The 52339-nt window shown below is 70.7% G+C and carries 54 protein-coding genes; 37 read left to right on the top strand and 17 right to left on the bottom strand.

Annotation, left to right across the window (positions count from 1 at the left end; translation table 11 throughout):
• Window positions 1–301 precede the first annotated feature (301 nt).
• The 5 genes from MTDSW087_RS23030 (at window position 302) to MTDSW087_RS23010 (ending at window position 5365) form a co-directional block, all read left to right on the top strand.
• A complete protein-coding gene (locus MTDSW087_RS23030) occupies window positions 302–1603 on the top strand; it encodes an SLC13 family permease (RefSeq protein ID WP_144767205.1) in 1302 nt (433 codons plus the stop codon).
• 164 nt (window positions 1604–1767) lie between these two features.
• Window positions 1768–2169, top strand: coding sequence for a succinate dehydrogenase, cytochrome b556 subunit (sdhC, locus tag MTDSW087_RS23025; RefSeq protein ID WP_144767204.1), 402 nt, complete (start codon window positions 1768–1770; stop codon window positions 2167–2169).
• Window positions 2170–2181: 12 nt separating this feature from the next.
• Entirely contained in the window at window positions 2182–2595 is a 414-nt protein-coding gene (gene sdhD, locus MTDSW087_RS23020) for a succinate dehydrogenase, hydrophobic membrane anchor protein (protein ID WP_144767203.1), read from the top strand.
• A gap of 20 nt (window positions 2596–2615) precedes the next feature.
• Window positions 2616–4433, top strand: a complete 1818-nt coding sequence (gene sdhA, locus MTDSW087_RS23015) for a succinate dehydrogenase flavoprotein subunit (RefSeq protein WP_144767202.1) — start codon at window positions 2616–2618, stop codon at window positions 4431–4433.
• Between the two features lie 107 nt (window positions 4434–4540).
• Window positions 4541–5365, top strand: coding sequence for a succinate dehydrogenase iron-sulfur subunit (locus MTDSW087_RS23010; protein ID WP_144767201.1), 825 nt, complete (start codon window positions 4541–4543; stop codon window positions 5363–5365).
• 75 nt (window positions 5366–5440) lie between these two features.
• On the opposite strand, the gene MTDSW087_RS23005 is transcribed toward MTDSW087_RS23010, so the two are convergent.
• Window positions 5441–5899, bottom strand: coding sequence for a pseudoazurin (locus MTDSW087_RS23005; protein ID WP_144767200.1), 459 nt, complete (start codon window positions 5897–5899; stop codon window positions 5441–5443).
• Between the two features lie 325 nt (window positions 5900–6224).
• Between MTDSW087_RS23005 and MTDSW087_RS23000 the strand changes: the two genes are divergently transcribed.
• Complete coding sequence (locus MTDSW087_RS23000; RefSeq protein ID WP_144767199.1) at window positions 6225–6818, top strand: AprI/Inh family metalloprotease inhibitor; 594 nt, start codon at window positions 6225–6227, stop codon at window positions 6816–6818.
• 5 nt (window positions 6819–6823) lie between these two features.
• Window positions 6824–7315: a peptide deformylase gene (locus tag MTDSW087_RS22995; RefSeq protein WP_144767198.1), complete on the top strand. Its 492-nt coding sequence runs from the start codon at window positions 6824–6826 to the stop codon at window positions 7313–7315.
• Window positions 7316–7433: 118 nt separating this feature from the next.
• On the opposite strand, the gene MTDSW087_RS22990 is transcribed toward MTDSW087_RS22995, so the two are convergent.
• Window positions 7434–8069 (bottom strand): glutathione S-transferase N-terminal domain-containing protein, encoded by a 636-nt coding sequence (locus MTDSW087_RS22990; RefSeq protein ID WP_144767197.1) that lies wholly within the window; start codon window positions 8067–8069, stop codon window positions 7434–7436.
• A gap of 327 nt (window positions 8070–8396) precedes the next feature.
• Between MTDSW087_RS22990 and MTDSW087_RS22985 the strand changes: the two genes are divergently transcribed.
• From MTDSW087_RS22985 to folK, 14 genes are all read left to right on the top strand, one after another.
• Window positions 8397–8705 (top strand): hypothetical protein, encoded by a 309-nt coding sequence (locus MTDSW087_RS22985; RefSeq protein WP_144767196.1) that lies wholly within the window; start codon window positions 8397–8399, stop codon window positions 8703–8705.
• Window positions 8706–8828: 123 nt separating this feature from the next.
• Complete coding sequence (locus MTDSW087_RS22980) at window positions 8829–9230, top strand: DUF4345 domain-containing protein (protein WP_144767195.1); 402 nt, start codon at window positions 8829–8831, stop codon at window positions 9228–9230.
• Window positions 9231–9276: 46 nt separating this feature from the next.
• Window positions 9277–11295 carry an FUSC family protein gene (locus tag MTDSW087_RS22975; RefSeq protein ID WP_280525286.1) on the top strand — a complete coding sequence of 673 codons (2019 nt, stop codon included), beginning with the start codon at window positions 9277–9279 and terminating at the stop codon, window positions 11293–11295.
• Window positions 11296–11306: 11 nt separating this feature from the next.
• Window positions 11307–11501, top strand: coding sequence for a DUF1656 domain-containing protein (locus MTDSW087_RS22970; protein ID WP_144767193.1), 195 nt, complete (start codon window positions 11307–11309; stop codon window positions 11499–11501).
• Complete coding sequence (locus MTDSW087_RS22965) at window positions 11501–12475, top strand: efflux RND transporter periplasmic adaptor subunit (protein WP_144767192.1); 975 nt, start codon at window positions 11501–11503, stop codon at window positions 12473–12475. Before MTDSW087_RS22970 ends, MTDSW087_RS22965 begins: the two co-directional genes overlap by 1 nt.
• Window positions 12476–13382: 907 nt before the next feature.
• A complete protein-coding gene (gene pqqA / locus MTDSW087_RS22960; protein WP_007564431.1) occupies window positions 13383–13472 on the top strand; it encodes a pyrroloquinoline quinone precursor peptide PqqA in 90 nt (29 codons plus the stop codon).
• Window positions 13473–13517: 45 nt separating this feature from the next.
• Complete coding sequence (pqqB, locus tag MTDSW087_RS22955; protein ID WP_144767191.1) at window positions 13518–14417, top strand: pyrroloquinoline quinone biosynthesis protein PqqB; 900 nt, start codon at window positions 13518–13520, stop codon at window positions 14415–14417.
• A 323-nt stretch (window positions 14418–14740) separates the two neighbouring features.
• Window positions 14741–15829, top strand: a complete 1089-nt coding sequence (gene pqqC, locus MTDSW087_RS22950) for a pyrroloquinoline-quinone synthase PqqC (RefSeq protein WP_144767190.1) — start codon at window positions 14741–14743, stop codon at window positions 15827–15829.
• Window positions 15826–16971, top strand: a complete 1146-nt coding sequence (gene pqqE, locus MTDSW087_RS22945) for a pyrroloquinoline quinone biosynthesis protein PqqE (protein ID WP_144767189.1) — start codon at window positions 15826–15828, stop codon at window positions 16969–16971. The genes pqqC and pqqE overlap by 4 nt, the downstream gene beginning before the upstream one ends.
• A gap of 8 nt (window positions 16972–16979) precedes the next feature.
• Window positions 16980–17678, top strand: coding sequence for a hypothetical protein (locus MTDSW087_RS22940; protein ID WP_425324728.1), 699 nt, complete (start codon window positions 16980–16982; stop codon window positions 17676–17678).
• Window positions 17659–18021 carry a hypothetical protein gene (locus MTDSW087_RS22935; protein WP_144767187.1) on the top strand — a complete coding sequence of 121 codons (363 nt, stop codon included), beginning with the start codon at window positions 17659–17661 and terminating at the stop codon, window positions 18019–18021. The genes MTDSW087_RS22940 and MTDSW087_RS22935 overlap by 20 nt, the downstream gene beginning before the upstream one ends.
• 383 nt (window positions 18022–18404) lie before the next feature.
• Window positions 18405–19184: a dihydropteroate synthase gene (gene folP, locus MTDSW087_RS22925; protein WP_373321977.1), complete on the top strand. Its 780-nt coding sequence runs from the start codon at window positions 18405–18407 to the stop codon at window positions 19182–19184.
• Entirely contained in the window at window positions 19181–19546 is a 366-nt protein-coding gene (gene folB / locus MTDSW087_RS22920) for a dihydroneopterin aldolase (RefSeq protein WP_144767185.1), read from the top strand. The genes folP and folB overlap by 4 nt, the downstream gene beginning before the upstream one ends.
• Entirely contained in the window at window positions 19543–20016 is a 474-nt protein-coding gene (folK, locus tag MTDSW087_RS22915) for a 2-amino-4-hydroxy-6-hydroxymethyldihydropteridine diphosphokinase (RefSeq protein WP_144767184.1), read from the top strand. The genes folB and folK overlap by 4 nt, the downstream gene beginning before the upstream one ends.
• Before the next feature lie 115 nt (window positions 20017–20131).
• On the opposite strand, the gene xoxJ is transcribed toward folK, so the two are convergent.
• From xoxJ to MTDSW087_RS22885, 6 genes are all read right to left on the bottom strand, one after another.
• Complete coding sequence (xoxJ, locus tag MTDSW087_RS22910; protein WP_144767183.1) at window positions 20132–20980, bottom strand: rare earth element methanol dehydrogenase accessory protein XoxJ; 849 nt, start codon at window positions 20978–20980, stop codon at window positions 20132–20134.
• Window positions 20980–21591, bottom strand: coding sequence for a c-type cytochrome, methanol metabolism-related (locus MTDSW087_RS22905; RefSeq protein ID WP_144767182.1), 612 nt, complete (start codon window positions 21589–21591; stop codon window positions 20980–20982). Before MTDSW087_RS22905 ends, xoxJ begins: the two co-directional genes overlap by 1 nt.
• Window positions 21592–21726: 135 nt before the next feature.
• Window positions 21727–23532: a lanthanide-dependent methanol dehydrogenase XoxF1 gene (xoxF1, locus tag MTDSW087_RS22900; protein WP_144767181.1), complete on the bottom strand. Its 1806-nt coding sequence runs from the start codon at window positions 23530–23532 to the stop codon at window positions 21727–21729.
• Between the two features lie 1001 nt (window positions 23533–24533).
• Window positions 24534–24821, bottom strand: coding sequence for a hypothetical protein (locus MTDSW087_RS22895; protein ID WP_144767180.1), 288 nt, complete (start codon window positions 24819–24821; stop codon window positions 24534–24536).
• Between the two features lie 143 nt (window positions 24822–24964).
• Window positions 24965–26119: a ribonuclease D gene (rnd, locus tag MTDSW087_RS22890; RefSeq protein WP_144767179.1), complete on the bottom strand. Its 1155-nt coding sequence runs from the start codon at window positions 26117–26119 to the stop codon at window positions 24965–24967.
• Between the two features lie 73 nt (window positions 26120–26192).
• Window positions 26193–26612 (bottom strand): hypothetical protein, encoded by a 420-nt coding sequence (locus tag MTDSW087_RS22885; protein WP_238179101.1) that lies wholly within the window; start codon window positions 26610–26612, stop codon window positions 26193–26195.
• A gap of 250 nt (window positions 26613–26862) precedes the next feature.
• Between MTDSW087_RS22885 and aspS the strand changes: the two genes are divergently transcribed.
• The 3 genes from aspS to MTDSW087_RS22870 are packed head-to-tail and all read left to right on the top strand — an operon-like array spanning window position 26863 to window position 29944.
• Window positions 26863–28677, top strand: coding sequence for an aspartate--tRNA ligase (gene aspS, locus MTDSW087_RS22880; RefSeq protein ID WP_144767178.1), 1815 nt, complete (start codon window positions 26863–26865; stop codon window positions 28675–28677).
• A gap of 44 nt (window positions 28678–28721) precedes the next feature.
• Window positions 28722–29609, top strand: coding sequence for a glycosyltransferase family 2 protein (locus MTDSW087_RS22875; protein ID WP_144767177.1), 888 nt, complete (start codon window positions 28722–28724; stop codon window positions 29607–29609).
• Complete coding sequence (locus MTDSW087_RS22870; protein WP_144767176.1) at window positions 29606–29944, top strand: hypothetical protein; 339 nt, start codon at window positions 29606–29608, stop codon at window positions 29942–29944. The genes MTDSW087_RS22875 and MTDSW087_RS22870 overlap by 4 nt, the downstream gene beginning before the upstream one ends.
• Here MTDSW087_RS22870 and MTDSW087_RS22865 read toward each other — a convergent pair.
• Window positions 29899–30165 carry a DUF3297 family protein gene (locus MTDSW087_RS22865; RefSeq protein ID WP_144767208.1) on the bottom strand — a complete coding sequence of 89 codons (267 nt, stop codon included), beginning with the start codon at window positions 30163–30165 and terminating at the stop codon, window positions 29899–29901. The genes MTDSW087_RS22870 and MTDSW087_RS22865 overlap by 46 nt on opposite strands.
• 40 nt (window positions 30166–30205) lie before the next feature.
• Entirely contained in the window at window positions 30206–30814 is a 609-nt protein-coding gene (locus tag MTDSW087_RS22860) for a CatB-related O-acetyltransferase (protein WP_144767207.1), read from the bottom strand.
• A 66-nt stretch (window positions 30815–30880) separates the two neighbouring features.
• Between MTDSW087_RS22860 and MTDSW087_RS22855 the strand changes: the two genes are divergently transcribed.
• Window positions 30881–33214: an NADP-dependent malic enzyme gene (locus tag MTDSW087_RS22855; RefSeq protein WP_144767175.1), complete on the top strand. Its 2334-nt coding sequence runs from the start codon at window positions 30881–30883 to the stop codon at window positions 33212–33214.
• Between the two features lie 233 nt (window positions 33215–33447).
• Here the strand turns inward: MTDSW087_RS22855 and MTDSW087_RS22845 are convergent, their stop codons facing one another.
• From MTDSW087_RS22845 to MTDSW087_RS22820, 5 genes are all read right to left on the bottom strand, one after another.
• Window positions 33448–33654 (bottom strand): hypothetical protein, encoded by a 207-nt coding sequence (locus MTDSW087_RS22845; RefSeq protein WP_144767173.1) that lies wholly within the window; start codon window positions 33652–33654, stop codon window positions 33448–33450.
• 262 nt (window positions 33655–33916) lie between these two features.
• Window positions 33917–34711: a formylmethanofuran dehydrogenase subunit C gene (locus MTDSW087_RS22840; RefSeq protein ID WP_144767172.1), complete on the bottom strand. Its 795-nt coding sequence runs from the start codon at window positions 34709–34711 to the stop codon at window positions 33917–33919.
• Entirely contained in the window at window positions 34708–35655 is a 948-nt protein-coding gene (fhcD, locus tag MTDSW087_RS22835) for a formylmethanofuran--tetrahydromethanopterin N-formyltransferase (RefSeq protein ID WP_144767171.1), read from the bottom strand. The genes MTDSW087_RS22840 and fhcD overlap by 4 nt, the downstream gene beginning before the upstream one ends.
• Window positions 35656–35808: 153 nt before the next feature.
• Complete coding sequence (locus MTDSW087_RS22825; protein ID WP_144767170.1) at window positions 35809–37455, bottom strand: formylmethanofuran dehydrogenase subunit A; 1647 nt, start codon at window positions 37453–37455, stop codon at window positions 35809–35811.
• Window positions 37455–38489: a molybdopterin-binding domain-containing protein gene (locus tag MTDSW087_RS22820; protein WP_144767169.1), complete on the bottom strand. Its 1035-nt coding sequence runs from the start codon at window positions 38487–38489 to the stop codon at window positions 37455–37457. Before MTDSW087_RS22820 ends, MTDSW087_RS22825 begins: the two co-directional genes overlap by 1 nt.
• A gap of 413 nt (window positions 38490–38902) precedes the next feature.
• Between MTDSW087_RS22820 and MTDSW087_RS22815 the strand changes: the two genes are divergently transcribed.
• From MTDSW087_RS22815 to MTDSW087_RS22770, 11 genes are all read left to right on the top strand, one after another.
• Window positions 38903–39895 (top strand): beta-ribofuranosylaminobenzene 5'-phosphate synthase family protein, encoded by a 993-nt coding sequence (locus MTDSW087_RS22815; RefSeq protein ID WP_238179134.1) that lies wholly within the window; start codon window positions 38903–38905, stop codon window positions 39893–39895.
• Between the two features lie 194 nt (window positions 39896–40089).
• Window positions 40090–40983, top strand: coding sequence for an NADP-dependent methylenetetrahydromethanopterin/methylenetetrahydrofolate dehydrogenase (locus MTDSW087_RS22810; protein ID WP_144767167.1), 894 nt, complete (start codon window positions 40090–40092; stop codon window positions 40981–40983).
• A gap of 268 nt (window positions 40984–41251) precedes the next feature.
• Entirely contained in the window at window positions 41252–42394 is a 1143-nt protein-coding gene (locus MTDSW087_RS22805) for an ATP-grasp domain-containing protein (protein ID WP_186383967.1), read from the top strand.
• Window positions 42391–43362, top strand: coding sequence for a methenyltetrahydromethanopterin cyclohydrolase (gene mch, locus MTDSW087_RS22800; RefSeq protein WP_144767166.1), 972 nt, complete (start codon window positions 42391–42393; stop codon window positions 43360–43362). The genes MTDSW087_RS22805 and mch overlap by 4 nt, the downstream gene beginning before the upstream one ends.
• A gap of 254 nt (window positions 43363–43616) precedes the next feature.
• Window positions 43617–44525 carry an ATP-grasp domain-containing protein gene (locus MTDSW087_RS22795; RefSeq protein WP_144767165.1) on the top strand — a complete coding sequence of 303 codons (909 nt, stop codon included), beginning with the start codon at window positions 43617–43619 and terminating at the stop codon, window positions 44523–44525.
• Window positions 44525–45352, top strand: a complete 828-nt coding sequence (locus tag MTDSW087_RS22790) for a triphosphoribosyl-dephospho-CoA synthase (protein ID WP_144767164.1) — start codon at window positions 44525–44527, stop codon at window positions 45350–45352. The genes MTDSW087_RS22795 and MTDSW087_RS22790 overlap by 1 nt, the downstream gene beginning before the upstream one ends.
• A 260-nt stretch (window positions 45353–45612) precedes the next feature.
• Complete coding sequence (fae, locus tag MTDSW087_RS22785; RefSeq protein ID WP_142583593.1) at window positions 45613–46125, top strand: 5,6,7,8-tetrahydromethanopterin hydro-lyase; 513 nt, start codon at window positions 45613–45615, stop codon at window positions 46123–46125.
• Window positions 46126–46358: 233 nt separating this feature from the next.
• Window positions 46359–46631: a BrnT family toxin gene (locus tag MTDSW087_RS22780; RefSeq protein ID WP_144767163.1), complete on the top strand. Its 273-nt coding sequence runs from the start codon at window positions 46359–46361 to the stop codon at window positions 46629–46631.
• A complete protein-coding gene (locus MTDSW087_RS22775) occupies window positions 46591–46920 on the top strand; it encodes a BrnA antitoxin family protein (protein WP_144767162.1) in 330 nt (109 codons plus the stop codon). Before MTDSW087_RS22780 ends, MTDSW087_RS22775 begins: the two co-directional genes overlap by 41 nt.
• 62 nt (window positions 46921–46982) lie before the next feature.
• Window positions 46983–47159: a hypothetical protein gene (locus MTDSW087_RS30375; protein WP_185156867.1), complete on the top strand. Its 177-nt coding sequence runs from the start codon at window positions 46983–46985 to the stop codon at window positions 47157–47159.
• Window positions 47160–47404: 245 nt separating this feature from the next.
• Window positions 47405–47641 (top strand): hypothetical protein, encoded by a 237-nt coding sequence (locus MTDSW087_RS22770; RefSeq protein ID WP_144767161.1) that lies wholly within the window; start codon window positions 47405–47407, stop codon window positions 47639–47641.
• A gap of 52 nt (window positions 47642–47693) precedes the next feature.
• Here the strand turns inward: MTDSW087_RS22770 and ccrA are convergent, their stop codons facing one another.
• Complete coding sequence (ccrA, locus tag MTDSW087_RS22765) at window positions 47694–48980, bottom strand: crotonyl-CoA carboxylase/reductase (protein WP_144767160.1); 1287 nt, start codon at window positions 48978–48980, stop codon at window positions 47694–47696.
• 509 nt (window positions 48981–49489) lie between these two features.
• Between ccrA and MTDSW087_RS22760 the strand changes: the two genes are divergently transcribed.
• Window positions 49490–51553 carry a protein meaA gene (locus tag MTDSW087_RS22760; RefSeq protein WP_144767159.1) on the top strand — a complete coding sequence of 688 codons (2064 nt, stop codon included), beginning with the start codon at window positions 49490–49492 and terminating at the stop codon, window positions 51551–51553.
• 44 nt (window positions 51554–51597) lie between these two features.
• On the opposite strand, the gene MTDSW087_RS22755 is transcribed toward MTDSW087_RS22760, so the two are convergent.
• Complete coding sequence (locus MTDSW087_RS22755) at window positions 51598–52236, bottom strand: catalase (protein ID WP_244948400.1); 639 nt, start codon at window positions 52234–52236, stop codon at window positions 51598–51600.
• Between the last annotated feature and the right edge of the window lie 103 nt (window positions 52237–52339).

Here is a 52339-nt window from a genome sequence, read left to right as displayed (position 1 = left end):
GAAAGGCATCTCAGGATCGCTCCTGCGATGCCGGGCGGCAGGTGCGGGCAAATGAGCACAAAACAGGAACATTGTCAAGCCGGACCTGCTCTCCTCCCCTTGCGAGGAGGAGTTGGAGGTGGGGGTGGTACAGGATGGATCGCAGCGGTGCCTTCTGCACCACCCCCACCCCTGACCCCTTCCCGCAAGGGGGAGGGAAAAAGCGGAGCCTTCGCCATTCGCGAAGGCTCCGTCAACGAGTCCCGAATTGCGAAGGATTCCAAACCGGCAAAAAGCTGCCGCCTCGTTCGGGGGATCCTGCATGCATGGAGAGGCGGCCATCTGGGCGACCGGCGCCCTGCTCGTGCTGTGCATGGGCCTGTGGGCGACGGCGCTGGTGCCGGAGATCGTCACCGCGCTGCTGTTCTTCGCCCTCGCCATGCTGCTGCGGCTCGGCACGGCGGACACGGTGTTCTCAGGCTTCGCGGCCTCCGCCTTCTGGCTGGTGCTCGGCGGCATGATCGTCGGCCAGGCGATGACGCGCACGGGCCTCGGCGCCCGCCTCGGCCGCCAGCTCGCCGGCCATCTCGGCGGATCCTATCCGCGCTTCATCGGCGGCCTCGTCGGCTTCAGCGTGGCGCTGGCCTTCGTGATGCCCTCCAATCTCGGGCGCATCGCCCTGATGATCCCGGTGACGGTGGCGCTCTGCGACGCCTTCGGCCTCGGCGCGGGCCGGCCCGGGCGCGTCGGCGCGGTGCTGGCGGTGGGCGTGGCGACGCCGATCCTGTCGGCGGCGATCCTGCCCGCCAACGTGCCGAACCTCGTGATGGCCGGCGCCGCCGAGAGCCTGCTCGGCCTGCACCTCGCCTACCTGCCCTATCTCTGGCTGCACGGGCCGGTGCTCGCCCTGGTGAAGGGCGTCCTCCTCACCGCGCTCGTCGTGCGGATCTTCCCCGACCGGCTGGAACGGGGGGCGGCGCCGCCGGAGGCCCTGCCGCCACCGAGCCCGGCCGAGCGCCGGCTGATGGTGATCCTCGGCCTCACCCTGGCGCTCTGGGTCACCGACAGCCTGCACGGCATCGCCCCCGCCTGGGTCGGGCTCGCCGCCGGCGTGGTCTGCCTGATGCCGCGGGTGGGCGTGGTCGGCGCCGAGGCGTTCGGGCAGATCTCCCTGCGCACCGGCTTCTACATCGCGGCTTTGCTCGGCCTCGTGGCCCTCGTCACCGCGACCGGGCTCGGCGCCCGGCTCGGACAGGCGCTGCTGGCGCTCGCCCCCCTTGAGCCCGGCGCGAACGGCCTCAATTACGCGGTGCTCACCGGCATCTCGGTGGCGCTGACGCTCCTCGTCACCGCCAACGGGGCGCCGGCCCTCTACACGGCGCTGGCCGGAGAGCTGGCGCGGGCGAGCGGGCTCGATCCCATGAGCGTGGTGATGGTGCAGGTCGCGGGCTACAGCACCCTGTTCTTCCCCTACCAAGCGCCGCCGATCGTGTTCGCGCGGGAGCTCGGCGGCGTGTCGTTGCGCGACGCCACCCGCCTGACCCTCGCCTTCGGCATCGCATCATTCCTTGTTGCGACGCCGTTGAACTACCTGTGGTGGCGCGCCCTCGGGAGGCTGCCATGAGAGCCGCCGAGGGAGCGCCCGGGAGGGCGCATCTGGGGATGACGGTCCCGGTCACAAATGTGACAGAACCGCCGATCGCTCATGCCGCATTGCGGCTTGCCCCTCGGATCCCCAGCCCTACCAGTTTAGAGACGCACCAGTTCGCAACTGCGAGGCCCGACACGATGGCACCGACCGCCCGGCCGACCGTGGCCCAACCCCTCTCGCCGCATCTCCAGATCTACCGCTGGACCTGGACCATGGCGATGTCGGTGTTCCACCGCGTCACCGGCACCGCCCTCTACGGCGGCACGGCCCTCGTGGCGATCTGGCTGGTGGCGCTCGCCTCCGGCCCCGCCGCCTATGCCTGGGTGGGCTGGTTCTTCGGCTCGTGGATCGGGCGGATCGTGCTGTTCGGCTACACCTGGATCCTGATGCACCACATGCTGGGGGGCCTGCGCCACTTCGTGTGGGATTTCGGCGTCGGCCTCGACCGCTCGACCCGCATGAGCCTCTCGCGCGGCACGCTGATCGGCTCCGTGATCCTCACCCTCGTGATCTGGGCCGCCGCCCTGATCCTGCGCTGACGGAGGCGTAACATGGCCGACAACCGCCAGGACACGACCGTCTCGATCCGCACCCCGCGCGCCCGCGTGCGCGGCCTCGGCGCCTCCGGGCACGGGGCCGGCCATTGGTGGTTCCAGCGCGTCACCGCCGCCGCCAACGCGCCCCTGATGATCGCCTTCGTGATCATCGTGGCGATGATGGCGGGCCGGCCCTACCCCGAGGCGGTGGCGCTGATGGGCCACCCGCTCGTCGCCATCATCCTGATCCTCGCCGTCCTCTCCGTCACGCTCCACATGCGCATCGGCATGCAGGTGATCATCGAGGACTACGTGCACGACAAGGCGCTGCGCTTCGCGGCCCTGTTCGCCAACACCTTCTACGCGGTCATCGTCGCCGTGGCCTGCCTCTACGCGATCCTGCGCGTGGGCCTCGCCCGCCTCGTCTGACTTAGGAACCGAGGAGCCCCATCATGGCCGCCGGCACCAACGGGACGCGTCCCGCCTACACCATCAACGACCACACCTTCGACGTCGTCGTCGTGGGCGCCGGCGGCGCGGGGCTTCGCGCCACCGTCGGCTGCTCCCAGGCAGGCCTGCGCACGGCCTGCATCACCAAGGTCTTCCCGACCCGCTCGCACACGGTCGCCGCGCAGGGCGGCATCTCGGCCTCGCTCGGCAATATGGGCCCGGACGACTGGCGCTGGCACATGTACGACACCGTGAAGGGGTCGGACTGGCTCGGCGACCAGGACGCGATCGAGTACCTCGTCCGCAACGCGCCGGCCGCCGTCTACGAGCTGGAGCATTGGGGCGTGCCCTTCTCGCGCACGGCCGAGGGCAAGATCTACCAGCGGCCCTTCGGCGGCATGACCACCGATTACGGCAAGGGCACCGCCCAGCGCACCTGCGCCGCGGCCGACCGCACGGGGCACGCCATGCTCCACACCCTCTACGGGCAGGCGGTTCGGAACCAGACCAACTTCTTCATCGAGTACTTCGCCCTCGACCTGATCATGGACGAGGACGGGCGCTGCCGCGGCGTCATCGCCATGGACCAGGCCACCGGCGAGATCCACCGCTTCCGCGCCCAGATGGTCATCCTGGCCACCGGCGGCTACGGGCGCGCCTACTTCTCCGCCACCTCGGCCCATACCTGCACCGGCGACGGCGGCGGCATGGTGCTGCGCGCCGGCCTGCCGCTGCAGGACATGGAGTTCGTGCAGTTCCACCCGACCGGCATCTACGGCGCGGGCTGCCTGATCACCGAGGGCGCGCGCGGCGAGGGCGGCTACCTGACGAATTCCGAGGGCGAGCGCTTCATGGAGCGCTACGCGCCCTCCGCGAAGGATCTCGCCTCGCGCGACGTGGTCTCGCGCTCCATGACCATGGAGATCCGCGCCGGCCGGGGCGTGGGCAAGAACAAGGACCACATCTTCCTGCACCTCGACCATCTCGACCCGAAGATCCTCCACGAGCGCCTGCCGGGCATCTCGGAGAGCGCCAAGATCTTCGCGGGCGTCGACGTGACGAAGGAGCCGATCCCGGTCCTGCCGACCGTGCACTACAACATGGGCGGCATCCCCACGAACTATCACGGCGAGGTGCTGACCCTGAAGGACGGCAACCCCGACACCGTGGTGCCCGGCCTGATGGCGATCGGCGAGGCGGCCTGCGTCTCGGTGCACGGGGCCAACCGCCTCGGCTCGAACTCGCTGATCGACCTCGTGGTGTTCGGCCGCGCGGCCGGCCTGCGCTGCGCCGACATCGTCGAGGCCAACGGCCGCGTGCAGGACGCCCCGAAGGAGGCCACCGACAAGGCGCTCGAGCGCCTCGACCGCTTCCGCTACGCCGACGGCTCGACCTCCACCGCGGAGCTCCGCCTCGAGATGCAGAAGACCATGCAGAACAACTGCGCCGTCTTCCGCACCGGCGAGGTGCTGGAGGAGGGCAAGGGCCTGATCCACAAGGTCTGGAACGCGGCGGCCGACATCAAGATCACCGACCGCTCGCTGATCTGGAACACCGACCTCTTGGAGACCCTGGAGTTCGACAACCTGATCGGCCAGGCGGTGGTGACGATGGAATCGGCGGCCAACCGGCCGGAATCCCGCGGTGCCCATGCCCGCGAGGACTTCCCCGACCGCGACGACAAGGAGTGGATGAAGCACACCCTCTCCTGGCTCGACGAGGCCGCGCACCAGGTCATCATCGATTACCGACCGGTCCACACCTACACGATGTCGAACGAGATCCAGTACATCGAGCCGAAGGCGCGCGTGTACTGAGGCGCAAGGTCCGTTTCAAGCTCGGCCAACGGCGCGGAACCCGCGCCGGGCCTCCAGGGAGAGGCCGCTCTCGCGGCGCCCTGACCAGCGACAGGATCCCCTGACAGATGGCCCAATTCTCCCTCCCCAAGAACTCGCAGCTCCGCGAGGGCAAGTCCTGGCCGGCGCCGGCGGGGGCCAAGAACCTCCAGACCTTCCGGATCTACCGCTGGAACCCGGATGACGGCGCCAATCCGCGCATCGACACCTATCAGGTCGACCGCGACGATTGCGGGCCGATGGTGCTCGACGCGCTGCTGTGGATCAAGAACACGGTCGACTCGACGCTGGTCTTCCGCCGCTCCTGCCGCGAGGGCATCTGCGGCTCCTGCGCCATGAACATCGAGGGGCAGAACACGCTCGCCTGCACGATGGGCATCGACGAGTGCAAGAGCCCCGACAACGCGCTGCCGATCCTCACCCGCAAGGACAAGGACGGCGCGATCCGGATCTACCCGCTGCCGCACATGCCGGTGCTGAAGGATCTGGTGCCGGACCTGACCAACTTCTTTGCCCAGCACGCCGCGATCGAGCCCTGGCTGCAGACCGAGACCCCGGCCCCCGAGAAGGAATGGCGCCAGACGCCGGAGGACCGCGCCCGCCTCGACGGCCTCTACGAGTGCATCCTCTGTGCCTGCTGCACCACGAGCTGCCCAAGCTACTGGTGGAACGGCGACCGCTTCCTGGGGCCCGCCGCCCTGCTCCAGGCCTATCGCTGGCTGATCGACTCGCGCGACGAGAACACGGGCGAGCGGCTCGACGGGCTGCACGACCCGTTCCGGCTCTACCGCTGCCACACGATCATGAACTGCGCCAATACCTGCCCGAAGAACCTGAACCCGGCCAAGGCCATCGCCGAGATCAAGAAGATGATGGTCGAGCGGGAGGTCTGATCCCGCCCGGAGCGCTCTCCGCCGAAATGGCAGCCGGGGCGGGAGCGCCCCGGCCGGCCGCCGACCGGACCTTCGCTACTGGACTTGCGCGAAGAGCGGATCGAAGCGCTTCTGGGCGAGCTTGCCGTGCTGGACCGCCTTGGCGGCCTCCAGGTTGCTCGTGTCGTCGCCGACCACCACCAGGGCGACCATGCCCATCAGGTAGTGGGGCGAGCACTTGAAGCCGTAGATGCCCGGCTTGTCGAAGCTCAGCGTCTCCTCCTTGCCGACCACCGTCTTGACGACCGGCGCGCCCTCCGGGGCCATGCCCTTGATCGTCTCGATGTTGTGCCCCTTGTCGGTGGGCACGAGCTTGATCGTGTCGCCGGGCGCGAGCTTCACGAAGGCCGGATCGAAGACCATCGCGCCGCCCGGCCCGCTGTTGAGCGTCTTCACGACGATTTCCGCGGCGCGCGCATCCGCCACCGCCCCGACGGATGCGAGCAGGAGCGCGGCAACCAGCCCGGATGCGTGGTTTTTAACAAGTCCAATCATAGCACAAGACCTCCCCAGCCCGACCTGAAGACGGGCGAGGCGGTCTGACTGCGCGACAATGCTTTTGCAAGCGCGATGTTTTCGAGTTGTTCCAGATCGAATTCGTCGACTTGCTTCACGACGACGCCGGAACCCGTCCACAGCGGGCGGGCGGCCCCGGCCCGGGAGGTGCGGCCCACCCGCCACACCCGGTGGAAAAGGCGGAGGGCAGGGGGCTTTGCCGGCCAAAGCTCGGCCGCTCGCCTTGCGGGCATCGCATTTGGGGCGAAGTCAGGCGGGCGCGCCGCAGCCACCTCCGCGGCGCGGGTTTCGGGACCAGAGGTCGATGCCGCGCCTGTACCTGTCGACACCGTTCGCCCTCGCCCTCGCGCTCAGCCTCGGCGCCTGCTCCTCGAGCCGCGTCGAGGGGCCGCGCACCCGGGCGCCCGGCCCCCAGGCCTCCCTCGACGCGCCGATCCCGGCGATCCCCTCGGGTGCCGTGACCGCCTCGCCGCTGGCGCCGCCGCCCGGCGCCTCGGCCGCGCCGGACGGGCCGCCGCCCGCCCCCGGCACCCAGATCGCCAATGCCGCGCCCCCCGGCTCGAACGTCATCGCCGAGCCGGTGGCGCCCCCGCCGCCCCCGCCCCCCGTCACCGCAGGCGGCCGCTCCTCGGTGGTCGGCTCCTGGGACGCCCGGGACGCCACCGGGGCGAGCTGCAAGGTCACCCTGTCGAGCGCGCCCTCCCTCGACCTCTACAAGGCGAGCACGGCGGGCTGCGCCAACAAGGACCTCGCGAAGATCTCGGCCTGGGATTACCGCGACGGCGAGGTCTACCTCTATCAGGCCGGCGGCACCGTGGCGGCGCGGCTGCGCCAGGGCGGCGGCGCCCTCGACGGCGCGCTCACCAAATCCGGCGCCTCCCTCGCCCTGGTGCGCTGAGCCCGGTGCCGGCGCGCCCACTCGTCCGCTATCCCGATCCGCGCCTGCGCGCGCCCTGCGCGCCGGTGACGGCCTTCGACGCCGACCTGCGCGCCCTGGCGCAGGACCTCTCCGACACCCTCGACGCCGCGATGGCGGCGGGGCTGACGGCGGCGCATATCGGCGTGGCCCTGCGCCTCGTGGTGCTGCGGCCCGAGCCCGGCGGCCCCGCCACGCTCTACTGCAACCCGGAGATCGTCGAGGCCTCCCCCGAGCGCGCGGAAGCACGCGAGGGCAGCGTCTCGATGCCGGGCGTCTCGGAGATGGTGGAGCGGGCGGCGCGCGTTCGGGTGCGCTACCGCGACCTCGACGGCTCCGAGCGGGAGGAGGAGGCCGACGGCTTCCGCGGCGCCTGCCTGCAGCACGAGATCGACCAGCTCGACGGCATCTTCTGGATCGAGCGCCTGTCGCGTCTCCGCCGCGAGCGCACCCTCAAGCGCTACGCCAAGCAACGCTGAGATCCGGGATCCCAAAGGGGTCACCCCTTTGGTGGGGTGTCGGGGCGAAGCCCTGACCGGCCTTCCCAGGGCTCCGCCCTAGACCCGCCAAAGGCCTGAGGCCTTTGGAAACCCGGGATCAGACGGCGGCGAGGCCGCGTTGGACGGCGGGGCGGGCGAGCACCGCGTCGAGCCAGCGGCGCACGTTGGAGAAGGCCGAGAGGTCGATGCCCTGCTTGCCGTGGAACTTCGCCCAGGGCGCGATGGCGATGTCGGCGATGGAATACTCGCCCGCCACGAAGTCGCGCTCCGCCAAGCGTCCGTCGAGCACGCCGTAGAGGCGTCGCGCCTCGGCCTCGAACCGGTCGATGGCGTAGGGGATCTTCTCGGGCGCGTAGATCTTGAAATGGTGGGTCTGGCCGAGCATCGGCCCGAAGCCGCCGACCTGCCAGAACAGCCACTCGTCCACGGCCACGCGGGCGCGCGCGTCGCTCGGATAGAGGCAGCCCGTCTTGCGGCCGAGATATTGCAGGATCGCGCCGGACTCGAAGACGGTGATCGGCTGCCCGCCCGGGCCCTCGGGGTCGACGATGGCCGGAATCTTGTTGTTGGGCGACAGTTTCAGGAACTCGGGCGCCATCTGCTCGCCCTTGCCGATATTCACCGGCACCACGCGGTAGGGGAGCCCGCACTCCTCCAGCATGATCGGAATCTTCCAGCCGTTCGGCGTGCTCCAGGTGTGGACGTCGATGGGCTTAGCCGTAACGGCGGCCATGGCGGGGCTCCGGCTCGAATCCGCCCGCTCGCGCGGGCCGGTTCGTGAGGTTGTTGACGATGGCGGCGTCTGCAAGTCCGAAGCCGGTGCGCACCAGCACCCGTCATTACGGCTAAGCTAGCGCGGATGGGCCGCCGCTCTCAAGCGGCTCTCAGGTCACGCAGAGGTCACACATGCGCGGCTCACGTTCGCGCGACGGCGCATAGCACCCTGTTGGCGGGCTGTCGGCGGGCCTCGGCCCGCTCTTGCCGGCTCCCGCGCTTGGGGCTGAAATCAATCCTGTCGCGCCGCCCGAATCGGCGCGGGCTCGAACCACCGGATCGTCCGATGCTCCACCGCCTGATCGCCGGCACCGCGCTGGCCCTGCCGCTGCTCCTCGCCGCGCCCGCCTTCGCCAAGGACCCGCCGAAGGAGGCCCCGACCGCCAAGGCGGCGCCCGCCGAGAAGCCGGCCGAGAAGGCCGCCCCCGCCGAGAAAGCGCCGAGCCCCGGCCAGGCCGCCGCCCGCGAGCGCCAGAAGCAGTGCGGCGCCGAGTGGCGCGCCCTCACCGACGCGCAGAAGACCGCGCAGGGGCCGAAATGGCCGCAATACTGGAGCAAGTGCAACACCCGCCTGAAGAGCGGCGGCAAGGCCTGAGCAGCCGGGCCGCGGGGCGTCGCGCGCTCTCCTCCCCCTTGCGGGGAGGGGAAGCGCGCGCACCGCAACCGTTGGACACCTCGCGTGTTCTGGAACGGCGAGGCTTCCGGACTGTAGGGCGCGATGAACGAGCGGCAGGCGCTGCAGCGCGTGGTGGCTTTCGGGGCGGCTCTGCCCGTCGCCGCCGGCCTCTACGGGGTGCTGTTCGGCATCAACGGCCTCAGCCCCGGCGTCGAGAGCGTCTCGGCCGACAGCCATTTCCGCTACCTTTCGGGCCTGCTCACCGGCATCGGCGTGCTGTTCTGGACCTGCGTGCCGGGGATCGAGCACAAGACGCGGCTGTTCCGCTTCCTCACGCTGGTGGTCGTGCTCGGCGGCCTCGCCCGGCTGCTCGGCCTCTACCTCACCGGCATCCCTTCGCTGACCATGCTCGGGGCGCTCGTGGTGGAGCTGGCGATCACGCCGCTGCTCTGCCTCTGGCAGGCGCGGGTCGCCGCCCGGGCGGAGCCCGCCCCCGGTGCCTGAGCCGGCGCCCGCGGCCGCGAGCCCCGCGGGCACGCGGCCCGACCGGATCTCGGACCGGACCTTGGACCGGACCCTGGACCGGCTCGACGCCTGGGTGCCGAAACCCGCGGCGCTCGCCTTCGCCGTCCGGATCTGGGTCGCCATGATGGCGGCGCTCTACCTCGCCTTCTGGCTCCAGCTCGACAGCACCTCCTCGGCGGCGGTGGGCGTCGCGATCCTGGCCCAGCCGAAGCGGGGGCAGGCGATCTCGAAGGCGGTCTACCGCCTCCTCGGCACGATCCTCGGCGGCGCCGTGTCGCTGCTGTTCCTGGCGCTGTTCGGGCAGGACCGGGTGGAGATGCTCGTCGCCTTCACCCTGTGGCTCGGCCTCTGCGTGTTCGTGGCGCAGTACCTGCAGGATACCCGCGCCTACGGGGCCATGCTGTCGGGCTACACGGTGGCGATCATCGCCGTCGCCCATCTGGACACGCCCCAGAACGGCTTCGACGCCACGGTGGCGCGGCTCGCGGCGATCACGCTGGCGATCGTCGTCATCACCTTCATCAACGACGCGCTCGCCTCGCCGAGCACCTGGCGGTCTCTGCGCCCGCAGCTCGCCGCCGCCCATGCGGCGGTGCAGGACTTCTGCCGCGCGGCCTTCGCGGCGGGCGATCCGGGCGTCGAGTGGGCGGCCGCGCTGATCGCCCGGATCGCGCCGATGCGGGCCGATGCCAGCGCCATCGCGGGCGAGCTCGACGACGGCTCCTTCCGGGCCGCGGGGGCGCGCAGCGGCATCGCCGCCCTCTACGCGATGGTGGCGGCGAGCCGGGCGGTGGCGCGCGCCCGTGCCGAGCTGGCGCAGCCGAGCCCGGAGGCGGAGGAGGCGCTCGCGATCTGCCGCACGGCTGTGGGAGAGTGGGCGGGGGAGACTGGAGGCGGGCCGGACATGGCCGCCCTCGCAGCCCGCCTGCGCGACCTCGTGGACGCATCCCTGCGCGCGGGCGACCGCCCCCTCGACGAGATCGCCCTGCTCCAGCGCGCCCTCGACTTCGTCGTCGCCGCGACCTTCGCCGCGGACGGCCTGCACGCGCTCGCGACCGGGGACCGGCCCCTGCGGGACGTGGACCTGCCGACCCACCGCGATTTCCCCGTGGCCCTGCGCGCGGCCTTCCGGGTGGCGATCGCCTTCGCGATCACCGCCTCTCTCTTCGTCGCCAGCGGGCTGCCGCAGAGCTCCTTCGCCCTCGTCCAGGTCGCGGCCACCTGCTCCCTGTCCTCGGTGACGCCGGACCCGCGCAAATTCGCCCTCGGCGTGCTGATGGGCATGCCCCTCGCCGCCCTGATGGCGGGGCTCGTGCTGTTCGGGCTCCTCAACGGCAACCAGGGCTTTCCCCTGCTCGCGCTCGCCATGGCGCCGCCGATCCTCCTCGGCTGCCTGCTCGCGCTGAACCCGCCGACCTTCACGGTGGGCTTCATCAGCCTCGTCTTCTTCCCCGCGCTGCTCGCCCCCTCGAATCCGCAGGGCTACGATGCCGGGACCTTCTTCCTGAACGCCTTCCTCGTCGTGCTGGCGGCCCTCATCCTGTTCCTGACCGTGCGCCTCGTCCTGCCGGTGACGGCGGCGCAGCACCGGGCCTACGCCCTCGATTCCGCGCGGCGCGACCTCGCCGGGGCGCTGGCCGGGGAGGGGGGCGATGCCACCACGCGCACCAGCCTCAATGCCGACCGGCTGTACCAGTTCGCGGGCTACAGCTCGGGCAGCGGCGCGGTGCGCCGGATGGCGCTCGCCCACGCCTTCGCGCTGGCCCAGATCGAGGCGGCCGCCGCCCGCGCCCACGGGCAGATGCACCGCCTGCGCGCCGCGGATGCCCTGCGCGGGCCGATCGAGCGCGCCCGCGCGGCCTTGCGGGCCGGCCATCCCGGGCGCCTGGAGGCGGCGGCCCGCGACCTCGTGCAGGCGGCCTCGGCCGAGCCGCGCCCGTCCCGGCTGTGCACGGCGCGGGCCGCCGCCGACCTCGTGGCCGCCGCCCGCGTCATCGCCCGCCACCGGCGCTTCCTGCGCCGGCTCGGCGTCGCGCCGTTCTGAAGGATCGATCGATGCACCGGGACATCGACATCGGCGGCGTGCTGGTCTCGCCCTTCGTCGCCTACGCGCTGGGCGCCTTCGCGATCCTCGTGGTGCTGCGGCGGCTGTTCAGCCGGATCCGCCTCGGCCGCTACCTCGCCAACCCGCCGCTCGCGGAGGCCGGGCTCTACGTCTGCCTCCTCGCCCTGCTGATCGTGATGCTGTGATGGCCGACGCGGACGATCCCCACGCCCCGCAGGAGGAGGCGCCATATTCCGGCCGCCGCGCGCGCCGGATCCTCCGGCTCGCCGCCACGGGGCTGGTCCTCGTCGTCGCGCTGGCGGCTGCGGCCGTGGTCTGGCGCTTCTACGTGGCCGCCCCCTGGACCCGGGACGGGCGGGTGCGCGTGCAGGTGGCCGGCGTCGCGCCCCAGGTCTCCGGCCAGATCGTGGACCTCAAGGTCGCGGACAACCAGGCGGTGAAGCGGGGCGACGTCCTCTACGTCATCGAGGCGTTCGACTTCGAGGTGGCGGTGACCCAGGCCGAGGCCGAGGTGAAGAACCGCGAGGCCGACCTGCAGGTGAAGAACGCCCAGTCGGTGCGGCGGCAGGAGCTCTCCACCGTCTCGACCTCGGTGGAGGAGAAGCAGCAATTCGCCGGCACCGCCAAGATCGCCGAGGCGGCGCTGGAGACGGCCAAGGCCCAGCTCGCCCAGGCCCGGGTCAACCTGCAGCGCACCACGGTGCGCGCGCCGGTGAACGGGCGCGTCACCAACCTGCTCCTGCGGGTCGGCGACTATGCCAGCCAGGGCAGCGTCAACGTCCGGGTGATCGACACCGATTCCTTCTGGATCGACGGCTATTTCGAGGAGACCAAGATGGCCGCCATCCATGTGGGCGACCCGGCCGAGATGGCGCTGATGGGCTACGACGCGCCCCTGCGCGGCACCGTGGAGAGCATCACCCTCGGCATCGCGACGGCGAACGCGGCGCCGAGCACGCAAGGGCTGCCCAATGTCGACCCGGTCTATACCTGGGTGCGCCTCGCCCAGCGCGTGCCCGTGCGCATCCGCATCGACCACGTGCCCGACGGCGTGCCGCTGGTGGCCGGCATGACCGCGACCGTGGTGGTGAACCGGGGCACGGGCGCCGATCCCGGCTGGTTCGCCGACCTGCGCCGCACGGTCACGGGGGCGCCCTGAAGCCGAACCGGGTCTATTCCGCGCTGCAACCTAGGCGGGTGTAAATCTATGGATGCAATCGGTTGCACTGCGGCCAAGCTCTTGAAATTCGAATACTCCCACAATGGGTGCATTTTTCGGGTTGACGGCAAAACAATACGGACGCAGTCTCTCAGCGTGCTTCGCGAAGGGAAGCACAATCGACCCAGAGGCAGCGTGCGGAGCGCGATAATCTGGCACGGTGACTTATGGTCGAAGCTGAGGAGACAGGCATGACTCCACCCCAGCATAACGCCGTAACGACCACTTCCGGAACAGCCCGGCCGGAAGCCTAGCGGCTCTTCACGCGGACAACCCGGCGGAGACGACTCCAGGGGCGCAGAAGCGGCCAGAACGGCGCGACTTCGAACACGCGAAATGCCCCACCTCAAGCCGTCTCCGGCGCGGTTCGGTCGGCCGCCACGCGGCCTCATAAAACCTTCGGACGGCCCAGCCCGCCGACGGCCTCGAGAGAGGTCGCGCGCGGGATGAACCCATGTCCTCGTCCCCTCAACACCGCTTTCGCTTGCTCCGCTCGGTCGTGAGCGGGCCTCTCCTCCCCCTCGCGGGGAGGGGCCGGAGGTGGGGGTCGCGCAGAAGGCACCGGGGCGCATCATCCTGAACCACACGCATGCCCGAACTCGTCCCCGCAAGGGGCGCGGGCAGACGCACCGCGAGATCCGCTTGCGCATCGCAATATGAAGTCCACTCTTATATCGTGCACAAGGTAATCACGAAAAATTTGGGAGGATCCGGCAATTTAGTGCTTGAAGCGGGTCACGGAATGGCCGATATCTGCCCGGCGCCCGAAAACAGGTGCGCCATCAACGTCTTAGGGTTCCCTTATGGTTGCCCGGACGGGGATGACCCGAAGTCTAGGAGAAACACCATGAAGTGGGCTGCCCCGGTCGTGTCCGAGATCTGCGTCGGCATGGAAGTCACCTCGTACGAGTCCGCCGAGATCGACACCTTCAACTGAGGTGTTGGGCCGGGCCGGGGGTTGCAGGCTGCCAGGGGCGAACCCATGCGCGTCGTGATCCTCGGTTCGGCCGCCGGCGGCGGGCTTCCCCAGTGGAATTGCCGCTGCCCCATCTGCGAGACCGCCCGCCGCGAGCCGGGCCGCGTCCGCCCCCGCACCCAGTCGAGCATCGCCGTCTCCGCGAACGGGACGGACTGGCTCCTGGTGAACGCCTCGCCCGACATCCGGCAGCAGCTCTTCGACACGCCGGCGATGCATCCGCAGGACGGCCTGCGCCACTCGCCGATCAAGGCCGTGCTGCTCACCAACGGCGACGTGGACCACGTGGCCGGCCTGCTGACGCTGCGCGAGGGCCAGCCCTTCACCCTCTACGGCACGGCCGGCATCCTCGATTCGGTGAACGCCAACCGCGTCTTCGACGTGATGGCCGCCGCGGTGGTGGGGCGCGAGCCCGTCGCCATGGAGCGCCGCTTCGAGCCGCTCCCCGGCCTCGCCGTCACCCTGTTCCCGGTCCCCGGCAAGGTGCCGCTCTGGCTGGAGGACGAGACGATGCAGATCGGCGCCGAGACCGAGACCACGGTCGGCGCGATGATCGAGGCGAACGGCCGCCGCCTCGCCTACGTGCCGGGCTGCGCCCGCGTCACCGACACGCTGAAGGGGCAGATCGCGGGCGCCGACGCGCTGCTCTTCGACGGCACCGTCTATTACGACGACGACATGATCCGCGCGGGCGTCGGGGTGAAGACCGGCTGGCGCATGGGCCACGTGCCGATGCGCGGCGAGAACGGCTCGGTGGACGCGCTCGGCGACGTGGCCATCGGCCGCCGGGTCTTCGTGCACATCAACAACACCAACCCGGTCCTGATCGAGGATTCGCCCGAGCGCGCCGAGATCGAGGCGGCGGGCTGGACCGTCGGCCATGACGGGCTTGAGCTGAGCCTCTAGGGCGCTCTCCGCCGAAGCGGGCACCGGTTCGGCGCAAGAGAGCGCGTCATAACAAGAGCCTAGAGCCGTTCCTGATTGCAACGCGATCGGGAACGGCTCTAGGGCGCCGGCCCGGCGCGCCATGCGCTGGATCAAGGATCGAGGCGCGGCGCCCGGTCCATCGTGATCCGGCACCGGTCGGGATCCGGCCTGCGGCCCTGGGCCCGGGTGGCATTCGGCCCGGGGCGAACCTATGTGAACCGGATCCGCTGGCCGTGCCCGGCACGCGCTCCGGCCAAGACCAAGAACGCCAACGCGAACCGGAACGGACGCACGGAAACGCCATGAACGCCTCCTTCCCCACCCCCGGCGCCGACGCGAGCCAGCGCCTCCTGAGCCCGGAGGAGCTGGAGGCGGCTCTGCGCGACATCGGTGCCCGGCGCTACCACAACCTGCACCCGTTCCACCGCCTGCTGCACGACGGCAAGCTCGGCAAGGATCAGGTCCGCGCCTGGGCGCTCAACCGCTACTATTACCAGGCCATGATCCCGGTGAAGGACGCGGCGCTGCTCGCCCGCCTGCCGGACGCCGCGCTCCGCCGGATCTGGCGCCAGCGCATCGTCGACCATGACGGCGACCACGAGGGCGACGGCGGCATCGAGCGCTGGCTCAAGCTCGCCGAGGGCGTGGGCTTCGCCCGCGACTACGTGCTCTCGACGCAGGGCATCCTCTCGGCCACGCGCTTCTCGGTGGACGCCTACGTGCACTTCGTCTCGCAGAAGAGCCTGCTCGAGGCGATCGCCTCATCGCTGACCGAGATGTTCTCGCCGACCATCATCTCGGAGCGCGTCGCCGGGATGCTGAAGAACTACGACTTCATCACCAAGGAGACGCTGGCCTATTTCGACAAGCGCCTGACCCAGGCGCCGCGGGATGCGGATTTCGCGCTCGACTACGTGAAGCGCCACGCCACCACGCCGGACTTGCAGCGGGCGGCGATGGACGCGCTGACCTTCAAGTGCACGGTGCTGTGGACCCAGCTCGACGCGCTGTACTTCGCCTATGTCGCCCCCGGCATGGTCCCGCCCGATGCCTGGGAGCCCGGCGAGGGGCTGGTGGCCGAGGCGCCAGCGCGCGGGCCGGCCGGCGCCCCCGCCGGCACCCTCGTGGCGAGCGACGTGCCGCGCCTGCCCCGCGGCGTGCGCATGCGCTTCGACCAGGCCCGCGACAAGCACGTGCTGCTCGCCCCCGAGCGCACCTTCGATCTCGACGACAACGCGGTGGCGGTGCTCTCGCTCGTCGACGGCAACCGCAGCGTCGCGCAGATCGCGCAGGCGCTCGCCGAGACCTACGCGGCCGACGCCACGGTCATCGAGGCCGACATCCTGGTGATGCTCACCGATCTCGCACAGAAGAGAGTCCTGGAACGATGAACGCCGTCACGCCGCAGCGGACGGCCGTCCCGGCCCCCGTCGGGCTGCTGGCGGAACTGACGCACCGCTGCCCCCTGCGCTGCCCCTATTGCTCGAACCCGCTGGAGCTCGACCGGCGCTCGAAGGAGCTCGACACGGAGACCTGGCAGCGGGTCCTCACCGAGGCCGCCGAGCTCGGCGTGCTGCACGTCCACCTCTCGGGGGGCGAGCCGACCGCGCGCCAGGACATCGTCGCGATCACGCAGACCTGCGCCAAGCTCGGCCTCTACTCGAACCTGATCACCTCGGGCGTCGGCGGGGCGCTGGAGAAGCTCCAGGCGCTCTACGATGTCGGGCTCGACCACGTGCAGCTCTCGGTGCAGGGCGTCGACGCGCAGAACGCCGAGAAGATCGGCGGCCTGAAGAACGCGCAGCCGCAGAAGATGAAGTTCGCCGAGACGGTGGTCGCGCTCGGCCTGCCGCTGACGCTCAACTCGGTGATCCACCGCGGCAATATCCACGAGGTCGAAGGCTTCATCGACCTCGCGGTGAAGATGGGCGCCAAGCGGCTGGAGGTGGCCCACACGCAGTATTACGGCTGGGCCTACGTCAACCGCGCCGCCCTGATGCCGAACAAGGCCGAGGTCGACCGCTCGATCCGCATCGTCGAGGCGGCGCGCGAGCGCCTGAAGGGCCAGCTCGTCATCGACCTCGTGGTGCCGGACTATTACGCCAAATATCCGAAGGCCTGCGCCGGCGGCTGGGGCCGCAAGCTGATGAACGTCACGCCCCAGGGCAAGGTGCTGCCCTGCCACGCGGCCGAGATGATCCCGAACCTCGAATTCTGGTACGTCACCGAGCATTCGCTCCGCGACATCTGGACGAACGCGCCGGCCTTCACCGCCTATCGCGGCACCGACTGGATGCAGGAGCCCTGCCGCTCCTGCGACCGGCGCGAGAAGGATTGGGGCGGCTGCCGCTGCCAGGCGCTGGCGCTCGCGGGCGACGCGGCGGCCACGGACCCGGCCTGTTCGCTCTCGCCGCTCCATGCCAAGGTGCGCGCGCTCGCCGCCGAGGAGGCGGCCGAGAACCCGCCCGACTACGTCTACCGGACGATCGGCAGCAACGTCCGGTCGCCGCTCAAGGAGGAAGCCCCGCTGTGAAGTTTCTAGTGACGACGGCCCTCGCGCTCGGTCTCGTCGCCGCGCCCGGGCTCGCGCCCGCGCTGGCCCAGGACGCGCCCGCGCCCACGAAGGTGAACGCCGCCGCGCCGAACGCCTCGGACCTGCTCTTCGAGGCGCCGCAGATGAAGAACGTGACGCCCGGCTCGACCATCACCTACGATTATCTGCGCCGCTCGGGGATCGCCAAAGGCCCCTACGGGCCGCCGATGAACGACACCATCGTGTTCACCGTGGACGCGGCCAAGGTGCCGGATGCCCGCAACATCCGCGTCACCATGTTCTCCGGCTTCAACCGCGTGCCTGCCGGCCCCTTCGAGGACATGCCGGGCAACCCGGTGATCTCGCTCTTCCTCGAGAACCACCTGCGCGGCCTCGCCAAGCTGCTCGAGGCGAACCCGCGCTACCTGAAGAACGCCATCCGCAAGGGCCTGCGCGACAAGGCCGTGGTGACCCCGGTCAAGGTCAGCTTCCGCGGCCGCGAGGTCGATGGCTGGCGCGTCGAGACCAAGCCCTTCGAGGGCGACGCCATGACCGAGCGCATGCGCGGCATGTCCAACATGACCTATACCTTCATCACCGCCCCCGAGGTGCCCGGCGAGGTCGTCTCGATCGAGGCGCAGTCGAAGACGCCGGACGGCGGCGAGCTCCTGGAGGAGAGGCTGAGCTATGAGCAGAAGGCGGGTTGAGGCCGCGGCGCTCGCCGCCCTGGCGCTGGCCGGGCTGACGCTCGGCGCCCGCGCCGCCGAGGAGAACGACTATCCCACCGATGCGCGCGTGGACTACGTCTTCGCCTGCATGGCGGCCAACGGCCAGACCCGCGAGAACCTGCAGAAATGCTCGTGCTCGCTCGACCAGCTCGCGGCGATCCTGCCTTACGACAAGTACGTGCAGGCGAGCACGATCCTGTCCATGCGCCAGGGCATCGGCCAGCGTTCCAACGAGTTCCGTCAGACCAAGATCTTCGACGACAAGGTCGCGGACCTGCGCCGCGCCCAGGCCGAGGCGGAGATCCGCTGCTACCGGGGCTGAGGACAGGCGGCTTCCCACGGAGCCGCCCCTCGTCCCATCCCTCACCTCATCCTGAGGTGCCCGCGCGAACGGGCCTCGAAGGAGCCCTCCGGGGATCTCCGTGCCTGCTGGAGGGCTCCTTCGAGGGCGGCGCTCCGCGCTGCCACCTCAGGATGAGGTCGCGGGATGGAGCGGCATGACGGGCAGAGGCCGATCGGAGCGATCCGCGATACCGGCCGCGCCTGCCGCTTCCGCACCATGAACCGCTGAGCGGAGGCTGTTGCGCGGGCTAACGGATTCGGCCAAACCCGAGCCTTCGACAGCCGGAGATCGTCCCGCGCGTGAGCCCGCCGCCCTCATCCCTCGCCCGCCTGCTGCCCGGTCTCGGGCGGCGCACGCTGGTGATGGGCATCCTCAACGTCACCCCCGATTCCTTCTCGGATGGCGGCCTGTTCCGGGGCGAGGCGGAGGCCCGCGCCCAGGCCGGGACGCTGGTGGCCGAGGGCGCCGCGATCCTCGACATCGGCGGGGAATCGACGAGGCCCGGCCACACCCCGGTGCCGGCCGAGGAGGAGCAGGCCCGCGTCCTGCCCGTCATCCGGGCGCTGGCGCCGCAGCTCTCCGTGCCGATCTCCATCGACACCTACAAGGCCTCGACCGCGAAGGTCGCGCTGGAGGCGGGCGCCACCATCGTCAACGACGTCTGGGGCCTGCAGCGGGAGCCCGAGATCGCCCGGGTCGCCGCCGCCCACGGCGCGCCGGTGATCATCATGCACAACCGCGAGACGATCGATCCGGCGATCGACATCGTCGCGGACATGCTGCGCTTCTTCGAGCGCTCGCTTAACATCGCTCGCGCCGCCGGCATCGCGGATGCCGACATCGTGCTCGATCCGGGCGTCGGCTTCGGCAAGAGCTGGGAGCAGCATCTGGAGGCGCTCCGCCGCCTGCCCGAGATCCGGGCGCTGGGCTTCCCCCTGCTCGTCGGCGTCTCGCGAAAGTCCCTGCTCGGGCGCCTGCACGACCGTGAGACGAAGCCCGCCGACCGGCTCTACGGCTCGCTCTCGGCCCATGCTTTGGCCGCGACGCTCGGCGCCGACATCGTGCGCGTGCACGACGTCTCCGCCCATGTGGATGCCATGCGCGTGGTCGACGCGGTGATGCGCCCGGAGACCCGCGCGTGAGCGACCATATCCGCGTCCACCGCATCGCGGTCTTCGCCCGGCACGGGTTGCTGGAGGAGGAGGCGCGGCTCGGCCAGCGCTTCTACATCTCGCTCGACGCCGTGCTCGACCTCGCCGCCGCCGGCCGCTCCGACGACGTCGCCGAGACCGTGAGCTATGCCGACCTCACCGAGATCGCGGTCGGCATCGCCACCGAGCGCCGCTTCAAGCTGATCGAGGCGCTGGCCGAGACGATCGCCGCCGAGATCCTGGCGCGGTTCGCGCGCATCCGCACGATCACGGTCGCGGTGGACAAGCCGAGCGCGCCGATCCCCGCCATCCTCGACGGCGTCACCGTCGCGATCACCCGGGGGCGCGCGTGACCCAGGCCTATCTCGGGCTCGGCAGCAATATCGGCGACAAGGCCGCGATGCTCGACGCCGCGGTGGCGGGGCTCGCCGCCCGGCCCGGCATCCGGATCGCCGCGCGCTCGCGCAACTACCGCACGCCGCCCTGGGGCGACACCGACCAGGACTGGTTCCTCAACGGAGCGCTCGCCGTCGAGACCGACCTCGACCCGCACGGGCTCCTCGACGCCTGCCTCGCCGTCGAGAAGGAGCTGGGCCGGGTGCGCGAGCGCCGCTGGGGCCCGCGCGTCATCGACATCGACGTGCTGTCCTATGCGGGCGCGACGGTGGAGGACGAGCGCCTGATCCTGCCGCACCGCTTCGTGCGCCAGCGCGCCTTCGTGCTGGTGCCGCTCGCCGAGATCGCCCCCGACCTGACGATCGGCGACGAGACGGTGACCGAGGCGCTCGCCAAGCTCGACGCCACCGGCATCGCGCCGGTGTGATCCCGGGCGTCGAGAGGGATCATCCCTCTCGCGGGTCCAGGGCGGAGCCCTGGAATGACGCCGGGGCTTCGCCCCGGCACCCCACCAAAGGGATGATCCCTTTGGAAACCCGGGATCAGTTCTGGAGGAGCTTGTTCTCGTTCTCGTCGAGGAGGGGCACGTCGAAGTCGCGCAGGACCTTCTCGATATCGGCGCGGCGCTTGCGCAGGATCGTGTTGAGCTGGCGCTTCCAGTCCTCCTCGCCCGGGCGCACGCCCATGCCGATGCGGTAGGTCATGGCCGGGCGGTCCGGCTCCTTGAGGAGCGGCACCACATCCATCGGCTTGCCCGATTGCCTGGCGAGCCAGCCGGCGGCCGGTCCCCAGAGCACGGCGGCGTCGATGCTGCCCGCGGCGAGGTCCGCGATCACCTCGGCCGAGACCGTCTGGTGCTTGCGGGCCGGGTCGAGCTGGTAGGGCGCGTAGGCCTTCATCCCCGGGATCAGGCCGAGATCGCCCATCCGGTTGACGGGGGGCGTGCCGGCGATGACGCCGATGCGCTTGCCTTTGAGGCGCTGGTCGTCGAGCCCGGTCACGTCGGTGAACTCGCCCTTGCGGGTCACCAGCGTGTAGGTCGAGCGGTAATAGGGATTGGTGCTCTGGATCAGCTCGCTGCCGAAGGCCGAGCCGATGATGATGTCGCACAGGCCCGTGCCGAGGGTGTTGCGGACGAAGCCCGGTCCCTGCGTCAGCCAGTAATAGCGGACCTTGACCTTCAGCTCGTCGGCGACGATGGCCGCGATCCGGTTCTCGAAGCCGTCCTCCTTCCGCTCGGAGAAGGGCATGTTGCCCGGATCGCCGCACACCCGGAGCGTGTCCGTGGTGACGAGGTCGGGCAGGTGCTGTGCGGAAGCGCCACGCGCCCCTGCCGCAAGCAGCAGGAGCGCGCAGGCCGCGGTGACCCGCGTCGCGGTGCCGGGGGTCATCAACCGCCCAGGCACTCCTTCTCGTTCTTCTTGGCCGCCTCCGGCTTGTCTTCCTTGTCACCCGGGCGGATGCGGCCCATGGCGCCGGCGGCGCGGGCCTTCAGGTAGACGTACAGGTCGTCGGCGTAGCACATGACGTTCTTGTTATCGCCGAAGGCCGGCATGACCTTCTGCTCGGAGCTGGAGACGTCCTGCTTGCCGCCGGCCAGGATGCCGATGAACTCCTCGTAGGAGAGGTGCTTCAGCGAATCCTTGAGGGCGGGCGCGTAGGTCGAGCCCATGCCGTCCGGGCCGTGGCAGACGTGGCACTCGGCGTGATAGCGGCGGTAGCCCGAATAGGCATACCAGTCGACCTTCTTGCCCTGGTCGGTGACGTGGAAGGTCGGATGGCCCTCGGCATCGAAATACTTGCCGTCTTCGACCTTCACGGCGACGTCCTTCTTGAGGAGCTTCTCGTCGGGCTCCGCGGACTTGTCGTTCGGGTTCAGAGAGTTGGCGAGGGCGGGGGCGGCAGGCTTGGCATCCTCAGCATGTACGGCAACCAGACCAACGGTTGCTAGGGCGAGGGCAGCCACGAGCGGCCGCGTAACGAAGGTGCTGAGGTGGTGCAATGGACGTCTCTCCCTCGAAGGCTCGGTTTCGGCCCCCATGGCCTGACCGGCCTTCTTGCAAGTCACTCTAATCATAAGAGTGCCGGCGCGGAAACCCGCGCCGGCACCCTCATTCACCACTCACGCTGCGACCGATTAGTTCGGCAGCGTGAACACGGTCAGCTGACCGCCGAGGTTGGTGTAGTTGGACAGGGCCGCGTAGCCGCCGACCGCGCCGAGACCGGCATTCGGATCGGTGAGGCCGGCCGCGAGGCCGATGCCCGCCCAGCCGCCGACGCCCGACAGGACGCCCACGAACTGCTTGCCCTTGTGCTGGTAGGTCATCACGTTGCCGATGATGCCCGACGGGGTCTTGAACTTGTACAGTTCCTTACCCGTCTTCGAGTCGACAGCCTTCAGGTAGCCCTCGAGGGTGCCGTAGAAGACGACGTCGCCAGCGGTGGCCAGAGCGCCCGACCACACCGAGAACTGCTCGGCGTTCGACCACTTGATCTTACCGTTCACGCCGTCCCAGGCGATGAAGTTACCCATGCCGCCGTGCGAGTTCGGGGCGGGGTACATCGACAGGGTCGCACCAACGTAGGGCTGGCCCGGGGTGTACGAGACCTTGAAGGGCTCGTAGTCCATGCAGACGTGGTTGGTGGGCACGTAGAACAGGCTGGTCTTGGGCGAGTAGGCCGCCGGCTGCTGGTCCTTGGTGCCCAGAGCCGCCGGGCAGATGCCCTTCGAGTTCACGTCCTCGCCGTTCTGCTCGGTCGAGTACTTCGACACGACCAGCGGACGGCCGTAGTTCTTCGAACCCTTGTCCATGTCGACCTTGGTGGCCCAGTTCACCACCGGATCGTACTTCTCGGCGACGAGGAGTTCGCCGGTCGCACGGTCGAGGGTGTAGCCGAAGCCGTTACGGTCGAAGTGGGTCAGCAGCGGACGCTCCTTACCGTCGACCTTCTGGTCGGTGAGGATCATCTCGTTGATGCCGTCGTAGTCCCACTCGTCGTGGGGGGTCATCTGGTAGACCCACTTGGTCATGCCGGTGTCCGGGTTACGCGCCCAGATCGTCATGGACCACTTGTTGTCGCCCGGACGCTGCTTCGGGTTCCAGGTCGAGGGGTTGCCCGAGCCGTAGTACATCAGGTCGAGCTTCGGATCGTAGGAGAACCAGCCCCAGGTGCAGCCGCCGCCGGTCTTCCACTGATCGCCTTCCCAGGTCTTCAGCGAGGAGTCCTTGCCGACGGGCTTGCCGAGAGAGGTGGTCTTCTCGGGATCCATGATCATGTCGGCGTCAGGCCCCTGGGAGTGGCCGCGCCACACCTTCTTGCCCGACTTCAGGTCGTAGGCGGTGACGTGGCAGTTCACGCCGAACTCGCCGCCCGAGATGCCGACGATGACCTTGTCCTTGACCGGGAGAACGGTCGCGGTGTTGGTCTCGCCCTTCTTCGGGTCGCCGTTCACGACCGACCAGTTGACCTTGCCGGTCTTGGCGTCGAGCGACACGAGGGTGGTGTCGGCCTGGTGCAGGATGATCGCGCCGTCGGCATAGGCCAGGCCACGGTTGACCGTGTCGCAGCACATGACCGGGATCACGGACGGATCCTGCTTGGGCTCGTACTTCCAGACGATCTTCGCCTCGTTGTTCAGGTCGAGGGCGTAGACGATGTTCGGGAAGGGGGTGTGGACGTACATCATGTCGCCGACGACGAGGGGCGAGCCCTCGTGGCCGCGCAGCACGCCGGTCGAGAACGTCCAGGCGACCTGGAGGTTCTTCACGTTCGACGCGTTGATCTGGTCGAGCTTCGAGTAACGGGTGTTGGCGTAGTCGACCGTCTGGAGCACCTGCTCCGCCGGGTTGGCGATGCCCTTCATGACGCTGTCATTGGCGAAGGCCGGCGCGGCGATGGCCGCGACACCCGCGCCGAGGGCGAGGAGATGAACCGCTCTCATGGATTCCTCCGACAAGTCTTTGAGGTCTTAGGCCACGGGTGTTCAGTCCGCGGCTGCGGGACCCGACCTGCTGTTTGCGACAGGGATTTCGATGACGCCTCGGTAGCGGGTCGCTCTACGGTGCCGAACGAGCACCGAACCAGAGCCGGCCATCCCTTGGGCCAGCTCCTCGAAACCGAGGCTTGAGGGAACTCTAAGAGAAATTTGAGCGCCGTCAATCCGCCATAGAGCGCCGGAACGCGCTGGAACGGCGCAAATCCCCAGTGCTCGGCAATGTTGCTTCGCACAATCCGACACCGCACTGCACATAGGCCAAGTCAGAGATGGTATCTCGACACCGGTCCCTCTCTGCCATCCATGCGGAATGCGCGGCTTTGAGCGTCGGTTAGCCAGCATGCATGCACGTTGCGCACAACCAACCCCATGCTGGAGCGGGAACGACTTGAACTTCGGCCGCCCCGCATTGGAAGCAGTGCAAAACGGGGATGATCTGCAGGTGCAGAGCCTGCCGCTGTCAATTGCGCAATCATCCCGGATCTGCGCCCTCACGCCGCAGCCGGGAAAGACCTGACGCGGGCGGGACGCCGGACTTTGGAGGGATTGTTGGAAGCCCTGGCGGCGGGACTCGCGACGCCTTGCCGGCAAGAGATTCGATGGGGCGGGACCGGCTTCATCCCGCGTCCAGTCGACCACTTCGGCGATCAGCGGCCCCCTCTCCCCGCCCGAAGTCGGGTTTACCCGACTTCGGCCTTTCGGTGGCGATCCCGGGCAGGCCCGGGATCGATGCGGGGAGAGGGTCGCGACGACCCCGTCGTCGGCGCGACGAGCGGCAGCGACGGTGAGGGGGTGATTCCGGAGGAGGCTCCCTCACCCTCGGCGGCCGCCTCGCTCCATACCCCGACGAGGGGGTATGGAGCCCTCTCCCCGCAGGCGGGGCGAGGGGATCCGCGGAACCGCTCCGATGACCGGCTCGCCTCGAGACATGGACGTCGAACCGGCGCTCAGAGCAGGCTGATGCCGCCGGTGCTCTCGAACTCGGCCATGTCGCCGACGAGATCCGTCACCGCGATATCGAGGCGCCGGCCGTTGCGGAGGCGGAGCTGGGAATCGGGCTCCAGCCAGATCGGCCGCAGGCTGGCATGGCTGCCGCGCAGGGTGCCGTAGGCGATCAGCGCCTCGGCGCGGCGCTCGATCACGATCCGGTAGCGCACACGGGCGGGCTGGCAGCCCTCGGCCGTGACGATCCCGAGACCCGTCAGCGTCTTCAGGACTTCGTTGGGTTCGGCCATCGGACGCGACGCGGAGAGGGCGGGAGAAAGCGGCAAGACCATTGCCGTTTAATCCCGGCCCGCCCCGCTGTCACGCCGCCCCGACCCCGGCCCTCACGACAAATCCGGCCGGATGCAGCCCGTCGCGCCGGGCCTGTCCCCGCTCAGACGAGGTCGCGCACCACGATGCGCCCGCCCTCAGCCGAGAGCGCGAGGCGGCCGTGCTTCAGCGCCAGCGCCTTCTCGCCGAACAGGCTCCGGCGCCAGCCGTGCAGCACGGGCACGTCCGCCGAATCGTCCTCGGCGACCGCCTCCAGATCGTCCACGGTGGCGATGATCTTGGGCGCGACGCCCTCGTTCTCGCACACCGCCTTGAGCAGCACCTTGAGCAGCTCGACCAGCGCGCCGTTGCCGCCGCTGCGCCCGCGGGCGCGCTCCGGCATGCTGATCTCGGCGAGGTCGCGGACGAAGCCCCGCTCCACCGCGGCGAGGATGTCGGCGCCGGTGCGCGAGCGCTCGAAGCCGGCGGGGATGGTGCGCAGGCGGCCGAGGGCCTCGACGCTGCGGGGCGCGCTCGTCGCCACGTCGATCACCGCCTCGTCCTTCAGGATGCGCCCGCGCGGCACGTTCCGGCTCTGCGCCTCGCGCTCGCGCCAGGCGGCAACCTCGGTCAGCACCGCGATCTCGCGGGGCTTGCGCATCCGCCCCGAGAGCCGGCGCCAGGCGAGCTCCGGATCGGCCCGGTAGGTCTCGGGGGAGGTGAGCACGCCCATCTCCTCGTCGAGCCAGGCGCCGCGGTCGGTGCGCAGGAGCTCGCCCGCCAGCACCTCGTAGATCTTCACGAGATGCGTCACGTCGGACAGGGCGTAGGCGAGCTGCGCCTCGGAGAGGGGCCGGCGCGACCAGTCGGTGAAGCGCGAGGACTTGTCGATCTTGGCCTTGGCGAGGTCGTTGACGAGCTGCTCGTAGGAGACGGAATCGCCGTAGCCGCAGACCATCGCGGCGACCTGCGTGTCGAAGAAGGGCTGCGGCAGCAGGCCGCCCATCAGCCAGATGATCTCCAGATCCTGCCGGGCGGAGTGGAACACCTTCACCACGCCCTCGTCGGCCATGAGGTCGAGGAAGGGCTTGAGGTCGATGTCCTTGGCCAGCGGGTCGACCAGCACGGCCGTCTCGTCCGGGCCCGCCATCTGGATGAGGCAGAGCTTCGGATAATAGGTGGTCTCGCGCATGAACTCCGTGTCGACGGTCACGAAGGGCTGCGTGGCCAGCTTTGCGCAGGCGTCGCGCAGTGCCGGGGTCGTGCTGATCAGGTCCATCGCTCGGCTATACCGGAGGTTTCCCGGCTTGGGGAGCGGCGGCCCGCGCCCTCCCCAGCGAACGACGCGCGATTCAGGCGACCTCCGCCAGGGCGGCCCGGCGGCGGGCCCGGGCGTTCCGGCGGATGCGCGCGGCATCCGCCCGGCGCTGCGCCTCGGCGCGGGCCATCAGCCAGTCGAGGATGCCGCCCTCCAGCCGCTCGCCGGTGGCGGCGTCGGTGAGGCGGCGGATGCGGTCGGTCCGGAAGCCGCGATAGCCGCCGCGGCCGGGATCGATGCCGCCGAGCAGGGTGCGGCCGGGCCCGAGCTTCAGCTCGCGGGCCTCGACGGTGCGGCGGCTCCAGACGCCCTGGCCGTCCTCGTAGACGAGCTCGAACCGGCCGGAGAGCGGCATCAGGCTCCAGCCAGGGGCGGGGGCCGGGACGGGCGGGGCGGCCTCGCCGAGGGGCTCGGGCCGCCCCCCGTGGAAGCGGGAAAAGGCGTGCGCGTTCATGGACGTCATATGGGGATCCGACCCCGATTCCGGTAGACGCGCGAGGGATTTAGGTGCCCCGGGGCATGCATGCAGCCGGTCGTCGCGACCACTCCGGACAGGTCTCGTCCCTCACCCCAACCCTCTCCCGAACGGGAGCGGGCCTGTCGCGCCGTTTCGCCAGGGCCGAGCCCGGCCCCGCGCTTGACTTGGGGGGCCTCCCGTGAATGGTGCCCGGCTCGTTCCCGAGAGCCTGCCCGAAGAGCCTGCCGTGCACCGTTACCGTTCCCATACCTGCGGCGCGCTCCGCCCGTCCGACGTCGGCGGGACCACCCGCCTCTCCGGCTGGTGCCACCGCATCCGCGACCATGGCGGCGTGCTGTTCATCGATCTGCGCGACCATTACGGCCTGACGCAGTGCGTGGTGGACTCCGATTCCAAGGCCTTCAAACTGGCCGAGGGCGTGCGCTCCGAATGGGTGATCCGCATCGACGGGCGCGTCCGCCAGCGCCCCGCCGGCACGGAGAATCCCGAGCTGCCGACCGGCGCGATCGAGGTCTATATCGACGACCTCGAGGTGCTGGGCGCGGCGGCCGAGCTGCCGCTGCCGGTCTTCGGCGACGTGGAGTATCCGGAGGAGACGCGGCTGCGCTACCGCTTCCTGGATCTCCGACGCGAGAAGCTCCACGCCAACATCATGAAGCGCGGCGCGATCATCGACGCGCTCCGCCGCCGCATGCGGGACGGCGGCTTCTTCGAGTTCCAGACGCCGATCCTGACCGCCTCGTCGCCCGAGGGCGCGCGCGACTTCCTGGTGCCCTCGCGCCTGCATCCCGGCAAGTTCTACGCGCTGCCGCAGGCGCCGCAGCAGTTCAAGCAGCTCACGATGATCGCGGGCTTCGACCGCTACTTCCAGATCGCGCCCTGCTTCCGCGACGAGGATGCGCGGGCGGATCGCTCCCCGGGCGAGTTCTACCAGCTCGACATCGAGATGAGCTTCGTCACGCAGGAGGACGTGTTCCAGTCGGTGGAGCCGGTGCTGCGCGGCGTGTTCGAGGAATTCGCCGAGGGCAAGCGCGTCACCGACGTGTTCCCGCGCATCACCTATGCCGACGCCATGCTGAGATACGGCGTCGACAAGCCGGACCTCCGCAACCCGCTGATCATCGCCGACGTGACGGACGAGTTCGCCGAGGACGCGGTCGAGTTCAAGGCGTTCAAGGGCGTGATCAAGTCGGGCGGCGTGGTCCGCGCCATCCCCGCCACGGGCGCGGCCTCCCAGTCGCGCTCCTTCTTCGACAAGCTGAACGACTGGGCCCGCTCCGAGGGCGCGCCCGGCCTCGGCTATATCGTGTTCGAGGAGGAGGGCGGCCAGCTCACGGGCCGCGGCCCCATCGCCAAGTTCATCCCGGCCGAGATCCAGGCGCGCATCGCGCAGAAGGCCGGCGCGAAGGCCGGCGACGCGGTGTTCTTCGCCGCCGGCCCCGAGGCCAAGGCGGCGGCGCTCGCCGGCAAGGCCCGCATCCGCATCGGCGACGACCTCGACCTGTCGGACAAGGACCAGTACGCCTTCTGCTGGATCACCGACTTCCCGATGTTCGAGTGGAACGAGGACGAGAAGAAGATCGACTTCTCGCACAACCCGTTCTCGATGCCGAACTTCGACCACGAGGCCTTCCTGAACCTCGGCGAGGCCGACGCGGAGACGATCCTCGGCATCAAGGCCTTCCAGTACGACATCGTCTGCAACGGCATCGAGCTGTCCTCGGGCGCCATCCGGAACCACAAGCCGGAGATCATGGAGAAGGCCTTCGGGCTGGCCGGCTACGGCAAGGATGTGCTGGAGGCGAAGTTCGGCGGCATGCTCTCGGCGCTGCGCCTCGGCGCCCCGCCGCACGGCGGCATCGCGCCCGGCGTCGACCGCATCGTGATGCTCCTCTGCAACGAGCCGAACATCCGCGAGGTGGTGCTGTTCCCGATGAACCAGCGCGCCGAGGACCTGATGATGAGCGCGCCCTCCGAGGCGACGGCCAAGCAGCTCCGCGAGCTGCACATCCGCCTGAACCTGCCCGAGAAGAAGGCTTAAGGCGCGGCCCAACCCTCTCCCCCGCAGCGGGGGGAGGGAGATGGATGGTTCACGTGCCGGACATCGTCGCGATCGTCGTCGCCCACGACAGCGCCCACGCGCTCCCGGACTGCCTCGCGGCCCTGGCGCGCGAGGGCGTGCCGGCGATCGTCGTCGACAATGCGAGCCGCGACGGCTCGGCGGATCTGGCGGAGCGGCTCGGCGCGCGCGTCCTGCGCAATCCCCGCAACGAGGGCTACGGCCGGGCCAACAATCTCGGCCTGCGGTCGGCCGAGGGCGCGACCCACATCCTCATCCTCAACCCGGACCTGATCCTGCAGCCCGGCGCCGCTTCGGCCCTGCGCGAGGCCGTCCGCGCCTATCCGGATGCGGGACTCTACGCCCCGCGCATCGTCGAGCCGGACGGGCGCTTCTTCTTCCAGGCCCAGTCCTTCCTGAGCCCCTACCTCGCGAACGCCAAGGGCCGCCGCGACCTGCCGGAGGGCGATGCCTGCGCGCCCTTCCTCTCCGGCGCCTGCCTGATGGCGGAGCGGGCCTTCCTGCTCGGCCTGGGCGGCTTCGACGCGTCGATCTTCCTGTTCTACGAGGACGACGACCTCTGCCGCCGCGTCGCCGATGCGGGCCGCGCCCTCGTCCACGTGCACGGGGCGGTGGCCCTGCACGGGCGCGGGCGCTCCTCGGCCCCGGAGCGCGGCCGGGTCTTCCGCGCCCGCTGGCACCTCGCCTGGTCGAAGGCCTACGTCGCCCGCAAATACGGCCTGCCCGACCCGAGCCTCGCCACGCTGCTCGCCAACGCGCCGAAGGCCGCGCTCTCCCTCCTCGTCTTCCGCCGCGCCGGCTGGGAGCGCTACGGCGGCTCGGCCGCCGGGGCGCTCGCCGCCCTGCGCGGGCGGGGGGCGCTGGAGCGGGAGGGGCTGGAGGCCCTACGATGAGCACGCTGCCACCGCTCCAGGCCCTCGCCCGCGCGGCGGCGCTGCTGGCCGGGCACGGCTTCCGCGTGGTCGCCCGGAACGAGCGCGGCGACAGCCTCTATCTGGCGCAGGACGGCAGCCCCTGGCGCCTGCGCCTCTCGAACCATGCCCGCACGCCGAAGCAGCGGCGCGGGCATCCGGAGGTGTTGGCGAGCCTCGTCGTGCGGGCGCCGCGGACGCACGCGCAGGTCGCCGCCCTGGTCGAGGCGGCGTTGCGCGACTATGCGGGCGGCCTCAGGCGGGTGGCGGCTCAGGCCTCGGGCGTCGACGCGGCATCCTCGGCGTCGCGGAAATAGGGCTCGACCGGTCCCTTCAGCTTCACCGTCATCGGGTTGCCGGCGCGGTCGAGGGTCTTGCCGGCCGAGAGCCGCACCCAGCCCTCGCTGACGCAGTATTCCTCGACATTGGTCTTCTCGACGCCCTTGAAGCGCACGCCGACGCCGCGTTCCAGCATCTTCTCGTCGTAAAACGGGCTGTTGGGGTTGGCCGCGAGGCGGTCGGGGGGCGTGTCGGACATCGGCATCGTCTCTATCTCGAAACCGCTGCGGGTAGGCGATTCAGCGGGGCGGCGCAACGGCGCGGAGCGCGGCGACGAGCTCGTCCGTCCGCTCGCTGCAGAGCAGGGGGACGAGCCGCGACACGGTCTCCGGGGCCAAGTCCCACCACGCCGTCTCGAGGAGGGCGGCAACCGTCTCGGGGTCGAAGCGGGTGCGCACCACCCGGGCCGGGTTGCCGGCGACCACCGCGTAGGGCGGCACGTCGCGGCTCACCACCGCGCGGGCGGCCACCACCGCCCCGTGGCCGACCGTGACGCCGGACAGGATCATGCAGCCCGAGCCGAGCCAGACGTCGTGCCCGATCGTCACGCCGCCGCGGGAGGCGTGGTAATCCGCCGGCGCCTCCGCGTCGGGGAAATGCACGCGCATCGCCGCGAAGGGGTAGGTCGCCACCCAGTCGAGCCGGTGCCCGCCCCCGAGCAGGATCTCGACCCGGTCCGCGATGGAACAGTAGCGCCCGATCGTCAGGTGCTGCCCGGACTCCGGAAAGCGGACCTTCGGCCGCCCGTAGGAATAGGCGCCGATGGAGAAACCGTAGCGGGAAACCAGTTTCGCGAGGTGGATCCGTGTCTCGTTGTTCGGGTTGCGCCCACTGCGCAGCCGGTGCAACAGGGCCTTCAAGGGGCGTGGCCTGCCGCCGCGCCGCAACGGTTCCAGGGAGCGGGAGAGAGGGTCATGGCCGAGAACATGTCCGAGGACCTGAAGTCCGGGGCGCTCGTCTACCACCGCCTGCCCAAGCCCGGGAAGCTGGAGATCCAGGCGACGAAGCCGCTCGGCAACCAGCGCGACCTCGCGCTCGCCTACTCGCCGGGCGTGGCCGCCGCCTGCATGGCGATCCACGAGGACCCGCAGGAGGCCGCGACCCTCACCATCCGCCAGAACCTCGTCGCCGTGCTCTCGAACGGCACCGCCGTGCTCGGCCTCGGCGATATCGGCCCGCTCGCCTCGAAGCCGGTGATGGAGGGCAAGGCCGTCCTCTTCAAGAAGTTCGCCGGCATCGACGTGTTCGACATAGAGGTCGACCAGAAGGACGTCGACAAGCTCGTCGACGTGGTCTGCGCCCTGGAGCCGACCTTCGGCGGCATCAACCTGGAGGACATCAAAGCCCCCGAGTGCTTCGAGGTCGAGGAGCGCTGCCGGGAGCGGATGAACATCCCGGTCTTCCACGACGACCAGCACGGCACCGCGATCATCGTGGCGGCCGCCGTCCTCAACGGCCTGGAGCTCGCGGGCAAGAAGCTGGAGGACGCCCGGATCGTCACCTCCGGCGCGGGCGCGGCGGCGCTCGCCTGCCTCAACATCCTGGTCTCCCTCGGCGCCCGGGTCGAGAACATCACGGTCACCGACATCAAGGGCGTGGTCTTCAAGGGCCGCACCGAGCTGATGGACCGCTGGAAGGACGTCTACGCGAAGGAGACCGAGGCGCGGACGCTCGCCGAGGTGATCCCGGGCGCCGACATCTTCATCGGCCTCTCGGCCGGCGGCGTGCTGAAGCCCGAATATCTCGAGACGATGGCCGAGAAGCCGCTCATCATGGCGCTCGCCAACCCCTATCCGGAGATCATGCCGGACCTCGCCGAGAAGGCGCGGCCGGACGCGATGATCTGCACCGGGCGCTCGGACTTCCCGAACCAGGTCAACAACGTCCTCTGCTTCCCCTACATCTTCCGCGGCGCGCTGGATGTCGGCGCGAGCAAGATCAACGAGGAGATGAAGAAGGCCGCCGTGAAGGCGATCGCGGCGCTCGCCCGCGAGACGCCCTCGGACGTGGTCGCCCGCGCCTATGGCGGCGAGGCCCGGCCCTTCGGCCCCCGCTCGCTGATCCCGAGCCCGTTCGACCCGCGCCTGATCCTGCGCATCGCCCCCGCCGTCGCCAAGGCGGCGATGGATTCGGGCGTCGCCGGGCGCCCGGTGGCCGACATCGAGGCCTACGCCGAATCGCTCGACCGCTTCGTGCACCGCTCCGGCTTCATCATGAAGCCGCTCTTCTCCAAGGCGAAGGAGGCGCCGAAGCGCGTCATCTACGCCGAGGGCGAGGACGAGCGCGTGCTGCGCGCCGTGCAGGCCATCGTCGAGGACGGCGTCGCCAAGCCGATCCTGGTGGGCCGCCCGCGCGTGGTCGAGACCCGGCTCAAGCGCTTCGGCCTGTCGATCCAGGAGGGCCGCGACTTCGAGCTGATCGATCCCGAGGACGATCCGCGCTACCGCAAATACGTCCAGACCTATCTCGACGTGGCCGGCCGGCGCGGCATCACGCCGGAGGCGGCGCGCACGCTGGTCCGCACCAACACCACGGTGATCGGCGCCATCGCCGTGCGCCGGGGCGAGGCGGACGCGCTGATCTGCGGCCTGGAGGGCCGGTTCGAGACGCGCCTGCGCATCATCCGCGACGTGATCGGCCTCAAGCCCGGCCTGACGCAATGCGCCGCGATGAGCCTCATCGTGACGAAGAAGGGCGCCTACTTCCTCGCCGACACCCATGTGCGGCAGGACCCCTCCGCCGAGGAGATCGCCGAGGTGGCGGTCGCCTGCGCCAACCACGTCACCCGATTCGGCCTGACCCCGAAGATCGCGCTCCTCAGCCATTCCGATTTCGGCCAGTCCGATTCGACCTCGGCCGTGAAGATGCGCACCGCGCTCGGGCTCCTGCACGAGCGCGCCCCGGACCTGCAGGTCGACGGCGAGATGCAGGCCGATTCGGCCCTCTCCGAGCTGACCCGCGACCGGGTCCTGCCGGGCTCGCGGCTGAAGGGCTCGGCCAACATCCTCGTCTTCCCGAACCTCGACGCGGCCAACATCGCCTTCCAGTTCGCCAAGGTTCTGGCCGACGCGCTGCCGGTGGGCCCGCTGCTGATCGGGCCGGCCAAGCCCGCCCACATCCTCACCCCCTCGGTGACCGCCCGCGGCATCGTGAACGTCACCACAGCGGCGGTGGTGGAGGCGCAGGGGAGCGCCGAGGGCGTCAGCGCGGATTCGGCCGAGGCCGGCCTCGGGCTGATCTCGGAGTGACACCCCGCTCTCCCCGCCTGCGGGGAGAGGGCTTCATGCCCCCTTGCCGGGGCATGAAGCGAGGCGGCAGCCGGGGGTGAGGGGGCGATTCAGGCGGAATCTCTTCCGGAGCCGCCCCCTCACCGCCGCTCCGGCTTACGCCTCCGCTTCCTGCCTGCACGACACGGTGCAGGCAGGCCTCTCCCCGCCCGGCGGGGAGAGGGGGACGCGCTGGAGTTCGGCGACGGCGCGCCTCACAGATCCTTCGGCTGGCTCCCCCGCGCAGCGCAGCGCCAGCGGGCGACATGCCATTCGGGATGGCTCTCCTGCCAGGTCGCGAGCGCGCTCTGCGAGTTGCGCAGGCAGATGAACGGGCTCGTCGCCTCGTAGGACAGCTCGATCCTGTCCTCCTTGCAGGTGGTCGGCTGCGCGACGAGGCAGATCGAGAGCAGGATGAGCATCGGCGTTCCCCGGTTCTCGGGCCGGCCGTCCGGCGGCCGTTCGCTGCCATATGATGCAGGAGCGGGGACCGCCCAGGGGCGTCACGGTTCAGCGGCCGGCTTCATCCCATCCAGCGGCCTCATCCTGAGGTGGCCGCGCGGGCGGCCCTCGAAGGAGGCCCCAGGGATCGCGAGGCGGCTGGAGGCCTCCTTCGAGGCCTCCGCTGCGCTCCGGCGCCTCAGGATGAGGTCGAGGGTGGGACGATGCGCGTCTCCGCCCCGCTCAGCCCGCCACCCAGAGCTCGCCCTTGCCGATCGTGGCAAGGTCGCCCGCGTAGCGCCGGGGCGCGCCCGAGGCGAGGTCGGCGTGGCGCGGGCTCACCGCCCGCAGGCTGCGGGCGAGCAGGCGCAGATAGACGAGGTCGAGGGCGCCGGTCTCCACGAAGGTCGGCATCAGGGCGCCGTGGCCGCCGGTGAGCAGGGTGCCGCGGCGCATGCCGTAGCCGGGATGGTCGCCGACGCTGCCGGCCGCGATGGTGCCCGCGATCATACGCGCGCCCGCGAAGGCGCCCGCCCGCTCCACCACGATCAGGCCGCGGCGCATGGAATCGCCGAGATGGTCGCCGGCGCTGCCGCGGATCACCAGGGTCGCCCCGTCGAGCCCGGCCTTGGCGGCGTAGACCGCCCCGCCGGCATGGTCGCCCGCATCGCCCTCGACCGTGATGGTGCCGCCGGTGGCGCCCGAGCCCGCGAAGGGCCCGGCATTCCCGGTGACGGTAAGGCTGCCGCCCGCCATGCCGGCGCCGAGGCGCTGGCCGACATCGCCCTCGACGCGGATCGACCCTTGCGAGAGCGCGGCGCCGACCCGGTCGAGCCGCTCGTGCCCGCCCGCGATCACCAGCGTGTCCGAGCCGTCGAGCTTCACCGTGAAGCAATCGCCGAGGGTGAGGCCGCGCCGGCTGGTGCCGACGGGCAGCCGCTCGGCCTCGGCCTCGGAGAGGCCCGACAGGGAGAGCGGGTTGACGTGGAGGAGATCGAGGCGCTCGGGGGGCGCCTCGCGCAAGGTCAGGACGCTCACGCGCTCGCCTCCTTCGCGATCAGGTCGCGCAAGTGGTAATGGTGGCGGCCGAGATTGCCGCCGTAATTGCCGGCCGTGACCGCGAGCAGCCCGTGCTTGGCGCCGATCTCGGTGGCCGCGTGGAGCGCCGCGCGCATCGAGTCCGAGACGCCCTGCGAGGTGAGGGCGTCGATCACGATCTCCAGCACCACGTTGCAGTCGGGCGGCAGCATCGAGCCGGCCCGCCCCTTCAGCGTCGGGCAATAGGCGTCGTTGGTCGAGGCCATCATGCCCTTGGTGCGGCCGCCGACCTTCGAGCCCGAGCGCACGATGCCGCCGGGGAAGGGGAGGATCGCGCCGGGGACGGCCTTGGCCGCCTCCACCGCGATCTCGGCCACCTGCAGGGTGTCGGCGTGCTTGCGGCCGAGGAAGAGCAGGTTGCCGCCGCCGACCGCGCCGTCCACCGCCTGGACGAAGTCCTCGCAGAGGAACTCGCCGTCCATCACCGGGATGCGCCAGTAGCGGCGCGCCTTGCCCGTCGCGTCGGGCAGGCGCTTGGCGACCGCGAAGCCGTCGCCGAAATAGCGGATCGCGCCGCCGAGCTTGATCTTGGTCGGCCCCTCGACGCCCGCGTAGCAGGCGGTGCCGGGGCAGGTGAGGATGCACTGGCCGACGCGCTTGATCAGCTGGTCCTTCAGCCCGTTCGGCTCGAAGCCGAACAGCAGGATGCGCACGCCCGGGCGACCGTCCGGCGTCTCCTCGGGCGAGAGCTCGGCGTCGATCCCGGCCTCGGCGCCGCAGCCGATCACCGAGGTGGCGAAGCCCGTCATCACGGTGGCGGCGATCATCGCCCAGCGCGCGGTGTCGTTGGTGACGATCAGCGCGGTGCCGGCCACGTCGAAGGCCTCGGCGAAGGTATCCTCGACCGGGATGCCGTTGAGGGTGAGGGGGGTGGTCTCAGTCATGGGCCTCGGGCCGTCGGCGGCGCTCTCCTCCCCCTTGCGGGGAGGAGGTGGAGGTGGGGGTGGCGCAGGATGGATCGCGGCGGTGCCTCCTGCACCACCCCCACCCCTGGCCCCTCCCCGCAAGGGGGAGGGGAAGGCTCGGCGCCCTGGCCATCAGGCCCGGCATGCCACGTCCTCGAAGACCGGGCCCTTGGCCGCGAAGGCGGCGTCGGGCACCGCGAAGCTGTCGAGGCCCTGGCCGTAGCGGTCCTGCAGGTAGGTCTCGGTGCGCCGCTCCATCGCCTTGTCGGATTCGACGGTGAGCGAGAGCGACTTGCCCTGGCGCCAGGTCACGACCTCGCCGTCCCGGACGATGACGTCGCCGTCCTTGAGCACGTATTTCGCCGCCGTGAACATCGCCGTGCGGTCGGGATCGTCGCGGTAGACCGCGATGTCGGCCCGTCCCCCGGCGCGCAGGTGGCCGCGGTCGGTCAGCCCCAGGAGCTTGGCCGGGCCGGAGCGGGTGAGCTGGGCGATCTCGGAGAGGGTGTATTCGCGCTCCAGCGCGGCGAGTTCCGAGCGCTCCGTCACCACGCCCGGCAGCGCGGCGATCTCGCGGTCGCGCTCCTCCTTGCTCATCAGCAGGTGGATGATGCGCGGGTACTGCGTGAAGGGGCCGCCATTCGGGTGGTCGGTGGTGAGGATGGTGCGCTCGGGGTCCCCTGAGAGCAGCATGATCTCCAGGCCGATCGCCCATTGCAGGGAGCTGACCGGGCCCTTCGGCCGGTAGAGGAAGGGCACCACGCCGCCGCCTTCGGCATCGCCCGCGTTCAGCACCCACTTCTTGGGCTTGGCGCCCTTGCGGCCGCCGAACTGGCGCAGGATGTCGAGCGACACCGTGACGGTCTGGCCGAACACCACCTGCCCGATATCGAGGGTCGCGTTGGGGTTCGCCATCACCGCGTCGGTGATGCGCCTTGCCGCCGAGCGGAAGCCGCCGGTCATCGGGTTCTCGGGATCCACCACCCCGTAGGCGTAGAACTGGGCGTGGGCGAAGTGGATGCGCCGGCCTTCCGCCGCATCGAGCGTCGCGACGAAGGAATCGTCGGCGCCGGGGAGCCCGAGATTGTTGCAATGGACGTGGAGCGGGTGCGGCACGCGGATCTCCTCGACCGCGTCGAGGAGCGCGCCCATGATCTTGCGCGTCGAGAGCCCGTAGCAGGGGATCTCGTCGTCGAGGCTGAGCCGCAGCGCGCCGTCCTTGAAGGCCGAGGCGCCGCCCGCGTTGATGCACTTGACGCCGAGCCCCCGCGAGGTCGCGACGTTGAGCGCCACGAGGTCGCGCACCGCCGCCTTGCCCTCGCCGTCCCGCAGGATCTGCAGGAGCTGGTCGTCGTTGCCCATCACGGTGAGCGCGCCGCGGTCGAGCAGGGGGATGTCGGCGAGTTCGAGCTGGGTCGCCAGCGCCTGGACCGGCGGCATCGCCGGCTCGACGGCGGTGGTGTAGCCCATCCGCGCATAGGTCGCGCCGATCCAGCCGGCCGCTCCGCCGGCATGGGCGAAGGGATGGCCCTCGGGCGCCGCCTCGCTCACGTAGAGCTCGGGCAGCAGCAGGCGCGAGGTGATGACGTTGCCGCCCGCGATGTGCGAGTGCACCTCGACGCCGCCCGCCATCACCACGCAGCCGGTCGCGTCGAGGGTCTGGTCGGGCTTGCGGTCGCTCGGGGGGACGATGCGGCCGTCCTCGACCCAGACGTCGCCGACCGCGTCGCGGTTCGCGGTGGGATCGACGACCCGGCCGCCCTGGATCCGGATCAGCATCAGGAAGCCTTCCTCGCGGCGTTGCGGTCGGTGACGGCCGCGGCGATGCGGTCGATGATGTCGGCGGCCGAGGGCCGCTCGGCGGGCGCGGCGGGCGCCCGGTAGCTCAGGGCGGCGCGCCCGGCATTCCAGAGCACGCCGCCGACCTCCTGGCCGGGCTCGCCCACCTGGATCACCACCTCGGCGGCGCCGGGATCGGCATCGCCGGAGACGAGGGCGACGCTCGGCAGGCCGGAGAGCCAGGCAGGCGCGGGCGCCGGCAGGCTCGCGAGCCAGAGCGCGGCGTCGGCCTCGCCCGAGGCGGCGAGGCGCCCGGAATCGAAGCGCCAGGGATCGTGCTCGGGCACGCGCCGGCCGAAGCCGGTGCGGATGGCCTGGCCCGTGGTCCAGGCCGCCACCTGGAGGGCGGCGCGGTCCTGGTCCGCCCCCGACAGGGGCAGGGTGAAGCAGCGCGTGGCCTCGTTCAGGTCCATCACGAGGCCCTGCAGCATCTCGATGCCGGGCGCGCCGACCTCGCCCGGCTCGTAGAGCACGGCGCCGTAGAGCGCCCCGGCGAGGGCGCGGGCGATCGTCAGCAGGGCGGGATCGGTGTCGAGATGCCCGCGGGCATGGGCGCGCAGATGCGCGATGGCGACCGGCAGGCTCGCGCCGCCCGCGAGATGGTGCACGGCGCGGGCCGCGCCCGCCGCCCGGCCGCGGCTCGGCTGCGTGGCGCGCACGGTTTCGAGGAGGGGCGTCTGGAGCGGGCGGTCGCCGACGACGAGGACCGCGTCGGCCCGGCCGATCACCTCGGCCGGCGTCGAGGTCATGGCGCCGACCCGGGCGAGGGCGCCGAGCTCGGCATAGGTGGCGTCCCCGCCGAGACTGTCGACCGAGGCGCCGATCCGTCCGGCGAGACGATAGGCGGCGCGGAGCGCCGCCACCTCGGCGTTGAGGCCGGCGAAGACCGGCGTGCGCGCGGCCGACAGAATCGCTGCGGCCGCCGTCACGGCGCCGTCCGCGTCGGTCGCGCCACCCTTGACCCAGGCTGCCATCCACCCTCGCGTGTATTTTTGGTTTTCGCGGCGCGCATCGAACCGGATGCGCGGGGGCGGTCGCCTAAGACCGATGCCGGCGGGACTGGTCGAGTCCGCCGTGCCGGAATGGCCTGCCCGCCCGCGCCATGCGCCTGAGCGGACGGCATCCGGGCCGCCTTGACCGGCAGGTTTGCATCGGCCGGCGCCGGCAGGCAAGGCCCCCGCGCGTCGAAATCCCCGTCGCGGCCCGGTCGCGACCCGCGGTTGCCCCGGCGCGGGCGGCATGTGAGAAGCCCGGACCCGTCGGCCGGAACCGGCGCGCGCGCCGCGCCTTGGCGTATCGGCGCCGGCCGGGCCGCTATCGATGCGCGGGCCACCGTCGTCCGGGCGGGACGATCCGACGCCGTTTCCAATGTGCGAGGAGGGACCGGGTGCCTGAGCTGCCGAGCCGGAGCGATGACGCCGCGGGGCCGGCCGCGCGCGTGGCGGTCGAGGCGCCGGCCCGGCTGCATTTCGGCTTCCTCGACCTGCATGGCGGCCTCGGCCGCCGCTTCGGCAGCATCGGGCTCGCCATCGACGCGCCGACGCTCCACCTCACCGCCGAGCCCGCCGCTGACGCCGAGGCCGAGGGCCCGGAGGCGAGGCGCGTGCTCGGCTATATCCGCGCGGCGGCCGGCCATCTCGGCGTGGCGCCGGCGATGCGGGTGCGGGTGGCGCAGGCGATTCCCCCCCATGCCGGCTTCGGCTCGGGCACGCAGCTCGCCCTCGCAGTGGCCGCGGCGCTCGCCCGGCTCAACGGCCGCCCGTTCTCGCCGGAGGATTTCTCGAACGCCCTCGACCGCGGCAACCGCTCGGGCGTGGGCTTGCGCGCCTTCACCGAGGGCGGCCTGATCGTCGATGGCGGGCGCGACGCCACGGGCGCGCCGCCGCCGGTGATCGCGCGCATCCCCTATCCGGAGGCGTGGCGGATCGTGCTGATCCTCGACGACGGCCTCGTCGGCGTGCACGGCGCCCGCGAGGTCGAGGCCTTCCGCGACCTGCCGCGCTTTCCGGAGGGGCAGGCCGCCGAGATCTGCCGCATCGTGCTGATGCAGGTGATGCCCGCCGCCGTCATCGCCGAGCGGGAGGCCTTCGGGGCCGGCATCACGGCGATCCAGCGCCTCGTCGGCGACCATTTCGCGCCCCACCAGGGCGGGCGCTACGCCAGCCCGGCGGTGGCCGAGGCGCTCGCCCGGGTGGCGGCGCTCGGCATCGCCGGCTACGGCCAGAGCTCCTGGGGGCCGACCGGCTTCGCCCTGCTGCCGGGCGAGGCCGAGGCGCGGACCCTGGTCGCCGACCTCGAGGCCCGCTCCCGCGGGGAGGGGCGCCTGCGCTTCATCGTGGCGAGCGGGCGCAATGCGGGGGCCACGATCGCGACGGATTGATCCCGCGGGCCCGCAAGGAGGGGTTGCATCGGCGGGCGCTAGGCTTGCACCGAAGCTCGGCTTAAGGATTCGCGCGATATGTAAGGGGCCCTCACGCGACTCCGGACAGCCGGAGCCCGGGCGACGGCGAGGCCGGCGTTCCGCGGGAGGCACCTGAAGGGCAGCCAACGCCCGAGGACCACGAGGAGACGACCATGGCCCGTTCGATCCTGCACATGCTCACGCCGCTCAAGCACATGAGCCCCTTCGACGTGAACATGGCGGTCGATGCCGGGTTCGAGACCATCGTCACCTATACCGACGTGACGCTGCCCGACGTGGTCTCGCTGACCCAGGACTCGATCTTCTCCCGCGCCCCCGAGGACGGGGTGCGCACCGGCATCTTCATCGGCGGCAAGAACGCCGAGGACGCCCTCGACATGGTGGACCGGGCCAAGAAGGCCTTCGTGCCCCCCTTCGCCAACCACATCTTCGCCGACCCGGCCGGCTCCTTCACCACCGGCGCCGCGATGGTGGCGCAGGTCTCCCGGGCGCTGCGCGAGAAGCACGGCACCGATCTCAAGGGCAAGCGCATCGTGATCTTCGGCGGCGCCGGCGTCGTCGCCTACGTGGCGGCGGTGATCGGCGCGCTGGAGGGGGCGCATTCCGTGCTCGTCGGTCATGACGGCGAGGAGCGCGTCTCGAAGATCGCCTTCACCATGAAGTGGCGCTTCGGCATCGAGGTCGGCGCGGTGGACGGCACCACGCCCGAGGACCGGCGCCGGGCGATCGCCGATGCCGACGTGATCCTCTCGGCCGGCCCCGCCGGCATCCCGATCCTCTCGGCCGAGGACCTCGAATCCGCGCCGGGTCTGCTGGTGGCCTCCGACGTCAACGCCGTGCCGCCGGCCGGCATCGCCGGCATCGACGTGAACGCGGTGGACGTGCCCCTGCCCACCGGCAAGGGCGTCGGCATCGGCGCGCTCGCGGTCGGCAATGTGAAGTACCAGACCCAGTGCCGCCTGTTCCGCCGCATGCTCCAGGCCGACCAGCCCCTCTGCCTCGACTTCCGCGACGCCTACGAGCTCGCCGTCGAGGTGACGGGCTGAGACGCTTCCCGGCGCTCTCCTCCCCCTTGCGGGGAGGAGCCGGAGGTGGGGGTGGCGCAGGATCGAGCGGGGCGGCGCCTCCTGGGCCACCCCCACCCCTGGCCCCTCCCCGCAAGGGGGAGGGGAAGCCGCGCACATCATCCCTGAATTCGGCCCTTGAAGGCGACGTCTGAATGGGCAAGCCCGCATGGGAGCATAGCCCGTCGAGGCTCTCCCCCGGGCCTCGGGCGCCGTCCTCCGCACTTTGGTGGGGGCGGAAGAGAAAGCCGTGACCGAAGCGATCCTCATCGCCGCCCAGTCCGGCCGGGCGCTGGCCGAGGCCGCGCGCCGGGCTGGCCTCCGCCCGTTCGTGGCCGACCTGTTCGGCGACGCCGACACCCTGGAGATCGCCGAGGCCCATCGCCCGCTTCCGGGCGCGTTCGGCTCGGGACGGATCGGGGGCGGGGCCGTCCTCGCCGCCCTGGACGACCTCGCCGCGCAGGCCGGGACGCGCCCGCTCGGCGTGGTGCTCGGCAGCGGCTTCGAGGGGGCGCCGGATCTGATGGCGGCCATCGCCGCCCGCTTTCCCCTCCTCGGCGCCGCGCCGGACACGGTAGCCCAGTTGAAGGACCCGCTGCGGCTCGCCGCCCTCTGCGCCGAGCTCGCCATCCCGCATCCTGCTGTGCGCCTCGATCCGGTGGCGGATCCGGAGAGCTGGCTGTGCAAGCGGGTCGGCGGCTCGGGCGGCAGCCATATCCGCCGGGCCGGCCGGGGCAGCGCGCCGCCGGGCGCCTATTTCCAGGCCCGGGTGCCGGGCCGGCCGCACGCCCTGAACCTCCTCTCGGACGGCCGGGAGATCCGCGTCCTGGCGCTCACCGAGCAATGGTGCGCGCCCTCCCGCCTGCGCCCCTTCCGCTACGGCGGCGCGCTGGCGCGGGGGAGGGACGAACCCGATCCCGTGCCGCCCGCCATCCGCGCGGAGATCGCGGCGGCCATGGCCCGGCTCGTCGCGCGGACGGGGCTCAAAGGTCTCGCCAGCGCCGATTGCCTCATCGCCGAGGACAGATGGTGGCTCACCGAGATCAACCCGCGCCCCGGCGCCACGCTCGACGTACTCGACCGGCGCGCGAGCCCGCTGCTCGGCGCCCATATCGCCGCGAGTCTCGGAAAAATGCCGGCGCCCGACCCCGATCCTGTTGATGCGGCAGCCGCGGAGATCTGTTACGCGGGCCGTGACTTCGCGCCCGTGCCGGCCTTCGCCTGGCCCGCGCACGTGCGCGACCGTCCCCGCCCCGGCACCGCGGTGCGGCGGGACGCGCCGCTCTGCACCGTGCTCGCCACGGGGCCGGAGACCGGCGCCACCAAGGACAGGCTGCGGACGCGGATCGCCGCGTTGCGCGCCGCAATCGCGCAGGAGGACGCCCCAGGATGAGCACCCCACACTACCCGAGCATCAACGCCCTCGCCGCGCCCCTCGTGGAGCGCCTCGTCGCCGATGCCGGGTGGCTGCGCCTCGACGTGCGCCAGGAGGCCGGCGGCGCCCGCATGGTCGATGCCGGCGCCAATGTCCGCGGCTCGATCGAGGCGGGGCGCCGCATCGCGGAGATCTGCCTGGGCGGCCTCGGCACCGTGAGCATCAGCCCGACCGGGCCGATCGCGGCCTGGCCGAACTCGGTGGTGGTGCACGCGGCCGATCCCGTCCTCGCCTGCCTCGGCAGCCAGTATGCCGGCTGGAGCCTCGCCGACGAGACCGGCGATTCCGGCTTTTTCGCCTTGGGGTCGGGCCCCGGCCGCGCCGTCGCCGTGGTCGAGGACCTCTACAAGGAGCTCGGCTACAAGGATTCCGCGCAGGCCACCGCCCTGGTGCTGGAGGCCGCGAGCGGCCCGCCCGCCAACGTCGTCGCCAAGGTCGCCGAGGCCACCGGCGTCGCGCCCGAGGGGCTGACCTTCATCTTCGCGCCGACGCAGTCGCTCGCGGGCGCGACCCAGGTGGTCGCCCGCGTGCTGGAGGTGGCGCTGCACAAGGCGCATACGGTGGGCTTCGACCTGCACGCCATCGTCGACGGCATCGGCTCGGCGCCGCTCTCGCCGCCGCACCCGGACTTCATCAAGGCGATGGGCCGCACCAACGACGCCATCATCTATGGCGGCCGGGTGCAGCTCTTCGTGGACGCCGACGATGCCGACGCGAAGCAGCTCGCCGAGCAGCTCCCCTCGACCACGTCGAGCGATCACGGCGCGCCCTTCGCCGACATCTTCGCCAAGGTGAACGGCGACTTCTACAAGATCGACGGCGCCCTGTTCTCGCCGGCCGAGGCGATCGTCACCTCGGTGCGCACCGGCGCGACCTTCCGCGGCGGCCGGCTCGAGCCGAGCCTCGTCGAGGCGTCGTTCGCCTGAACCCCGACCTGCCCCCACGGATCCCGGGCTTGCCCGAGATCCGCTTGCCCGTGGCCAAGTCGGGCAGGCCCGGCTCGGATGGGGGGAGGGAGCCTCGCGGATGCGAGGCGAGATAGGGGAGCGACGGGGCAGGATGGCGCTCGGCATCGACGTGACGCCTCTTCTCTGAAGCCGCGCTCCCCTCTCCCGCCCCCCCTCGGGGGCCACCCTCCCCTGCAGAGGGGAGGGAGATGTTGCGGATTTTGGAACCACCCATGCGCATCGGGCTCGCGGCCGACAACGGCACCTGGCACAAGAGCCGCCTCCTGGCGGGATTGCGGGCGCTCGGCGTCGAGCCGGTGCTGTTCTCGCTCGCCGACGTCGCCGTGGTGACGGGCGGCGGCGAGCCCCTGCGGGTGCCGGGCTTTGCCGATTCCCTGCCGGACGGCGTCCTGCTCCGCACCATCGCGGGCGGCACCTTCGAGGCCACCACCATGCGGCTCGGCGTGCTGCACGCCCTCGTCGCCTCGGGCGTCACCGTCTGGAACCACCCGGTCGCGATCGAGCGCTCGGTGGACAAGGCGGCGACCTCGCTGCTCATCGCCCGGGCCGGCCTGCCCACCCCGCAGACCTGGGTCTTCTCCAAGCGCGAGGCCGCGGCCGAATGCGTCGCCCGCGAGGCCGGCCCCGGCCGGCCGCTGGTGCTGAAGCCCCTGTTCGGCTCGCAAGGGGAAGGGCTGATGCTGATCGAGCGCGGCGAGGACCTGCCCGACGAGGCCGCCGTCTCCCGCGTCTACTACCTGCAGCGCTACGTGCCGCGCGCCGACGGGCTCTGGCGCGACTACCGCGTCTTCGTCTGCGAGGGCCGGGCCATCGCGGGCATGATCCGCGAGGGCGACGGCTGGATCACCAACGTGCACCGGGGCGGCCGGCCGCTCGCCTGGGCGATGCCGCCGCGCGCCGCCGAGCTCGCCGAGGCCGCCGCCGCCGCGGTCGGGGTCGATTATACGGGCGTCGACCTCGTCGAGGACGGGGAGGGCGGCTTCCTCGTGCTGGAGGTGAACTCGATGCCGGCCTGGTCCGGCCTGCAGAAGGTCTGCGAGACCGACATCGCCGGCGCGGTCTGCCGCGGCTTCCTCGCCGCCATGCGCGGCGCCCACCGGCCGCGTCTGGTCGTGGCCTGATGCCGGGGCTCGCGCCCGCCCTGATCGCGACGCTCTACCGGGCGGCCTGCCTCGCCGAGCTCGACGCGCTGAAGCCCGGCAACGTCCACGCCTACGCCTCCGGCCACCGCATGGAGGTGGCCGACTTCCTGACCAGCGCCGAGGTCTCGGCTCCCGCGCTCGCGCGGGGCGGGGCCCGGGTCGGCGCCCGCGTGCTCGGCGGGGTCGAGGCCACGTACGCGGCGGTGGGCCAGAACACCAATCTCGGCATCCTGCTGCTCTGCGCGCCGCTCGCCCGCGCGGCCGAGCGCGGGGAGGGGGTCGCGGCGACCCTCGCCGCCCTCGACGCGGCCGATGCGCGGGACGTGTTCGCCGCGATCCGCCGGGCCAATCCCGGCGGGCTCGGCCGGGCGGGACGCCACGACGTGGCGGGCGCGTCGCCGCCGTCGCTGCGCGACGCCATGGCGGAGGCGGCCTCCCGCGACGCGATCGCGCGCGCCTACGTCACCGGCTTCGCCGAGATCGACCGGATCGGCCGCCCGGCGCTGGCCGCCGCCCGCGCGGCGGGGCGCGAGGCGACCTGGTGCACGACCACCGTCCACCTCGCCTACCTGTCGGACCTCCCCGACAGCCACGTCCTGCGCAAGCACGGGCCCGACATCGCCGAGGCGGTCCGCCGGGAGGCGCAGGCGCTGCGCGACCGGATCGAGCCGGGCCCCGCGGCGGTCGAGCCGCTCCTCGCCTTCGACCGGAGCCTGAAGGCGCGCGGCATCAATCCCGGCACCAGCGCCGACCTCACCGTCGCGACCCTGTTCGCCGACGCCCTCGACGCCGCGAAAGGGGCTTGACGGGGGCGCACGCGCACCCCTCGCCCGGCCTCGTGAAAAGTTCCGTGCCAATCGGCGTCGAGCGCCGCAATAATTTATCGATTTCAGCGCCTTGCGCAGGGTTGTGAGGGACAGGGCCCCGCTGTAGGGTCCGCGCCGCTATCCGGGCTAACCAGTGCGGACCGACACGGATCCGCGCGTCGCAAACAAGGATGGCTTCCCGGCTGCGGTTCGCCCCAGGCCGCAGCCCCTATAGGTTGGAATCCAGGGAGAGACCCCGAATGGCAAAGATCACCAAGGTTCAGGTCGGCGAGGCTCTCGTCGGCGACGGCAACGAGGTCGCCCACATCGACCTCATCATCGGACCGCGCGGCTCGCCGGCCGAGTCGGCCTTCTGCAACGGCCTCGTGAACAACAAGCACGGCTTCACCAGCCTGCTCGCGGTCATCGCGCCGAACCTGCCGTGCAAGCCGAACACCCTGATGTTCAACAAGGTCACCATCAACGACGCCCGTCAGGCCGTCCAGATGTTCGGCCCCGCCCAGCACGGCGTCGCCAAGGCCGTGCAGGATGCCGTCGCCGAGGGCATCATCCCGGCCGACGAGGCCGACGACCTGTACATCCTGGTCGGCGTGTTCATCCACTGGGAAGCGGCCGACGACGCCAAGATCCAGAAGTACAACTACGAGGCCACCAAGCTCTCGATCCAGCGCGCCGTGAACGGCGAGCCGAAGGCCGCCACGGTCACCGAGCAGCGCAACTCGGCCCAGCACCCCTTCGCGGCGAACGCTTAGATCGGGGACAGTCCTGGGCAGAGCGAGCCTCCGCCCGCACCGCGGGGCCTGCTCCAGCGACTGGCATCCATCTTCCTCGGCCGCTAGGGCGAGGCTCCGGACGGGACGGCGAAAGCCGTCCCGTTTCCTGTTTCGGGCGTGGCCGATGGCAGGGCGAGGCGGCATCTGGACCGCCACTATTTATTGTCGATACGAAAATTCTTGACGCGATCGGGCCTTCCGGCACATCCTGAATGGCGATCACCTTCGATCCGGCGAAGCGGGAGAAGACGCTAGCCGAGCGCGGCCTCGACTTCCTCGATGCGGAGATCGTTTTCGACAATCCGAGCTACAGTGTCGAGGATCGTCGCCATGAATACGGCGAGCTTCGCATCATGACGATCGGACGAATCGCCGGCCGGATGGTTGTCGTGATCTGGACACTCCGCGGGAACGACCGCCACGTGATCTCCATGAGGAAGGCGAATGAGCGCGAACAGATCCGCTACGCCCCCTATCTCCGCTGATCTCATTGGCGCGACAGATCTGGCGCGCGTCGATGCGCATGTCATCCAGCCGGAGGAATACGAGGAGATCCCCGAACTGACCGATGAGATGCTGGCAGGCGGCGAACCGGGAAACGGGGAGGGCCTCGCGCGCCGCCGCGGCCGCCCACGTTCCGACCAGCGCAAGGTGCTGACCGCGCTTCGGCTCGATCCGGACGTGATCGCGGCCTTCAAGGCGACGGGGCCAGGCTGGCAGACCCGGATCAACGACATCCTGAAGCGCGAGAGCGAACGCCTTCGCGCAGGCTGAGACCTTCTCGCGCCCGTCGCGCGGCGGCGCTATGCTCCCTGCGGCATCGAGAGGGATCAGCCGTGGCCGAGAGCGACAACACCTTCAAGAAGGCGCCGAAGCGCAAGCCCATGAAGGGCAAGTCGGTGGCGGTGTCGCCGGAGATGCGGCAGGCCTATGCCGACCTGATCAAGGAGCGCGAGGCGAAGCAGGAGACTTACGCCCGCCACCTGCCGCAGGACGAGACGCGGCGGCGCTAGAGCATTTTCCGCGGAAGTGGTTGCCGGTTCCGCGAAAGAAAATGCGGCACAATCAATGAGATAGACCATTTTCCGTGATCCAGGGATCATGGAAAATGGTCTAGAATGCGCGTCGGAAAGGGCTGGACGTCACGATAAGGAGCGGCAGTGCGACGTGCCGCAACGCACCTCGGGCAGGGCGGCCGCATCCCATCTCGGGTCCATCGACGGCGCCCGGAGGCGCCGGAACCCCGAAGGATCGCAGCATGCCGCGCTCATCGCTCCGCGCCGCCGCGCTCGCCGCAGCCCTGACCCTGCCGGCCGGCGCCGCGCTCGCCCAGACCTATATCTCGCCCGGCGGCCTGCCGGCCACGTCCACGCTCGGCTACAGCGCCGCGCCGGCGCTCGCCTACGGGACGGTCCAGCCGGCGCAAGGTCAGCAGGCGGAGCCCGCTCTCTCCGGCTCGACCCGCCCGCATCACGGCCGGCCCGTCGCGCGCTGAGCTGCCGGGGCATCACGGCCGGCGCCGTCCTGGCGCCGGCCGGCTGAGGGTCTCAGCGCTTGAGCGGACCCGCTTCGATCACGTCCTCGACCGTGCGCAGACCCGCGCGCGGCGAGTTGACGAGGCAGGCCATGTTGCCCGGCGGGTGCTGGTTCTTCCACATCTTGGTGTGCGCCTGGGGGATCTTGTCCCAGGGGAAGACCTCGCTCATGCAGGGGTCGATGCGCCGGTCGAGCACGAACTGGTTCGCGGCCGAGGCCTGCTTCAGATGGGCGAAGTGCGAGCCCTGGATGCGCTTCTGCCGCATCCAGACGTAGCGGGCGTCGAAGGTGATGTTGAAGCCCGTGGTGCCGGCGCAGAACACCACCATGCCGCCGCGCTTCACCACCAGGGCCGAGACCGGGAAGGTCGCCTCGCCCGGATGCTCGAAGACGATGTCGACGTCGTTGCCCTTGCCGGTGATGTCCCAGATCGCCTTGCCGAACTTGCGCGCTTCCTTGGTCCAGGCGTGGAACTCAGGCGAGTTCACCTTCGGCAGCTGGCCCCAGCAATCGAAGTCCTTGCGGTTGATGACGCCCTTGGCGCCGAGGCTCATCACGTAGTCGCGCTTCGACTCGTCCGAGATCACCGCGATGGCGTTGGCGCCCGACGCCGCGCAGAGCTGCACGCCGAACACGCCGAGACCGCCGGAGGCGCCCCAGATCAGCACGTTCTGGCCGGGCCGCACCGTGTGGGGGGCGTGGCCGAACAGCATGCGGTAGGCGGTGGCGAGCGTCAGCGTGTAGCAGGCCGCCTCCTCCCAGGTGAGGTGCTTGGGCCGGTGCATGAGCTGGCGCGACTGCACCCGGCAGAACTGCGCGAAGGAGCCGTCGCCCGTCTCGTAGCCCCAGATGCGCTGGGTCGGCGAGAACATCGGGTCGCCGCCGTTGCACTCCTCGTCGTCGCCGTCGTCCTGGTTGCAGTGGACGATGACCTCGTCGCCGACCTTCCAGCGCTTCACCTTGGCGCCGACCTTCCAGACGATGCCGGAGGCGTCCGAGCCCGCGATGTGGTACTCGCCCTTGTGCACGTCGAAGGGCGAGATCGGCTCGCCGAGGCCCGCCCAGACGCCGTTGTAGTTGACGCCCGCGGCCATGACGTAGACCAGCACCTCGTCGTCGCCGATCTCCCAGACCGGCAGCACTTCGAGCTGGTGGGACTGCTCCGGCGGTCCGTGGCGCTCGCGCCGGATCGCCCAGGCATACATCTTGGCCGGCACGTGCCCGAGCGGCGGGATCTCGCCCATCTCGTAGAGGTCCTTGACCTCCGTGCCCGTCTGCACTGCCGCGCTGGCTGCCATGGTCGCTCTCCTCGCAGGGTCGTCCGGCGCGGTTCTCATGCAAGCCGCGCTCTCGATGCCCTGGCCTATAGCTGCGATGCGAAACGCCTCCAAGTGGGCCTTAAGGCGAAGACGGCAGGATAAAACACGATTCGCAGCCTTCTCCGCAGCGCAGCCCCTGCGGATTCAAATCGACTTTGGCGACAGGTGAAGAATTATTCGCATGGAGCGGCTATTCGGCCGCAGCTTTCGTGGTTCCGATACCCGTGCCCAGGCCATTCCGCGCCGCAAAGTCTGGTAGACATTATGCCAGACTAGGCTCGTCCACCCGGCACCGCCCGAGGGGAGGGGCCGGTCCGGCGCATCTTGGACCAATGTTGAAGAAAACGCGCGGGCCCAGCTAAGGAAAGTCGATTCCGTCTTCGGCCTTTCGGCTCTAGGTTAGGGCCCAAAGGCGTGCCGGCCCGCCGGCGGACCCGACAGGTCCGGACGGGGCGGCCGGTGCGCGGCTGTGATGGGAGCGGACAAGAATGAGCGGGCAGCCAGCCATCGCCGAGAGCAAGCAGGCGGACGCCAACCAGACGGATATCAGGCGCGACAAGCCGTGGATCATCCGCACCTATGCGGGCCACTCGACGGCGGCGGAATCGAACAAGCTCTACAAGGGCAACCTCGCCAAGGGCCAGACCGGCCTCTCGGTGGCCTTCGACCTGCCGACCCAGACCGGCTACGACCCGGACCACGAGCTCTCGCGCGGCGAGGTCGGCAAGGTCGGCGTCTCGATCGCGCATCTCGGCGACATGCGGACGCTGTTCGACCAGATCCCGCTCGCCCAGATGAACACCTCGATGACGATCAACGCCACGGCGCCGTGGCTCTTGTCGCTCTACCTCGCGGTGGCCGAGGAGCAGGGCGCGCCGATCGCGGCCCTGCAGGGCACCACGCAGAACGACATCATCAAGGAATACCTGTCGCGCGGGACCTACGTGTTCCCGCCCGCGCCCTCGCTCCGGCTCACCAAGGACGTGATCCTGTTCACGACCAAGAACGTGCCGAAGTGGAACCCGATGAACGTCTGCTCCTACCACCTGCAGGAGGCGGGGGCGACGCCGGTCCAGGAGCTGTCCTACGCGCTCGCCATCGCCATCGCGGTGCTCGACACGGTGCGCGCCGACCCGGATTTCGACGAGGCCAGCTTCTCCGACGTGTTCAGCCGGATCTCGTTCTTCGTGAATGCCGGCATGCGCTTCGTCACCGAGATCTGCAAGATGCGGGCATTCGCCGAGCTCTGGGACGAGATCGCCCAGGAGCGCTACGGCATCACCGACGCCAAGAAGCGGATCTTCCGCTACGGCGTGCAGGTGAACTCTCTCGGACTGACGGAGCAGCAGCCCGAGAACAACGTCCACCGCATCCTGATCGAGATGCTGGCCGTCACCCTCTCGAAGCGCGCCCGCGCGCGGGCCGTGCAGCTCCCGGCCTGGAACGAGGCGCTCGGCCTGCCGCGCCCCTGGGACCAGCAATGGTCCATGCGCATGCAGCAGATCCTCGCCTTCGAGACGGACCTGCTCGAATACGACGACATCTTCGACGGCTCGAAGGTGATCGACGCCAAGGTCGAGGCGCTGAAGGAGCAGACCCGGGCCGAGCTGGCACGCATCGCCGAGATCGGCGGCGCGGTCACCGCCGTCGAGGCGGGCGAGCTGAAGCGCGCGCTGGTGGAATCGAACGCCCGCCGCATCGCGGCGATCGAGAAGGGCGACCAGATCGTCGTCGGCGTCAACAAGTGGCAGCAGGGCGAGCCCTCGCCGCTCACCGCCGGGGAGGGGGCGATCTTCACCGTCTCCGAGACCGTGGAGATGGAGGCCGAGGCCCGCATCCGGGCCTGGCGCGCCGGACGCGACGAGCGGGCGGTGGGCAAGGCCCTCGAGGACCTGGAGCAGGCGGCACGCTCCGGCGCCAACATCATGCCGCCCTCCATCGCCGCGGCGAAGGCGGGCGTCACCACCGGCGAGTGGGGCCAGCGGCTCCGCGCGGTCTTCGGCGAGTACCGCGCGCCCACCGGCGTGACCCTGGAGACCGTCTCTTCAGGTGCAGCCGAGGAGGCCAAGCTGCTGATCGCCGATCTCGGCGAGCGCCTCGGCGAGACGCCGAAGCTCGTGGTCGGCAAGCCCGGCCTCGACGGCCACTCCAATGGCGCCGAGCAGATCGCGCTGCGCGCCCGGGACGTCGGCTTCGACGTGACCTATGACGGCATCCGCCAGACGCCCGCCGAGATCGTCGCCAAGGCCAAGGAGACCGGCGCCCACGTGGTCGGCCTGTCGATCCTGTCGGGGAGCCACGTGCCGCTGGTGCGGGAGGTGCGCGCCAAGATGCGCGAGGCGGGGCTCGACCACGTCCCCGTCGTCGTCGGCGGCATCATCTCCCCGGACGACGAGCTGGTCCTCAAGAACATGGGCGTGCGCGCCGTCTACACCCCGAAGGACTACGCCATCGACCAGATCATGGTCGGGCTCGCCAAGGTGGTGGAGAAGTCGCTCGACGGCCGGGCCAAGGGCCATGCCGAGCCGCAGCCGGCCGGGCAGGTGTACTGAGGTGGGAGGGCCCTCCCCGTCGCCGGGGAGGGCCGCCGCATCCCTCAATTCGTTCGGCGCGAGACCGAGACGGCGTAGGCGGGCGAGCGGATCGCGAACATCGGATCATCGGCCGGCCCGGCGACGCCCTCCGGCAGCTCCGCGACCGGGTCGAAGGTGCGGGCGTCGCAGGTGGCGTCCGGCTCGATCCCCGTGATGGCGAGGGTGCCGAGCGTCTCGGTCTTGCGGCTCTCCTCGGGCCAGGTCGCGGTCGGGTCCGCGGTCGGATCGCCGGGCTCGGCCAGGATTGCCACGAGGTCGAAGCGGGCCGGCCCCTTGGCGAGGCGCTCCTTCAGCTCGTCGGCGTAGAAGGACTCGGGCTTGGCCTTCAGCTCGTCGTCCGAGAGGCCGGCCTTGTCGGCAGAGACGAATTTGAGCTTGGCTACCGTCGCGTCGCCCTTGGCGTTCGTCAACGTGTAGGCGTGCACCGCCCAGTAATCGACGCCCGCATAGCTCGCCGGCACCGGCCGCGCATTGAGCCAGGCCGCCTGCCGCGTGGTCTCCGGATACTGCGTCGTGAAGGCCTTGATCCTGTCCGCGTCCGGCTTGCCATCCGGGCCCGGGGCGCGCACCCGGAGGGCTTCGAGAAGCTGGGCGGGCGTGCGCGTGCCGAAGACCGGCGCCGAGATCACCACGAAGACCATGTCGGGTCGTGTCCCTTGGCGTGGTGTAGCTCGTTGAGAGCCATCGCGATCACCGGCTTGGGCCGGGAGGATCAGGCTGCCAGGGTGGGCAGGCTGACGAGGG

This window comes from Methylobacterium dankookense (assembly GCF_902141855.1).
Classification (GTDB): Bacteria; Pseudomonadota; Alphaproteobacteria; order Rhizobiales; family Beijerinckiaceae; genus Methylobacterium; species Methylobacterium dankookense.
This window is presented reverse-complemented; position numbering and strand designations above follow the sequence as displayed.

Coding starts and splice junctions, on each gene's coding strand:
- MTDSW087_RS22985 (WP_144767196.1), top strand. CDS start 8,397: ATGCTCCACCGCCTGATCGCCGGCACCGCGCTGGCCCTGCCGCTGCTC.
- MTDSW087_RS22895 (WP_144767180.1), bottom strand. CDS start 24,821: ATGGCCGAACCCAACGAAGTCCTGAAGACGCTGACGGGTCTCGGGATC.
- pqqE (WP_144767189.1), top strand. CDS start 15,826: ATGAACGCCGTCACGCCGCAGCGGACGGCCGTCCCGGCCCCCGTCGGG.
- MTDSW087_RS22790 (WP_144767164.1), top strand. CDS start 44,525: ATGCCGGGGCTCGCGCCCGCCCTGATCGCGACGCTCTACCGGGCGGCC.
- pqqA (WP_007564431.1), top strand. CDS start 13,383: ATGAAGTGGGCTGCCCCGGTCGTGTCCGAGATCTGCGTCGGCATGGAA.
- MTDSW087_RS22845 (WP_144767173.1), bottom strand. CDS start 33,654: ATGCTCATCCTGCTCTCGATCTGCCTCGTCGCGCAGCCGACCACCTGC.
- MTDSW087_RS22825 (WP_144767170.1), bottom strand. CDS start 37,455: ATGCTGATCCGGATCCAGGGCGGCCGGGTCGTCGATCCCACCGCGAAC.
- MTDSW087_RS22795 (WP_144767165.1), top strand. CDS start 43,617: ATGCGCATCGGGCTCGCGGCCGACAACGGCACCTGGCACAAGAGCCGC.
- mch (WP_144767166.1), top strand. CDS start 42,391: ATGAGCACCCCACACTACCCGAGCATCAACGCCCTCGCCGCGCCCCTC.
- MTDSW087_RS22760 (WP_144767159.1), top strand. CDS start 49,490: ATGAGCGGGCAGCCAGCCATCGCCGAGAGCAAGCAGGCGGACGCCAAC.
- sdhC (WP_144767204.1), top strand. CDS start 1,768: ATGGCACCGACCGCCCGGCCGACCGTGGCCCAACCCCTCTCGCCGCAT.
- pqqB (WP_144767191.1), top strand. CDS start 13,518: ATGCGCGTCGTGATCCTCGGTTCGGCCGCCGGCGGCGGGCTTCCCCAG.
- MTDSW087_RS22865 (WP_144767208.1), bottom strand. CDS start 30,165: ATGTCCGACACGCCCCCCGACCGCCTCGCGGCCAACCCCAACAGCCCG.
- MTDSW087_RS23005 (WP_144767200.1), bottom strand. CDS start 5,899: ATGATTGGACTTGTTAAAAACCACGCATCCGGGCTGGTTGCCGCGCTC.
- MTDSW087_RS22870 (WP_144767176.1), top strand. CDS start 29,606: ATGAGCACGCTGCCACCGCTCCAGGCCCTCGCCCGCGCGGCGGCGCTG.
- MTDSW087_RS22990 (WP_144767197.1), bottom strand. CDS start 8,069: ATGGCCGCCGTTACGGCTAAGCCCATCGACGTCCACACCTGGAGCACG.
- MTDSW087_RS22980 (WP_144767195.1), top strand. CDS start 8,829: ATGAACGAGCGGCAGGCGCTGCAGCGCGTGGTGGCTTTCGGGGCGGCT.
- MTDSW087_RS22965 (WP_144767192.1), top strand. CDS start 11,501: ATGGCCGACGCGGACGATCCCCACGCCCCGCAGGAGGAGGCGCCATAT.
- xoxJ (WP_144767183.1), bottom strand. CDS start 20,980: ATGACCCCCGGCACCGCGACGCGGGTCACCGCGGCCTGCGCGCTCCTG.
- fae (WP_142583593.1), top strand. CDS start 45,613: ATGGCAAAGATCACCAAGGTTCAGGTCGGCGAGGCTCTCGTCGGCGAC.
- rnd (WP_144767179.1), bottom strand. CDS start 26,119: ATGGACCTGATCAGCACGACCCCGGCACTGCGCGACGCCTGCGCAAAG.
- MTDSW087_RS22885 (WP_238179101.1), bottom strand. CDS start 26,612: ATGAACGCGCACGCCTTTTCCCGCTTCCACGGGGGGCGGCCCGAGCCC.
- MTDSW087_RS22780 (WP_144767163.1), top strand. CDS start 46,359: ATGGCGATCACCTTCGATCCGGCGAAGCGGGAGAAGACGCTAGCCGAG.
- MTDSW087_RS22755 (WP_244948400.1), bottom strand. CDS start 52,236: ATGGTCTTCGTGGTGATCTCGGCGCCGGTCTTCGGCACGCGCACGCCC.
- ccrA (WP_144767160.1), bottom strand. CDS start 48,980: ATGGCAGCCAGCGCGGCAGTGCAGACGGGCACGGAGGTCAAGGACCTC.
- folP (WP_373321977.1), top strand. CDS start 18,405: ATGGGCATCCTCAACGTCACCCCCGATTCCTTCTCGGATGGCGGCCTG.
- MTDSW087_RS22820 (WP_144767169.1), bottom strand. CDS start 38,489: ATGGCAGCCTGGGTCAAGGGTGGCGCGACCGACGCGGACGGCGCCGTG.
- MTDSW087_RS22770 (WP_144767161.1), top strand. CDS start 47,405: ATGCCGCGCTCATCGCTCCGCGCCGCCGCGCTCGCCGCAGCCCTGACC.
- xoxF1 (WP_144767181.1), bottom strand. CDS start 23,532: ATGAGAGCGGTTCATCTCCTCGCCCTCGGCGCGGGTGTCGCGGCCATC.
- fhcD (WP_144767171.1), bottom strand. CDS start 35,655: ATGACTGAGACCACCCCCCTCACCCTCAACGGCATCCCGGTCGAGGAT.
- MTDSW087_RS22970 (WP_144767193.1), top strand. CDS start 11,307: ATGCACCGGGACATCGACATCGGCGGCGTGCTGGTCTCGCCCTTCGTC.
- MTDSW087_RS22875 (WP_144767177.1), top strand. CDS start 28,722: ATGGTTCACGTGCCGGACATCGTCGCGATCGTCGTCGCCCACGACAGC.
- sdhD (WP_144767203.1), top strand. CDS start 2,182: ATGGCCGACAACCGCCAGGACACGACCGTCTCGATCCGCACCCCGCGC.
- MTDSW087_RS22935 (WP_144767187.1), top strand. CDS start 17,659: ATGAGCAGAAGGCGGGTTGAGGCCGCGGCGCTCGCCGCCCTGGCGCTG.
- MTDSW087_RS22775 (WP_144767162.1), top strand. CDS start 46,591: ATGAGCGCGAACAGATCCGCTACGCCCCCTATCTCCGCTGATCTCATT.
- MTDSW087_RS23000 (WP_144767199.1), top strand. CDS start 6,225: ATGCCGCGCCTGTACCTGTCGACACCGTTCGCCCTCGCCCTCGCGCTC.
- MTDSW087_RS23010 (WP_144767201.1), top strand. CDS start 4,541: ATGGCCCAATTCTCCCTCCCCAAGAACTCGCAGCTCCGCGAGGGCAAG.
- pqqC (WP_144767190.1), top strand. CDS start 14,741: ATGAACGCCTCCTTCCCCACCCCCGGCGCCGACGCGAGCCAGCGCCTC.
- MTDSW087_RS22855 (WP_144767175.1), top strand. CDS start 30,881: ATGGCCGAGAACATGTCCGAGGACCTGAAGTCCGGGGCGCTCGTCTAC.
- MTDSW087_RS23030 (WP_144767205.1), top strand. CDS start 302: ATGCATGGAGAGGCGGCCATCTGGGCGACCGGCGCCCTGCTCGTGCTG.
- MTDSW087_RS22810 (WP_144767167.1), top strand. CDS start 40,090: ATGGCCCGTTCGATCCTGCACATGCTCACGCCGCTCAAGCACATGAGC.